General features: G+C 67.1%; 55 protein-coding genes (2 of these 55 only partly in view). 18 read left to right on the top strand and 37 right to left on the bottom strand.

Features of this window, described 5'->3' with window-relative positions; translation table 11 throughout:
- Together R2601_RS05695 and R2601_RS05700 are read left to right on the top strand one after the other, a co-directional pair.
- Positions 1 to 758: the 3' portion of a helix-turn-helix domain-containing protein gene (locus R2601_RS05695; RefSeq protein WP_007794895.1), read on the top strand. The gene continues 109 nt to the left of window position 1, outside the view; the window shows 758 of its 867 coding nt (coding positions 110–867); its start codon lies off the left edge, out of view; its stop codon occupies positions 756 to 758.
- Positions 755 to 1522 (top strand): HAD-IIA family hydrolase, encoded by a 768-nt coding sequence (locus tag R2601_RS05700; RefSeq protein ID WP_007794897.1) that lies wholly within the window; start codon positions 755 to 757, stop codon positions 1520 to 1522. The genes R2601_RS05695 and R2601_RS05700 overlap by 4 nt, the downstream gene beginning before the upstream one ends.
- 13 nt (positions 1523 to 1535) lie before the next feature.
- Here R2601_RS05700 and R2601_RS05705 read toward each other — a convergent pair whose 3' ends face one another.
- Positions 1536 to 1955 (bottom strand): MarR family winged helix-turn-helix transcriptional regulator, encoded by a 420-nt coding sequence (locus tag R2601_RS05705; protein WP_007794900.1) that lies wholly within the window; start codon positions 1953 to 1955, stop codon positions 1536 to 1538.
- Between the two features lie 131 nt (positions 1956 to 2086).
- Complete coding sequence (locus R2601_RS05710) at positions 2087 to 3115, bottom strand: substrate-binding domain-containing protein (RefSeq protein WP_007794903.1); 1029 nt, start codon at positions 3113 to 3115, stop codon at positions 2087 to 2089.
- A gap of 214 nt (positions 3116 to 3329) precedes the next feature.
- Between R2601_RS05710 and R2601_RS05715 the strand changes: the two genes are divergently transcribed.
- A complete protein-coding gene (locus R2601_RS05715; protein ID WP_007794906.1) occupies positions 3330 to 4778 on the top strand; it encodes an amidase in 1449 nt (482 codons plus the stop codon).
- Here R2601_RS05715 and R2601_RS05720 read toward each other — a convergent pair.
- From R2601_RS05720 to R2601_RS05775, 12 genes are all read right to left on the bottom strand, one after another.
- Positions 4768 to 5565 carry an urease accessory protein UreD gene (locus tag R2601_RS05720; protein WP_007794909.1) on the bottom strand — a complete coding sequence of 266 codons (798 nt, stop codon included), beginning with the start codon at positions 5563 to 5565 and terminating at the stop codon, positions 4768 to 4770. The genes R2601_RS05715 and R2601_RS05720 overlap by 11 nt on opposite strands.
- Positions 5562 to 6167: an urease accessory protein UreG gene (ureG, locus tag R2601_RS05725; protein ID WP_007794911.1), complete on the bottom strand. Its 606-nt coding sequence runs from the start codon at positions 6165 to 6167 to the stop codon at positions 5562 to 5564. The genes R2601_RS05720 and ureG overlap by 4 nt, the downstream gene beginning before the upstream one ends.
- Complete coding sequence (ureC, locus tag R2601_RS05730) at positions 6164 to 7867, bottom strand: urease subunit alpha (protein WP_007794914.1); 1704 nt, start codon at positions 7865 to 7867, stop codon at positions 6164 to 6166. Before ureC ends, ureG begins: the two co-directional genes overlap by 4 nt.
- Positions 7864 to 8538, bottom strand: coding sequence for an urease subunit beta (ureB, locus tag R2601_RS05735; RefSeq protein ID WP_007794916.1), 675 nt, complete (start codon positions 8536 to 8538; stop codon positions 7864 to 7866). Before ureB ends, ureC begins: the two co-directional genes overlap by 4 nt.
- A gap of 15 nt (positions 8539 to 8553) precedes the next feature.
- Positions 8554 to 9216 carry an urease accessory protein UreF gene (locus tag R2601_RS05740; RefSeq protein WP_007794920.1) on the bottom strand — a complete coding sequence of 221 codons (663 nt, stop codon included), beginning with the start codon at positions 9214 to 9216 and terminating at the stop codon, positions 8554 to 8556.
- A complete protein-coding gene (locus R2601_RS05745; RefSeq protein WP_007794923.1) occupies positions 9213 to 9686 on the bottom strand; it encodes an urease accessory protein UreE in 474 nt (157 codons plus the stop codon). Before R2601_RS05745 ends, R2601_RS05740 begins: the two co-directional genes overlap by 4 nt.
- Positions 9687 to 9756: 70 nt before the next feature.
- Positions 9757 to 11271 (bottom strand): amidase, encoded by a 1515-nt coding sequence (locus R2601_RS05750; RefSeq protein WP_007794926.1) that lies wholly within the window; start codon positions 11269 to 11271, stop codon positions 9757 to 9759.
- A 75-nt stretch (positions 11272 to 11346) separates the two neighbouring features.
- On the bottom strand, positions 11347 to 12060 hold the full coding sequence (locus tag R2601_RS27255; protein ID WP_007794929.1) for an ABC transporter ATP-binding protein: 714 nt from the start codon (positions 12058 to 12060) through the stop codon (positions 11347 to 11349).
- Positions 12044 to 12778, bottom strand: a complete 735-nt coding sequence (locus tag R2601_RS05760) for an ABC transporter ATP-binding protein (protein WP_007794932.1) — start codon at positions 12776 to 12778, stop codon at positions 12044 to 12046. Before R2601_RS05760 ends, R2601_RS27255 begins: the two co-directional genes overlap by 17 nt.
- The gene (locus R2601_RS05765; protein WP_007794935.1) at positions 12775 to 13815 is read right to left on the bottom strand and encodes an ABC transporter permease subunit; all 1041 of its coding nucleotides are present in this window, start codon (positions 13813 to 13815) and stop codon (positions 12775 to 12777) included. Before R2601_RS05765 ends, R2601_RS05760 begins: the two co-directional genes overlap by 4 nt.
- 13 nt (positions 13816 to 13828) lie before the next feature.
- The gene (locus tag R2601_RS05770) at positions 13829 to 14695 is read right to left on the bottom strand and encodes a branched-chain amino acid ABC transporter permease (protein ID WP_007794938.1); all 867 of its coding nucleotides are present in this window, start codon (positions 14693 to 14695) and stop codon (positions 13829 to 13831) included.
- Positions 14696 to 14718: 23 nt separating this feature from the next.
- Positions 14719 to 15954 (bottom strand): urea ABC transporter substrate-binding protein, encoded by a 1236-nt coding sequence (locus R2601_RS05775; RefSeq protein WP_007794941.1) that lies wholly within the window; start codon positions 15952 to 15954, stop codon positions 14719 to 14721.
- Between the two features lie 347 nt (positions 15955 to 16301).
- On the opposite strand from R2601_RS05775, the gene R2601_RS05780 reads away from it, so the two are divergent.
- Entirely contained in the window at positions 16302 to 18050 is a 1749-nt protein-coding gene (locus R2601_RS05780) for a nitrilase-related carbon-nitrogen hydrolase (RefSeq protein ID WP_007794946.1), read from the top strand.
- Between the two features lie 99 nt (positions 18051 to 18149).
- A complete protein-coding gene (locus R2601_RS05785) occupies positions 18150 to 19577 on the top strand; it encodes an amidase (RefSeq protein ID WP_007794949.1) in 1428 nt (475 codons plus the stop codon).
- Between the two features lie 87 nt (positions 19578 to 19664).
- Here the strand turns inward: R2601_RS05785 and clpB are convergent, their stop codons facing one another.
- On the bottom strand, positions 19665 to 22280 hold the full coding sequence (gene clpB, locus R2601_RS05790; protein WP_007794953.1) for an ATP-dependent chaperone ClpB: 2616 nt from the start codon (positions 22278 to 22280) through the stop codon (positions 19665 to 19667).
- A 192-nt stretch (positions 22281 to 22472) separates the two neighbouring features.
- On the opposite strand from clpB, the gene R2601_RS05795 reads away from it, so the two are divergent.
- The gene (locus tag R2601_RS05795) at positions 22473 to 22796 is read left to right on the top strand and encodes a hypothetical protein (RefSeq protein WP_007794957.1); all 324 of its coding nucleotides are present in this window, start codon (positions 22473 to 22475) and stop codon (positions 22794 to 22796) included.
- A 52-nt stretch (positions 22797 to 22848) separates the two neighbouring features.
- The gene (gene pyrF / locus R2601_RS05800) at positions 22849 to 23556 is read left to right on the top strand and encodes an orotidine-5'-phosphate decarboxylase (protein ID WP_007794960.1); all 708 of its coding nucleotides are present in this window, start codon (positions 22849 to 22851) and stop codon (positions 23554 to 23556) included.
- A 44-nt stretch (positions 23557 to 23600) separates the two neighbouring features.
- On the opposite strand, the gene R2601_RS05805 is transcribed toward pyrF, so the two are convergent.
- Together R2601_RS05805 and R2601_RS05810 are read right to left on the bottom strand one after the other, a co-directional pair.
- On the bottom strand, positions 23601 to 23867 hold the full coding sequence (locus R2601_RS05805) for an NfeD family protein (protein WP_007794963.1): 267 nt from the start codon (positions 23865 to 23867) through the stop codon (positions 23601 to 23603).
- Positions 23864 to 24763 (bottom strand): SPFH domain-containing protein, encoded by a 900-nt coding sequence (locus R2601_RS05810; RefSeq protein ID WP_007794966.1) that lies wholly within the window; start codon positions 24761 to 24763, stop codon positions 23864 to 23866. Before R2601_RS05810 ends, R2601_RS05805 begins: the two co-directional genes overlap by 4 nt.
- A 121-nt stretch (positions 24764 to 24884) precedes the next feature.
- On the opposite strand from R2601_RS05810, the gene R2601_RS05815 reads away from it, so the two are divergent.
- Positions 24885 to 25202, top strand: coding sequence for a hypothetical protein (locus R2601_RS05815; protein ID WP_007794969.1), 318 nt, complete (start codon positions 24885 to 24887; stop codon positions 25200 to 25202).
- Positions 25203 to 25207: 5 nt separating this feature from the next.
- Here the strand turns inward: R2601_RS05815 and R2601_RS05820 are convergent, their stop codons facing one another.
- Positions 25208 to 25600 (bottom strand): NUDIX hydrolase, encoded by a 393-nt coding sequence (locus R2601_RS05820; RefSeq protein ID WP_040544393.1) that lies wholly within the window; start codon positions 25598 to 25600, stop codon positions 25208 to 25210.
- Positions 25601 to 25667: 67 nt separating this feature from the next.
- Between R2601_RS05820 and R2601_RS05825 the strand changes: the two genes are divergently transcribed.
- Entirely contained in the window at positions 25668 to 26921 is a 1254-nt protein-coding gene (locus R2601_RS05825) for a DNA polymerase IV (protein WP_040544396.1), read from the top strand.
- Positions 26922 to 26932: 11 nt separating this feature from the next.
- Here the strand turns inward: R2601_RS05825 and R2601_RS05830 are convergent, their stop codons facing one another.
- From R2601_RS05830 to R2601_RS05865, 8 genes are all read right to left on the bottom strand, one after another.
- Positions 26933 to 27262, bottom strand: a complete 330-nt coding sequence (locus tag R2601_RS05830) for a DUF3775 domain-containing protein (RefSeq protein WP_007794976.1) — start codon at positions 27260 to 27262, stop codon at positions 26933 to 26935.
- 148 nt (positions 27263 to 27410) lie between these two features.
- Complete coding sequence (locus R2601_RS05835) at positions 27411 to 28544, bottom strand: DNA recombination protein RmuC (RefSeq protein ID WP_007794979.1); 1134 nt, start codon at positions 28542 to 28544, stop codon at positions 27411 to 27413.
- Positions 28541 to 30427 (bottom strand): DNA mismatch repair endonuclease MutL, encoded by a 1887-nt coding sequence (gene mutL, locus R2601_RS05840; RefSeq protein ID WP_040544398.1) that lies wholly within the window; start codon positions 30425 to 30427, stop codon positions 28541 to 28543. Before mutL ends, R2601_RS05835 begins: the two co-directional genes overlap by 4 nt.
- A gap of 402 nt (positions 30428 to 30829) precedes the next feature.
- Positions 30830 to 31741, bottom strand: a complete 912-nt coding sequence (locus tag R2601_RS05845) for an ornithine cyclodeaminase family protein (protein WP_007794988.1) — start codon at positions 31739 to 31741, stop codon at positions 30830 to 30832.
- Positions 31738 to 32358 carry an HAD family hydrolase gene (locus tag R2601_RS05850; protein ID WP_007794991.1) on the bottom strand — a complete coding sequence of 207 codons (621 nt, stop codon included), beginning with the start codon at positions 32356 to 32358 and terminating at the stop codon, positions 31738 to 31740. The genes R2601_RS05845 and R2601_RS05850 overlap by 4 nt, the downstream gene beginning before the upstream one ends.
- 4 nt (positions 32359 to 32362) lie before the next feature.
- Positions 32363 to 32815, bottom strand: coding sequence for a YaiI/YqxD family protein (locus R2601_RS05855; RefSeq protein ID WP_007794996.1), 453 nt, complete (start codon positions 32813 to 32815; stop codon positions 32363 to 32365).
- Positions 32812 to 33738 carry an AEC family transporter gene (locus R2601_RS05860; protein WP_007795001.1) on the bottom strand — a complete coding sequence of 309 codons (927 nt, stop codon included), beginning with the start codon at positions 33736 to 33738 and terminating at the stop codon, positions 32812 to 32814. Before R2601_RS05860 ends, R2601_RS05855 begins: the two co-directional genes overlap by 4 nt.
- Before the next feature lie 47 nt (positions 33739 to 33785).
- Positions 33786 to 33965, bottom strand: a complete 180-nt coding sequence (locus tag R2601_RS05865) for a zinc-finger domain-containing protein (RefSeq protein ID WP_007795004.1) — start codon at positions 33963 to 33965, stop codon at positions 33786 to 33788.
- 75 nt (positions 33966 to 34040) lie between these two features.
- Between R2601_RS05865 and R2601_RS05870 the strand changes: the two genes are divergently transcribed.
- Both R2601_RS05870 and R2601_RS05875 read left to right on the top strand, forming a co-directional pair.
- Positions 34041 to 34967 (top strand): ABC transporter ATP-binding protein, encoded by a 927-nt coding sequence (locus R2601_RS05870; RefSeq protein ID WP_007795007.1) that lies wholly within the window; start codon positions 34041 to 34043, stop codon positions 34965 to 34967.
- A gap of 153 nt (positions 34968 to 35120) precedes the next feature.
- A complete protein-coding gene (locus R2601_RS05875) occupies positions 35121 to 36119 on the top strand; it encodes a phosphatase PAP2 family protein (protein ID WP_007795008.1) in 999 nt (332 codons plus the stop codon).
- A gap of 13 nt (positions 36120 to 36132) precedes the next feature.
- Here the strand turns inward: R2601_RS05875 and R2601_RS05880 are convergent, their stop codons facing one another.
- Both R2601_RS05880 and R2601_RS05885 read right to left on the bottom strand, forming a co-directional pair.
- Positions 36133 to 36501, bottom strand: a complete 369-nt coding sequence (locus R2601_RS05880; RefSeq protein WP_007795012.1) for a histidine triad nucleotide-binding protein — start codon at positions 36499 to 36501, stop codon at positions 36133 to 36135.
- A gap of 7 nt (positions 36502 to 36508) precedes the next feature.
- Positions 36509 to 38086 carry a DUF5928 domain-containing protein gene (locus R2601_RS05885; RefSeq protein ID WP_007795015.1) on the bottom strand — a complete coding sequence of 526 codons (1578 nt, stop codon included), beginning with the start codon at positions 38084 to 38086 and terminating at the stop codon, positions 36509 to 36511.
- A gap of 170 nt (positions 38087 to 38256) precedes the next feature.
- Between R2601_RS05885 and R2601_RS05890 the strand changes: the two genes are divergently transcribed.
- Entirely contained in the window at positions 38257 to 39075 is an 819-nt protein-coding gene (locus tag R2601_RS05890; protein WP_007795018.1) for a sulfotransferase family protein, read from the top strand.
- Between the two features lie 6 nt (positions 39076 to 39081).
- On the opposite strand, the gene R2601_RS05895 is transcribed toward R2601_RS05890, so the two are convergent.
- Entirely contained in the window at positions 39082 to 39669 is a 588-nt protein-coding gene (locus tag R2601_RS05895; RefSeq protein WP_083793898.1) for a DUF1285 domain-containing protein, read from the bottom strand.
- A gap of 69 nt (positions 39670 to 39738) precedes the next feature.
- Here R2601_RS05895 and R2601_RS05900 point away from each other — a divergent pair, with 69 nt between their 5' ends.
- The 4 genes from R2601_RS05900 to R2601_RS05915 are packed head-to-tail and all read left to right on the top strand — an operon-like array spanning position 39739 to position 46455.
- Positions 39739 to 40740, top strand: a complete 1002-nt coding sequence (locus R2601_RS05900; protein ID WP_007795023.1) for an AAA family ATPase — start codon at positions 39739 to 39741, stop codon at positions 40738 to 40740.
- Positions 40737 to 41612: a DUF58 domain-containing protein gene (locus R2601_RS05905; protein WP_007795027.1), complete on the top strand. Its 876-nt coding sequence runs from the start codon at positions 40737 to 40739 to the stop codon at positions 41610 to 41612. Before R2601_RS05900 ends, R2601_RS05905 begins: the two co-directional genes overlap by 4 nt.
- Positions 41612 to 44419, top strand: a complete 2808-nt coding sequence (locus R2601_RS05910) for a DUF4159 domain-containing protein (protein WP_007795030.1) — start codon at positions 41612 to 41614, stop codon at positions 44417 to 44419. The genes R2601_RS05905 and R2601_RS05910 overlap by 1 nt, the downstream gene beginning before the upstream one ends.
- Positions 44416 to 46455, top strand: coding sequence for a hypothetical protein (locus R2601_RS05915; protein ID WP_007795034.1), 2040 nt, complete (start codon positions 44416 to 44418; stop codon positions 46453 to 46455). Before R2601_RS05910 ends, R2601_RS05915 begins: the two co-directional genes overlap by 4 nt.
- 35 nt (positions 46456 to 46490) lie before the next feature.
- Here R2601_RS05915 and R2601_RS05920 read toward each other — a convergent pair whose 3' ends face one another.
- The 4 genes from R2601_RS05920 to R2601_RS05935 form a co-directional block, all read right to left on the bottom strand.
- Positions 46491 to 46838, bottom strand: coding sequence for a hypothetical protein (locus tag R2601_RS05920; protein WP_007795036.1), 348 nt, complete (start codon positions 46836 to 46838; stop codon positions 46491 to 46493).
- A 61-nt stretch (positions 46839 to 46899) separates the two neighbouring features.
- Positions 46900 to 47730, bottom strand: a complete 831-nt coding sequence (locus tag R2601_RS05925; RefSeq protein WP_007795039.1) for a C40 family peptidase — start codon at positions 47728 to 47730, stop codon at positions 46900 to 46902.
- Positions 47727 to 49109, bottom strand: a complete 1383-nt coding sequence (locus tag R2601_RS05930) for a leucyl aminopeptidase family protein (RefSeq protein WP_007795040.1) — start codon at positions 49107 to 49109, stop codon at positions 47727 to 47729. The genes R2601_RS05925 and R2601_RS05930 overlap by 4 nt, the downstream gene beginning before the upstream one ends.
- 169 nt (positions 49110 to 49278) lie before the next feature.
- Positions 49279 to 49671: a hypothetical protein gene (locus R2601_RS05935; protein ID WP_007795043.1), complete on the bottom strand. Its 393-nt coding sequence runs from the start codon at positions 49669 to 49671 to the stop codon at positions 49279 to 49281.
- Positions 49672 to 49808: 137 nt separating this feature from the next.
- Here R2601_RS05935 and R2601_RS05940 point away from each other — a divergent pair, with 137 nt between their 5' ends.
- A complete protein-coding gene (locus R2601_RS05940) occupies positions 49809 to 50456 on the top strand; it encodes a carbonic anhydrase (RefSeq protein ID WP_007795044.1) in 648 nt (215 codons plus the stop codon).
- A gap of 7 nt (positions 50457 to 50463) precedes the next feature.
- On the opposite strand, the gene R2601_RS05945 is transcribed toward R2601_RS05940, so the two are convergent.
- From R2601_RS05945 to R2601_RS05955, 3 genes are all read right to left on the bottom strand, one after another.
- Positions 50464 to 50787 (bottom strand): hypothetical protein, encoded by a 324-nt coding sequence (locus R2601_RS05945; protein WP_007795047.1) that lies wholly within the window; start codon positions 50785 to 50787, stop codon positions 50464 to 50466.
- Between the two features lie 236 nt (positions 50788 to 51023).
- Positions 51024 to 51260, bottom strand: coding sequence for a hypothetical protein (locus R2601_RS05950; protein WP_007795049.1), 237 nt, complete (start codon positions 51258 to 51260; stop codon positions 51024 to 51026).
- A 241-nt stretch (positions 51261 to 51501) separates the two neighbouring features.
- Entirely contained in the window at positions 51502 to 52524 is a 1023-nt protein-coding gene (locus tag R2601_RS05955) for an aspartate-semialdehyde dehydrogenase (RefSeq protein WP_007795054.1), read from the bottom strand.
- Positions 52525 to 52917: 393 nt separating this feature from the next.
- Between R2601_RS05955 and R2601_RS05960 the strand changes: the two genes are divergently transcribed.
- Positions 52918 to 54804, top strand: coding sequence for a polysaccharide biosynthesis protein (locus tag R2601_RS05960; RefSeq protein WP_007795056.1), 1887 nt, complete (start codon positions 52918 to 52920; stop codon positions 54802 to 54804).
- A 72-nt stretch (positions 54805 to 54876) separates the two neighbouring features.
- Here R2601_RS05960 and R2601_RS05965 read toward each other — a convergent pair whose 3' ends face one another.
- Positions 54877 to 55321: the 3' portion of an LOG family protein gene (locus R2601_RS05965; RefSeq protein WP_007795059.1), read on the bottom strand. It continues 398 nt past the right edge of the window; the window shows 445 of its 843 coding nt (coding positions 399–843); its start codon lies off the right edge, out of view — the gene reads right to left on this strand; its stop codon occupies positions 54877 to 54879.

Genomic DNA, 55321 nt, shown 5'->3' on the forward strand with positions numbered 1-55321 from the left:
AGACCCCGGTGGCCGCGCCCGGATACGACCTGATCTTTCCCGCCCATGGCAGCCTCTCCTTCTGCCAGGCCGGGCTGACCGGAGAGGTCGGCCCGGGAGGCTACGTGCTGCTGCGCAGCGACCGGTTCTACGAGCTGCGTGCGCAAGGCGACCTGTCGCAATGGCGGGTCCGGCTCCCGGCGGCTGCGCTTGAGGATCGGCTGGTCGCGGTCGACACCCATGTGGGCGCTCGCTTTGCCCCGCATCCCCAGATGGCTGCACTCGTGGCGCGCACGCTCTCGGCCACCCTCCAGGTGTTCCGTCAGAGCCCCGCCCCGCGCCCCGAGGCGCTGGCCGGAGAACTCGTGGCGCTGATCGCGCTGATGATCGGCAGCGAGGGCGAGCAGGAGGGCAATCTCGGTCGCACAGGGCGCAACCGCACGCGGCAGCGCATCGTCGCGCATATCGAGCGCCATCTGGGCGACCCGGGCCTTGCGCCCGAGGGTATCGCCCGCGCCATGGGCGTGTCGCGCAGCTACCTCTACGCGCTCTTCGCCGAAGGTAATGAGACCGTCGCCGGCTTCATCCGCACCCGCCGCCTGCAGGCCGCCTACGAGATGCTGCTTGCCGACAGTCGCGGCGGGCTGGCGATCTCGGAAGTCGCCTATCGCACGGGCTTCAAGAGTGTGTCGCATTTCTCGCGCAGCTTCTCGCGCCACTTCCAGGCCACGCCGCGCAGCGTGCGCGCCGGGCAGCACGCGAAAGGAGCGCAGGCATGAGCGCCCCGATCCGCGCCATCATCTCCGATCTCGACGGCGTCGTCTGGCGCGGCGAGGAGCCGATCCCCGAGGCGGTCGAGACGCTGCGCGCCTGGAGCGGCCGCGGTGTGCCGCTGGCCTTCGTCACCAACAACTCCGCCCACTCCGCCGAGGATTTCGCCGGCATCCTCAACCGGCTCGGCATTGCCGTTGCGCCGAGCCACGTCATCACCCCCATCGAGGCGCTCAAGAGCCTCCTGCGCGAGCGCCACGCCGGCGCCCGGGTCTACGTGATCGGCGGCGCGGCGCTGGCCCTCGCGGTGGTCGAGGCCGGCGGCACCGTTGTGCAAGACGCGCAGGCGGATCTGGTGGTGCTCGGCACCGATTACGAGCTGAGCTACACCAAGCTGCGCTGCGCCACCAATGCGCTGCTCAACGGCGCGACGCTGATCGCCACCAATCCCGACCTGCTGTCGCCGGTCGAGGACGGGTTCGAGCCCTGTGTCGGCGCGCTCGTGGCGCTGTTCACTGCGGCGGTGCCCGGCACGACGCCGGTCATCCTCGGCAAGCCGCAACCGGCGCTGCTCGAGGCGGCAATGACGCTGCTTGGCGCGCAGCGCGAAGAGACGGTGATGATCGGGGATCAGGTCTCGACGGACATCCGGGCCGCTGCGGCGGCAGGTATCCGCGGCTTCCGCATCACCACCAACCCGCGCCACGTGGCGCAGGCCGACGATCCGCTGCACGAGGTGATCGACCGGCTGGCCGAGATCCGGCCGGTCTGAGCGGCGGTCGGGATCAGGTCCCGAGGCCGAAGAGGATGCGGCGCACGTCCTTGAGCTCGCCCTCGCCGAGGGTCTCGGCGATGTGTTTCTCGTGGTCGTCGCCAATGCCTTCGAGCTGGCGGCAGATCGCGACGCCGCTGGCCGAGAGCGCCACCCGCACCTTGCGGCGATCCTTCTCGTCCGGCACCCGGAACACGAGGTTGTCGCGCACCATGCGGTCGATGATCTTGGTCAGGGTCGCGGGCTCGACCAGGACCCGCTCGGCAAGCCGGCCCATCGGCAGCGGCCCCTCTTCCTCGAGCGACTTCAGAACGCGGTACTGTTCGATGGCGATGCCGTTCGACTGCAGGCGCTTGGAAAGGTCTTCCTCGATCAGCCGGTTCGCGCGCGCGATCAGGTAGCCGAGCTGCTCGGTAAACTTGGGATCTGCCATGGTACCTCCTCGCGCACCCGCGCTGTCACTGAGTATAGCGGTGCGATTAGAGAAAGCCACAACATTTGAAAATACAAATACCCCGACGCCAAGGGTGTCGGTTGCAAGCTTGCCACGTTTTTGCGCCGCGCTCAGGCCTGAAAGGCCCTCCGCACGACAAAATCGACACCCTCGGCTTCGGCCAGCCGGACACGGGCGTCGGCATCGCTGCGCCCGATCATCTGGTAAGCCCTGTCGCGCGACAGGCGCGGGCGCAGGAAATGCGCCATCTGGCAGCCATCGACCCGCCCGACCTGCTGCGCCAGCGCCGCGACTAGGTAGATCGCATCGTAGCACTGCACCGAGTTCGCGGTCATCGTCGGGCGCTGCCCCGAGTAGCAGGCGTCGTATTTTTCGGCCAGCGCATCGCGGTCGTTGCCGCGGCTGGTGTCGAAATAGGACTGCGCCGCGAACAGGTTCTCGGACGCGCCATCGGCCAGTGCCAGAAGCTGGGTCTCGTCGAAGGCGAGGTTGAGCCGCACCATGCGCCGGCTGAACCCGGCCTCGGCGAAGGCGCGGTTGAAGCAGACCGAGTCCTCGCCCAGCATGGCGATCACCACCACGTCGGGGCGGGCCTGCCGGATCTGTGCCAGCGTCGCCTCGTAGTCGCGCTGACCGAAGGGCATCAGGGCCTGCCCGACAAAGGTTCCGCCGGCGTTGCGGATCGCCTCATCTGTGGTGCCGTGGGCAACGCGGGGCCAGATGTAGTCGTTGCCGACGAAAAAGAAGCGGCGGGCATGGCGGTGGGTCGCCATCCATTCGAGGCTCGGGTTCAGCACCTCGGAATCGGTGATCCCGAGCTGCGCGGTGCCGGGCCCGCAGAAGCCACCCTCATAATGCGGAGTGTAGATGTAGGGCGCGAGGCCAGCCAGCCCGCGGCGCACCGCGGGGCGAAGATCGCTCGACTGGAGGCCGATTACCGCGTCGACATTCTCTTCAAGAGCCAGCCGCCGCGCGGCGGCGAAGGCGCTCGCCTGGGTGTCGCCGGAATCGATCTCGACCAGTTCGATCTCCTCGCCGAGCACGCCGCCCGAGGCGTTGAGCTCTGCTGCCGCGAGGAAGGCCGCGCCCTGGCACCCGAGAGTCCAGAGACCGGCAAGGCCGTGATGGGAGAGGATCAAGCCGACTTTCATATGGAATCGGTAGCGCAGGTTGTGACTCCCCACAAAGGATGTGGAACTCGCGCTCTGCCCGAAGCGGCATATGCACATCTCTTAATCACATTTTCGGCCCGGGACTCCATAAATTTGACGCTTCCGATCTCACACAGCGCATCATTTGCAAATTAGTTATTTTCCATTTCTAGTAATTATGACGCAACCAGAGAGATGTTCCATGAACGCACATTCCAAGGTCGCAGACCTGTCGACCCGAGACATTCCCGATCTGTCGCTGATGGAGACCAGCGCCCTGATCGCCAGCGGTCAGGCCACTCCGCTCGAGGTCACGCAGGCCGTGCTCTCGCGCATCGACGAGGTCGAGGACAAGATCACCGCCTATATCACCGTGACACGCGACCGCGCACTCGAGCAGGCCGAGACCGCCACCAAGGAGCGCGCCGCGGGGCTCGACCGTGGCCCGCTGCACGGTATTCCCTTTGCCCTCAAGGATCTTTGCGAAACCGATTTCGCCCCCACTTCCGCCGGGCTCGACCTGCTGCGCGACAACGAGACCGGGCGCAACGCCACGGTGACAGAGCGGCTCGAGCAGGCGGGCTGTATCACCATGGGCAAGCTCGGCATGACCGAGGGCGCCTATTCCGGCCACAACGACAAGATGTCGGTGCCGAAGAACCCGTGGAACCCCAAGTGCTGGGCCGGATCGTCCTCGTCGGGCTCTGGTGCCTCGGTCGCGGCGGGCCTGTGCTTCGGCGCCACCGGCTCGGACACCGGCGGCTCGATCCGCTTTCCCTCGGGCAGCTGCGGCATCACCGGCATGAAGGGCACCTGGGGCCGGGTCAGCCGGCACGGCGTCTTCGCGTTGGCCGACAGTCTCGACCATGTCGGGCCGATGGCGCGCAGCGCCGAGGATTGCGCCGCGATCCTGACGGCGATCGCCGGGGCCGACGCCAACGACCCCACCGCACTGCTGGCCGAGGTGCCCGACTACCTCGCCGCCTGCACAGAGCCGATCCGCGGCCTGCGCATCGGGCTCGACCGCGCCACGGTGATCGACGCCGCCGCCCCGGAGACCGCCCAGGTGTTGAACGAGGCCATCGCGGTGTTCGAGTCGCTCGGCGCCGAGATCGTGCCGATCTCGTTCCCATGGCCCACCGAGGCGGTCGACCAGTGGACGGTGCTCTGCGCCATCGAGGTGGCGCTGGCGCATCAGGGCCGCTTCCCCGAGCAGCGCGACGGCTACGCCCCGCACCTCACCGAACTGCTGGATTACGGCCTGACGCTCTCGGCCAAGGACGTTGGCGCGGCGATGCAGTGGCGGCTGGTCTATAATGGCTCGGTGGCGCGCGCGATGCACGGCGTCGACATGGTGCTGTTCCCGATCACCGGGGCGCCGATGCCCGAGCTCGACAACGTTTACGGCGCCCCCACCGCCGGCCAAGGCGAGAACCTCGGCGACATGCTGAAATTCACCGCCCCCGCGGATTTCACCGGCTTCCCGTCGCTGACCCTGCCCGGCGGATTCGACAGCCGCGGCGCGCCGATCGGCTTCCAGCTCATGGGGCCGGCGCTGACCGAGGCCACGCTGTTCAAGGCCGGCGCGGCGTTCCAGCGGGTCACCGACTGGCACACGCTCCGCCCCGACCTCGCGCCCTTCAAGGGCTGAGACGCTCGCGAACATGGCGGAAGGCGCGGTCGAGCGCGCCTCCCGTCCGGGCGGCGATGCGGAGCACCAGCCCCGCGCCGCCCCGCGCCGCGCCACAGGCCGCGTAGCAGTCGCGCAGCGCCATCGGCCCCTCGGGGAACGCCTGCCTCAGCGCCCCGCGATCCGCGCACAACATGGTCACCGTCCCGAAGGCTGCCGCCCCGCCAGGCAGCGCCCGGATGCCGGCCAGATCGGCCTCGGAGACCCTTTGGCGGTCACGCAGCAGCACCCGGCCGCCGGGCGCCGTCACCTGAAGATCCGAAAGCCACCAGCCGCCCGCGTCCCCGGCCTCGGGAGACTGCCGGCACATGCCGTCGAACAGCACCGCCGTGGCGCCGGGCGCCAGTGTCAGGTCGATACGCTGCGCCATGCGCGCTCCGGTCATCAGAACGTTGGGATCCTGAAGGTGGCGCAGCACCGCACCCTCGCCGGCCATAAGCTCCCAGTCCGAGCGCGCCACGCGTGGGCGCTTGCGGTCGGCATGGACGAGCAGCGCCCCGGCGCTGATCATGTCGACCTTCGCCCCGGCCTGCGCCTCGATACGGTGCCGCCAGCGGTCCCCCGGCAGCAGCGCCGCCCCGGCGCATTGCGGCAGCACGGTGAGCGGGCCATCACGCCCCGCCCGGCGATAGCCGCGCGGCAGCGACCACGGCCATTCGACGTGGCGCTCGAGCAGCGCCGTTCCGCCATCTCGCGCCAGCCCGCAGACCAGCGCGACCTGCGGAGCCTCGCCCGGACCGTCCTTCACTTGAACAGCACCTCGCGGCGCAGGTGGCCGACCACCTCGGCCACGCCCTCACCCTTGCGGCAGACGGTGGGCAGCACCGCACCGCCACCGCGCACCTCGGTCGCCTCGGCCAGCATCTTCGGGAAATCGACACCAACATGCGGCGCGAGATCGGCCTTGTTGATCACCAGCAGGTTGGCCTGCAGGATCCCCGGCCCCTTCTTGCGTGGAATATCGTCGCCGCCCGCCACGTCGATCACGAACATCCAGAAATCCACCAGGTCAGGCGAGAAGGTGGAGGCGAGGTTGTCGCCCCCCGATTCCAGCAGGATCAAGTCAAGCCCCGGAAACTCGGCCTCGAGCCGGTCGGCGGCGGCCATGTTGAGCGTCGGGTCCTCTCGGATCACCGTGTGCGGACAGGCGCCCGCCTGCACCGCGCGCACCCGCTCGGGCGGCAATTGCCCGCCCTTGCGCAGACGCTCGGCGTCCTCGTCGGTGACCAGATCGTTGGTGATCACCGCGGTGTCGATGCCGGCCTCGGCCAGCTCGCGCAGCATCGCCTCGATCAGTGCCGTCTTGCCCGATCCCACCGGCCCGCCAATCCCTACCCGTGCCGCGGTCATCGCAGGAAATACCGTCTTGCAAGCGGCACCTCTCGGGCCGGCTCCGCCACCATCGGCACCCCGTCCGCCTCGACCTCGAACGTCTGCGGATCGACGGTAATCTTCGGCAGAGCGGTGTTGCGGATCATGTCGCGCTTTGTCAGGGCCCGGACCGAGCGGATCTGGACGAAAGGTTTCTGCACCCCGAGCGCCGCCTCGGTCCCGGCCTCGATGGCGAGCCCGGAGACGAAGGTCACGCCCAGCTTGTGCTTGGCGGTGCCGAGCGCGCCCCACATTGGCCGGTGCACCTGCGGTTGGGCGCCGGGGAAACTGCCGTTGCCGTCGCCCATCGTCGCCCAGACGATGGTGCCCGACTTGATCACCGTAGAGGGTTTGGCGCCAAAGAAGGCGAAGGGCCAAAGAACGATATCGGCCATCTTGCCCGGCGCGATGCTGCCGACCTCGTGGTCGATGCCGGCGGCGATGGCCGGGTTGATGGTGTACTTGGCAATGTATCTCAGGATGCGCTCGTTGTCGGCGCGGGCCGTGGTCTCCTCGGGCAGGCGTCCGACCCGGTCCTTCATCACCGAGGCCAGCTGCCAGCACTTGGCGATGTTCTCGGCCAGGCGGCCCATGCCCTGCGTGTCGGTTGCGAAGATCGAGATCGCCCCCATGTCGTGCAGCAGGTCTTCGGCGGCCATCGATTGCGGCCGGATTCGGGCCTCGGCAAAGGCCACGTCCTCGAGCAGGTCGAAGCTCATCATGTGGGCGAGCATGGTCATCGGCACCCCCTCTTCGAGCGCCGGGAGCGTGTAGGGGTTGGTGGGGTTGGTCGAACTTGGCAGCACGTTCTCGTAGCCGTTGACCACGAGGATGTCTGGCGCGTGACCGCCGCCGGCACCTTCGGTGTGATACATGTGGATGCCACGGCCCGCGATGGCCTCCATCGTGGTCTCGTAGAAGCCGAACTCGTTGATGGTGTCGGTGTGGAGATGGACCGAGAAATCCGCCGCGTCCGCCGCGATCAGCGAGCCATCCAGCACCGCCGGGGAGGCGCCGAAATCCTCGTGGATCTTCACCCCCAGCGCGCCGCCCGCGACGCTCTCGGCCACCGCCTCCGGGTTGGAGTTGCCGCGCCCGAGGAAGCCGAAATTGAGCGGAAACTCGTCCGCCGCCTGGATCAGCCTGCCAAGCACGTTCGGCCCCGAGCAGGAGACGTCGAAATTCGGCCCCGGAGACATGCCGATCATCGTGGTGGTGCCGCCCGCGAGCGCGTGCCAGCTCTGCTGCGGCGACAGGAAATGCGCGTGCGCCTCGATGGCGCCTGCGGTGACGAAATGGTTGTCGCCATGCACCGTGGTGGTGTTGGGCCCGGTCACCAGATCCGGGTCGACCCCCTCCATGATGTCCGGGTTGCCGGCCTTGCCGACGCCGACGATGCGCCCGTCGCGGATGCCGATATCGCCCTTCACGATGCCCAGCTCGGCGTCGATGATCACCGCGTTCAGGATCACCATGTCGAGCGCGCCGTTGGCCTGCGTGCCGGTGGTGCAGAAGCCCTCGCCATCGCGCATGATCTTGCCCGCACCGGCGGTCAGCTCGTCGCCATAGTGGGTGTGATCGCACTCGATCTCGGCCAACAGAGAGGTATCGCCAAGCCGCACCATGTCGCCTGCCGTCGGCCCGTAGAGCCGGGCATAGGCGTCCCGCGTCAGTTTCATGCGCTGTATCCTTTTGCCTTGGCCCGCGTCATCGCCGCCCCGAGACCGCCTTCGACCGGGCCCTCGGTGAGGCCGGCAAAGCCATGCACCACGCGCTTGCCGCCGAAGGGGACAAGCACGACCTCCTTCTCGATGCCGGGATCGAAGCGCTCGCCACCGCCCGAGGGCCGGTCGAGCCGCATGCCGAAGGCCGCCTCCCGGTCGAAGGAGAGCGCCTTGTTGACCTCGAAGAAATGCGCGTGGCTGCGGATCTGAATGGTCCGGTCACCGGTGTTGAGCACGCTGATCGTGCGGCGCTCGCGGCCCGCGTTGAGCTCGATCTCGCCCTGCGCGGGGATCACCTCACCGGGCACGATCTCGTCGCCTTCGGGCGCAATCGGGTCGAACACGGTGATCAGCTTGGTGCCCTCGGCCATCGACACCTCGACCGAGAAGGTCCGCAGCAGGTGCGCCACGCCAGGCTCGACCTGATCGGCACTGAGCACGGTCGCGGCGTGGCTGACGATCTGCGAATGGGTCAGACCCTGCCGCGCCACAGTCAGCAGCTCGTCGGCGATCAGCGCCACTGCCTCGGGATGGGCGAGGCGGATGCCCATCGACAGGTAGCGCCGGGCCAGCTCGGCGGCGGTGAAGATGGTCAGCCGCTCCAGTTCGGTCGGGGTCAGGTGCATCTGGGCCGTCCCTGTTCAGTTGATGAAAAGCCGGCCGTCGCGCGGCCGCATGAGGGCGATGTCCGACAGCGGCATGAAGCCCGAGGGCAGCGCGTCGTCATCCGGGATGTCGGCAGAGAGCTCGGCCAGCAGCGGCGCCAGCGTCAGCAGGTCGCGCTGGGTGGCGATGGCGCCCGAGACGCCGAGCCGCACGGCGGCGGAGAACGCGCCGCGCGCCATGCCATAGGCCGAGGTCATCAGCGCGGTGGGCAGGTCGAGCCCGCAGGCACGCAGAAAGTCGCCATGCACGACCGGGAAATGCCCGGTGCCGGCGCGCTCGGCCTCGGTCGCGCCGGGATCGAGGGCGATGCGCACCGCGCGGGCCGAGGCGAAGAGCGCCTCGCCGGCCTGCACGCTGTCGCGGCGCAGGCGTTCGACGGGCATCATGGTGTCGATGGTCTCGCACCACGCTGCGAGCGCCGCGCCGGAAAGGCGATGGCCGCCCGCCAGCGCCACGCGGTCGAAGCCGTGCCAGCGGGTGCGCAGCTCGGTCGCCACCCAGTCGCAGAGGCTGTGGCGGTCGACCTGCCCGTCTGCCAGCGCGCTCTCAAGCCCCCAGGAGAAGGCGAAAACACCGGAGGGGAAGCCGCTGTCGGCCAGCTGCATCGCGCGGATCACGGGAAGGCTATCGGCGCTCATTCCGCCCCGGCGATCTCGAAGCGGGCCAGCCCCGCGAGGTCGCGCAGCCGGTCGCGGTAGCGTTCTTCGGGGCCGTCGAGCACAACGTCCATCCAGCCCGCGCCGAACACCACCTTCCAATGCAGGTTGCCGCACCAGTGGCCCAGGCGCATGGCGTCGTCGATCGTCTCGGGGATCAGCCGCATCCGGGCCGCGCCATCGATGCGGGCCACGATGGCCAGCCCACCGTCGTGGAACAACACCGCGCCATCGGTGAGCGACTGGCCGCGCGGCAGCGCAATGGCGCAGTCGCGGCCGCGGTCGGTGGTCACGCGCATCCGCTTGCGGGCTGCGTCGGCCTCGGGGATGGAGACGAATTCCAGCCCGCCCTCGTGCTCGAGCGCGTGCAGCCTGTCGTGCCAGCGCGGCTCCGAGGCGGCGCCCAGAATCGCTTCAAGCATCAGCGGCATAGAGAGGGGATGCTCGGTCATGCGCGGTCCCTTTCGAGGAAAAGGCCCGCCCCCGCGGATGCGGGGACAGGCGAGGTCACGGGGAAAGAGCTTACCAACCGGTCCAGTCGCCGGATTTCTCGAACGCGTCGCCCAGCGTGTAGAGCGTGGCCTCATCCCACATCTTGCCCACCAGCATCATGCCGACCGGCAGGTCTCCGACCTTGCCGCAGGGCACCGACAGCGCCGGGTGATGGGTGATGTCGAACGGCGCAGTGTTCGGCAGCATCTCGAAGGCGCGCTGCACGATCTCTTCGCGGCTGGCATCCGGGCCGGGGATCGGGGTCGCAATGATCGGCACGGTCGGCATCAGGATGGCGTCGTAATCGGCCAGCACCGCGTCATAGGCCGCGCGCAGCGTCTTCACGATGTTGAACGCCTTGCCGTAGAAGCGCTTGCCGTACTGGTCGTCGGCGAACTGCGCGAACAGCATCCCCAGCTTCAGGGTCTCGGACAGTTCGTCGGCGCGCTCGCGCCAGCCGCGGTGGAAATCCATGAAGCTGGTCACGTAGAGGTCGGGCCGCGAGGTGCCGTAGCCGTCGCCCAGCATCATCGTCTGGGTCAGGCCCTGAAGGCCGATCGGGGTCCAGATGTCGAGGCCGTCGAGATGCATCGGGATCGACACCTCCTCAACGATCACGCCCAGCTCTTCGAGTTTCTTGGCCGCGGCACGCACCTTCTCGTCGACCTCGGTCTCGGATTGCGGATGGCCAAAGCCCTCCTTGAGCAGCGCGACCTTCATGCCCTTGACCGGTTTGCCCAGCGCCTCGGTGTAGTCCGACACGCTGACATCGATCTGGCGGCTGTCATAGCCATCGGGGCCGGCCAGCACTTCGAGCATCAGCGCGTTGTCAGCGACGCTCGAGGTGATCGGGCCGGCGTGGTCGATGGTGATCTCGATTGGCACGATGCCGGTATAGGGCACCAGCCCGTGGGTCGGCTTCATCCCGACGGTGCCGCAGAACGCCGAGGGCATGCGGATCGAGCCGCCCTGATCGCCGCCGATGGCCAGATCGACCTCGCCCTTGGCGACCAGCGCCGCCGAGCCCGAGGACGAGCCGCCTGCCGACTTTGTCGGATCGTTGGGGTTGCAGACCGGGCCCAGCGCCGAGGTGTGCGAGCCGCCGGACATGCAGAAACACTCGCAATGCGCCTTGCCGAGAATGGTGGCTCCGGCGTCGAGCATCCGGGTGACGATGGTGGCGTCGACATTGGGCACGTAGCCCTCCAGCGTCGAGGAGCCGTTCATCATCTGCACGCCGGCGAGCATGACGTTGTCCTTCAGCGCCACGGTCTTGCCCTTGAGCTTGCCCTCGGGCGCCCCCTCGACGGTGGATTTCACGTACCACGCGTTGAGCTCGTTCTCTTCCTTCGGAGGCTGCACGCCCATGCTGCGCGGGTAGCCCACCTCGGGCAGCGGATCGACCATCAGGTCGACCTTGTTGTAGGCATCGACATAGCCCTGCATCAGGCCCTGGAAGGATTTCACGTCGGCGGGAGACAGCGAAAAGCCCATCCGCGCCGCGACTTCGGCCAATTGTTCCTCGTTCGGAAGTTTCACAGACATCCGTTCAGTCCTTGTCATGATGTATCGGGTAAGCGTGGGTCCCGGCCCGTCAGCGGGCCGGGGCCGGAACCGGGATCAGGCGGTGAAGCCCATGAAAGCGCTGACCGCGCCCGCGTCGGTAAGTTCCTCGCGCGGGATCTCCTTCTCGAGCACCCCGTTCGAGATCGCGTAGACGCGGTTCGACAGGCCGGTGATGAAATCGAGGTTCTGCTCCACCAGCACGATGGTGATGTCGATCTGCCTGGTCAGCCCGGCGAGCGTCTCGGAGATTTCGTCGATGATCGATGGCTGGATGCCCTCGGTCGGCTCGTCGAGCAGCATCAGCTTGGGGTGGCGCGCAAGGCAGCGGGCCAGCGCCAGAAGCTGCTGTTCACCGCCCGACAGCGCGCCGCCGCGCCGGTCGAGCAGGCGCTTGAGGCGCGGGAAGAGCTCGAGCATCTCGTCGGTGGTGCGGGCGACCTCGGCCTTGTTGCCGGGGATCGCCACGTGCAGGTTCTCTTCCACGCTGAGATTGGGGAAGATCTGCCGGCCCTGCGGCACCAGCCCGATGCCCTGCTTGGCGCGGGCATTGACCGCGGTGCCGAGGATCGACTTGTCCTCGAACAGGATATCGCCGCCGGTCACCTTCACGTAGCCCATGATCGAGCGCATCAGCGTGGTCTTGCCCATGCCGTTATGCCCAAGGATGCCGACCACCTCGCCGCGATTGGCGTGAAAGTCGACGCGATGCAGCGCCGGCACCAGCCCGTAGGCCGCCGACAGCCCTTTGACCTCAAGCAGCTGCGACATTGGCCTGTTTCCCCAGATAGATTTCCTGGACCTCGCGGTCCTGCATGATGTCGTCGATCATCGCCTCGCGGAAGATGGCGCCGCGGTTGAACACGGTGACGAACTTGGCGATCTGGCGGATGAAGGCCATGTCGTGCTCGACCACGACCACCGCGGCGCTGCGGGCGCTTTCCAGCACCAGCTGCGCCAGCCGGTCGCGCTCGTCCCCGGTCATGCCGGCGGCGGGCTCGTCGAGCAGGATCAGCTTGGGCTCGCCCGCCAGCACCATCGCCAGCTCGACCAGCTGGCGCTGGCCATGGCTCAGCAGGCCGACCTCGCGCTTGGCCAGATGGGTGATGCCGCAGCGCTCGAGCGTGGTGTGGGTCAGCTCCCTGGCCATCGGCGCGAGGTGCTTGCGCCGGGCCGACAGGCGGACGTTCTCGTAGGCCGAGATGCCGTCGAACACGTTCGGCACCTGCGTCTTGATGCCGACCCCGAGATTGACGATCTGGTGCGTCAGCGCCCCGGTCACGTCCTGCCCGGCGAAGGTGATCTTGCCCTCTGTCGGCGTGAGCTGGCCGGTGAGGCACTTGAAGAAGGTGGACTTGCCCGCCCCGTTCGGCCCCAGCAGGCAGCGCAGTTCGCCATCGCGGAGGTTGAAGTCGACATTGTCCACCGCCGTGACACCGCCGAAGCGCATGGTCAGGCCGCGGGTGGTGAGGATGTGTTCGGTCGTCATTCCTTCACCACCTTTCCCGAGATCGCCTGCCCTTGGTTGCGCTTCCACAGGATGTAACCGCCAAGCAGTAGCGACCGGGCGGTCGGCACGATGCCCTTGGGCAGCGCCAGCACCAGCACCATCATGATCGCGCCCAGCACGGCGATCGAGTTCACCACATCGACTGTGCCGAGCTGCAGCGTCAGCCATTGCAGCAGAATGCAGCCGATGATCGGGCCGACCAACGTACCGACGCCCCCGGCCATGACCCAGACCAGCGCCTTGGCCGACATCTCCATCGAGACCGAGTTCGGGTCGATGAAGGCCTGGTAGGTGGCCCACATGGCACCGGCGATGCCGGCAATGCCGCCGCCGATGGCGAAGACGATGACCTTGTGCTTGCGCACGTCGTAGCCCAGCAGCGACGACCGGGTCTCGTTCTCGCGGATGCTGATCGAGACGCGGCCGAAATCCGAGGCGATGAGGAAGCGCAGCGCCACGTAGATCACCAGCAGGAAGCCCATGAAGACCTGGAACATCTGGCCCGGGTCGAGCCAGGCCGAGGGGTCTCCGGGCACGTGCAGCGTCGGGATCGAGGGAATGCCGTTGAAGCCGCCGAGACGCGCGCTGCCGATCGAGTACTCGGGGCCGGCGGTGTGGTTGATCAGCTTCCAGAAGATCAGCGCCACCACCAGCGTCACCACGCCGAGATAGACGTCCGAGAGGCGCCCGTAGAACATGAAGTAGCCCAGCGCGGCGCCGAACAGGGTGGGAATGACGAAGGCCAGCACCATGGGGATCGTGGTGCTGCCCATGTTGATCGAGGCCACCGCGAAGGTATAGGCGCCGAGGCCGAAGAAGGCGGCCTGACCGAAGCTCAGGATGCCTCCGAAACCCCAGATGTAGCCCAGCGACAGGGCGAAGACCGAGAGCACCACGTACTGGGTGATCTGCATGATGGTGAAGAGATCCAGCATCACCGGGGCGATGAACATCACGGCAAGGCCGATGGCCACCATGACGTAGAAGCCGGGATCTCGGGTGACGGGTTTTTCCATGATCCGTGGTCCCTCAGAGCGATTTCTTGAAGATGCGGCCGGTGATGCCCTGCGGCAGCAGGCGCAGCAGCACCAGCGCGGCGAGGAGCAGGGCGGCGTCGCCGTAGACCGGACCCGTCAGGAAGGTCATGCCCTGGCTGATCGAGCCCAGCAGCGTGGCGGCCGAAAGCGTGCCGGTGATGACCGAGGCACCGCCGGTGATCACGGTGATGAAGCTCTGGGCGATGAAGTTCACGCCCATCGTCGGCACCACCCCGGTAAGCGGCGCCAGCAGCGCGCCGGCAAAGCCGGTGATCGCCGAGCCGATGCCGAAGGTCGCCATGTAGACCCAGCGGGTCGGGATCCCCAGCGCCTCGGACATGTCCGGGTTCTGCATCGTGGCACGGGCGATCAGCCCGGCCTTGGTGAATTTCAGCACCGCCCAGATCGCCAGCAGAAGCGCGATGGCGGCGAAGATCAGCACGAAGTTGTAGCGCGGCACCTGGTAGGCGCCGATGCTCATGCCGCCGAGCGGGGTCGCGACCCCGGTGACGGAGTTTCCGAAGATCATCGTCACCCCGCCGATCATCAGCATCGACAGCCCCCAGGTGGCCAGGAGGCTGTCGAGGATCCGGCCGTAGAGCCGCTGGATCACCAGCCGCTCCACGAGAACACCGAATATGCCCACCACGATGGGCGCAAGGACAAGCATGGCGATCCACTCGTTCACGCCGTGACCGGTGGAGATGACCACCGTGTATCCGCCCAGCATCAGGAATTCGCCATGGGCGAAGTTGATGATGCGCATCATGCCGAAGATGATCGCCAGTCCCGAGGCCAGCAACACCAGCCAGGCAACGGCGCGCACCATCTCCAGCGCGACAACGATTGTATAATCCATACGTGTCTCCTGCACCCTTCGGATCAGAGGCTGATCTCGAAGTGCTGGTTCGAATCCGGGTTCTCGACCAGGTCACAGACCATCTGCGTGTCGGTCGGCGGGCTGTCAGGGAAGCTCTCCTTGATGTTGAAGACCTGGTCCTGCAGCTCGGCGATGTAGACGTCGCGGATGGCGTGCTGGGTCTTGGGATCGATCTTCACCTTGCCGGCCGGCAGGTCGTAGGCCTTGCCCGAGGTCAGCACTTCGAGCAGCGGATCGCGCTCGGTGGTGCCGGCTTCGCGCACCGCGTCGGCCCAGATCATCATGCCCTCGTAGGTGACTTCCGAGATCTCGGACATCACCCAGTCCTTGTCGGGATATTCCTGCGCCACGCGCTCGAGGAAGGCCTTGTTGGTCGGGTTGTCGATCTCTTCGAAATAGCCGAACGACGCGGTGATGCCGTTGCCCTCTTCGGCGGTCAGGATCAGCTGGTCCGAGCCGCCAGCGCCGAGCACCGTCGACATGACCGGGATCTCCGACTTCATGCCGGCCGCCGCCCACTGGCGATAGAAGCCGAGATGCGAGGTGCCGACCAGCGCCGACAGAACGAAGTCGGGCGCCGCGCCCTGGATCTTCGAGATCGTCGAGCCGAACTGTGCCACGTCGAGCGGGAAGAACTCGGTCTCGATGACCTCGCCGCCGTTTTCCTCGACATAGCGCTTCACCCACGCGGCGGTGATGTGGCCGTAGTTGTAGTCGGCCGCGATGGTGTAGACCTTCTTGCCGTAGAGGTTCATGCCATAGGGGATCAGGCGCGCCACGGTCTGGGCCGGGGTGGTGCCGAGGGTGATCTCGTTGCGGTCGCAGACGCCGCCTTCGTACTGGGTGTTGTAGAAGTAGAAGGTGTCGTAGCGGTGGAAGATCGGGCGGATGGTCTCACGCGAGGCCGAAGTGATGCCGCCCATGACAACGTCGACCTGATCCCGCAGCGCCATCTGCGTGGCGTATTGCGAATAGAGCGACATGTTCGACTGCGGATCGTAGATCACCGCCTCGACCTCGCGGCCGAGCAGCCCGCCGGCCTCGTTGATCTCCTTGATCGCCATCTGGAAGACCTGGTTCATCGGAACGCCGACCGCGTCGAGCGCACCGGAGAGGTCGTGCAGGCCGCCCACCTTGATGGTGTCAGACTGGGCGCGGGCGATGATCGGGGACGCCAGCGTCGCAGCCGCCGCGGCGGTGCTGGTGTGAAGGAATTTCCGTCTGCTGAGGATGGTCATGGTCGGGTCCCTGTTGGTTTTTTGTACTCACCCGACCCTTTATCATTTTATTGAATTCGCAAATATCTCGATAGAGATCACCATGCGAGAAACATTTTTCGCTTAAATCTTCACCGAAAACCAAGGGACCCTGATGAGGAACCAGACGCTTTCAGGCTAGAATCGGCGCATTTTAGCGTCGAACCAAGACATTCTCGTCGTGTAAGACCGGCATCCGGACAACCCGGGTCGCCTGAGGTCGAAGCCAATTCTCTTGATCATAAATATTTTCCATTTCAATAATAATGCAGAATCCGACCTACCCAGCCGTATGGCAGGGCCCCGGCGAGACCCACACGGAGAGCCTCATGACCGCCCCCTTCAAAGCCGCCACGATCCAGTTCGAACCGACCATGTTCGAGAAGGAGCGCAACATCGCCACCCTGCTCGATATGTGCGAGGAGGCCGCCTCCGACGGCGCCAAGCTGATCGTGACACCGGAGATGGGGACCACCGGCTATTGCTGGTACGACCGAGCCGAGGTGGCCTCGGAGGTCGAGCCGATCCCCGGCCCGACCACTGCGCGCTTCCAGAAGATCGCCGCCGCGCATGACTGCTACATCGTCGTGGGCCTGCCCGAGATCGACCCGGTGACCGAGCTCTACTACAACAGCGCCGCTCTGATCGGCCCCGAGGGTGTGGTCGGCAAGCATCGCAAGTCGCACCCCTATATCGCCGAGCCCAAGTGGGCCGCCTCGGGCGACGTGGCGCACGAGGTCTTCGACACCAAGATCGGTCGCATCGCGATCCTGATCTGCATGGATCTGCATTTCTTCGAAACCGTGCGGCTTGAGACCCTCGCCGGGGCCGACGTGATCTGCCACATCTCGAACTGGCTGGCCGAGCGCACCCCGGCCCCCTACTGGATCACCCGCGCCTTCGAGAACGCCTGTTACGTCATCGAATCGAACCGCTGGGGACTCGAGCGCACCGTGCAGTTCTCGGGCGGAAGCTGCATCATCGGCCCCGACGGTCAGATCGAGGCGCAGATCGACGGCGGCAATGGCATCGTCACCGGCACCATCGACCCTGCGCGCGCCCGCGAGCGCCTCGTGCTCGGCGAGCCGGTCTTCGACATGCGCCGGCCGGATCTCTACAAGACCCTGATGACCAACAGCTTCACGTGGAACCCGCTGGATTTCCACCGGCTCTACGGATACCAGCCGCTGCCCGAGGGCGGCCCTTCGATGCTTGCGGTCGCACAGTTTTCACCGGGCCCCGACAGCGCCGAAAACCTCGCCAAGATCGCCGACTTCGCCGCCGAGGCGAAGGCCGCCGGCGCCGCGCTTCTGGTTCTCCCCGAGTTGGCGCTCACCGGCACCGATGATCCATCCGCGCGGGCCGAGCCCATCACCGGCGAGACCGTGGCGGCGTTCACACGCATCGCCATGCGCCAGCGCCTGCACATGGTGGCGGGCTTTGCCGAGCGCGACGGAGAGCACCTCTACAACACCGTCGTGCTGAGCGGCCCCGAGGGCCGCGTCGGAAGCTATCGCAAGATCCATCTCGGGCAGGCGGATCGCGGCTGGGCCAGCGCCGGCAGTGACTGGGCGGTGTTCGACCTGCCCTTCGGACGGTTGGGCCTGCTCACCGGTCACGATGCGCTGCTGCCCGAGGCGGCGCGCGTGCTGGCGCTCGAGGGCTGCGACGCGGTGGCCTGCCCGGCCGCGCTGCCGCCGGGTTTCACCGGCGCGCATAAGGGCACCAGCGTTCCGCACAACGCGCCCATCCCGAAAGGCGCCGATCCCTATCACTGGCACGCCTTCCGCGCCCGCAGCGGCGAGAACAACCTGCATCTCGTCTTCGCCAACGGTTGCGATCCCGAGGCGGGCAACGCCGGCCACAGCGGCATCTTCGGCACCGACACCTTCGCCTTCCCGCGCGACGAGAGCGCCATTCTCGACGACGAGGGCATGGCGCTTCTGGCCATCGACACCGGCAATCTCGACACGCCCTACCCGACCAGCACGGTGCGGCGGAAGGACCTGATCACAATGCGCCTGCCGCATCACTACGGTCCGCTGGTGATCGAAGGCAGTCAGCTCGCGGTGGATTGACCCTTGCCGGTCGGGCGTGGAACATCGCGCCCGACCGACCACGGGAACGTGCATGCCTTTCCGGATCGCCACCACCGCCCATCCGAAGAGGCCACGCCCATGACCACTCCGCTCCCCGCCACGCTCACCGATGCTGCCGCCACCGATCTCGCGGCGGCGCTTCGCAACAAGCAGATCTCGGCCCGCGACTTGATGCAGGCGGTGCTCGACCGCATCGACGCCACCAACCCCGCAATCAACGCCATCGTCACCCTGCGCGCCCGCGACACGCTGATCGCCGAGGCCGAGGCGATGGACGCCGCGCCACATCCCGGCCCGCTCGCCGGTCTGCCGATCGCGGTGAAGGATCTCGTGGCGACGAAAGGCATGCGCACCACCTATGGCTCGCCGGTTTTTTCAGATCATGTGCCCGCTGCGGACGATCTTGTCGCCGCACGGCTGCGCGCCGCCGGGGCCATCCTGATCGGCAAGACCAACACGCCGGAATGGGGCCACGGCTCGCACAGCTTCAACCCGATCTTCGGCGCCACCCGCAATCCCTATGACACCACGCGCACCGCCGGCGGCTCCTCGGGCGGCGCTGCGGCGGCGCTGGCGGCGCGGATGCTGCCGCTGGCCGACGGCTCGGACATGATGGGATCGCTGCGCAATCCCGCCGCATTCTGCAACGTCTACGGATTTCGCCCGAGCTGGGGCTTGGTGCCTCCGGACGCGGGCGGTGACACCTTCCTGTCGACACTGGCCACCGAAGGTCCGATGGCGCGCAGCCCGCGCGACGTGGCCCTCCTGCTTTCGGCCCTCGCAGGCCCGAACCCCGAGGTGCCGTTCGGGCGCGCCTCGGAAGACTTCACCGCCCGCTTCGGCGCGGGGCTGAAAGGCAAGCGCATCGGCTGGCTCGCCGACTGGGGCGGCGCCTATGCCACCGAGCCCGGCATCCTCGAGACCGTGGAGGCGTCGCTGAAGGTCTTCGAAGCGCTCGGTGCCATCGTCGAGCCGGTCCAGGCCCCCTACCCGGCCGAAGAGCTCTGGTCGTCGTGGATCACCCTGCGCGCGGCGCTCAATGCAGGCGCCAAGCGCGATCTCGCCGCCGATCCGGCCAAGCGCGCGCTCACCAAGCCCGAGTCGCTGTGGGAGATCGAACAGGGTCAGGGGCTGAGCGCCGAGGCCGTCTACGAGGCCAGCAAGACACGCTCGCTCTGGTATCGCCGCGCCGCGCGGCTGTTCGAAACCTACGACGCGCTCGCCCTGCCCAGCGCGCAGGTCTGGCCCTTCCCGGCGGACTGGCGCTGGCCCGAGGAGATCGCGGACCGCAAGATGGACACCTATCACCGCTGGATGGAGATCGTGGTGCCGGTGAGCCTTGCCGGGCTGCCCTGCCTCGGAATGCCCGCCGGGTTCTCGCAATCGGGCCTGCCGATGGGGATGCAGCTCTTCGGCCCTACCGGCAGCGATGCCGCGCTGCTGGCGATGGGCGACGCCTACCATCAGGCGACCGACTGGCCGAACGCCTGCCCGCCCGCGCTCTGAGGTCTCGCGCGCCTCATCTGCGGCCACACCACACGAAAAAGGCCCGCCGGATGGCGGGCCTTTTGCATGTTTCACCTGATCAGAGGATCAGTGCACAACGGCGTCGTCCGGACGCGGCCGGTTCGAGGCCCCGACGCGCTCGCCGATCAGCAGACCGTCGCTGCCGGCCGTCACTGGCACGAGATCGCCGTCGTGGATCTCGCCACCGAGGATCAGCTCGGCCAGCGGATCCTGCAGCGCGCGCTGGATCACCCGCTTGAGCGGGCGCGCCCCGAAGACCGGATCATAGCCTTCCTCGGCCATCCACTTCTTGGCGCCCTCGTCGAGCTGCAGCGTGATCTTGCGGCTGGCCAGCCGCTTGAGCAGCCGCGCCATCTGGATATCCACGATGCCGTCCATGTCCTCGCGCTTGAGCCGGTCGAAGATGATCGTCTCGTCGAGCCGGTTGAGGAACTCGGGGCGGAAATGCGCCCGCACCGCGTCCATCACGTCGCGCTTGGCTTGGGCGCTGTCGGCCCCCTCGGGCAGTTGCGACAGCGCCTGCGAGCCGAGGTTCGAGGTCAGCACGATCAGCGTCTGCTTGAAGTCCACGGTGCGGCCCTGGCCATCGGTCAGCACGCCGTCGTCAAGCACCTGCAGCAGCACGTTGAACACGTCCGGATGCGCCTTCTCGACCTCGTCGAACAGCACCACCTGATAGGGGCGCCGGCGCACGGCCTCGGTCAGCACACCACCCTCGTCATAGCCGACATAGCCCGGAGGCGCACCGATCAGACGGGCCACGGAGTGCTTCTCCATGAACTCCGACATGTCGATCCGCACCATGGCGTTGTCGTCGTCGAACAGGAACTCGGCCACCGCCTTGGTGAGCTCGGTCTTGCCGACGCCGGTCGGCCCGAGGAACAGGAACGAGCCAAGCGGACGGTTCTCGTCGTTGAGGCCGGCCCGGGCCCGACGCACCGCGTTCGCCACCGCGCGCACCGCCTGGTTCTGGCCGACGACCCGGTTGTGCAGGCCATCTTCCATGCGCAGCAGCTTCTCGCGCTCGCCCTCGAGCATCTTCGAGGTCGGGATGCCGGTCCAGCGCTCCACCACCTCGGCGATCTGCTCGGGGCGCACGGCCTCTTCGACCATGATGTCGCCCTCGGCCTCCTCGGCCTCGGAGAGCTTCTTCTCCAGCTCCGGGATGCGGCCATATTGCAGCTCGCCGGCCTTGGCGAAGTTGCCCTCGCGCTTGGCGATCTCGAGATCGGCGCGCATCCGGTCGAGCTGCTCCTTGACGTCGCGGGCCGAGGCCAGCTTGTCCCGCTCGGCCTGCCACTGCGCGGTCATCTCGGCGGAGCGCTCTTCGTGGTCGGCCAGCTCGCGTTCGAGCGTCTCGAGCCGGTCCTTGGAGGCGGCATCGTCCTCGAGCTTGAGCGCCTCGACCTCGATCTGCATCTGCAGGATCACGCGGTCGAGCTGGTCGAGCTCCTCGGGCTTGCTGTCCACTTCCATGCGCAGCCGCGAGGCGGCCTCGTCCATCAGGTCGATGGCCTTGTCCGGCAGGAAGCGGTCGGTGATGTAGCGATGCGACAGCGTCGCCGCCGCCACCAGCGCCGAGTCCGAGATCCGCACGCCGTGGTGCAGCTCGTACTTCTCCTTGATGCCGCGCAGGATCGAGATCGTGTCCTCGACGGTCGGCTCCTGCACCAGCACCGGCTGGAAACGCCGGGCCAGCGCCGGATCCTTCTCGACATGCTTGCGGTACTCGTCGAGCGTGGTCGCGCCGACGCAGTGCAGCTCGCCGCGCGCCAGCGCCGGCTTGAGCAGGTTCGAGGCGTCCATCGCGCCATCGGCCTTGCCCGCGCCCACCAGCGTGTGCATCTCGTCGATGAACAGGATGATCTCGCCTGCGGCGCTCTCGATCTCCTTCAGGATGGCCTTCAGACGCTCCTCGAACTCGCCTCGATACTTGGCACCGGCAATGAGCGCGCCCATGTCGAGCGCCATCAGCCGCTTGTTGCGCAGGCTCTCGGGCACGTCGCCATTGATGATGCGCAGCGCGAGACCCTCGGCGATGGCGGTCTTGCCGACGCCGGGTTCCCCGATCAGCACCGGGTTGTTCTTGGTACGGCGCGACAGCACCTGCATCGAGCGGCGGATCTCGTCATCGCGGCCGATGATCGGGTCGATCTTGCCCTGCTCGGCGGCCTCGGTGAGATCGCGGGCGTATTTCTTCAGCGCGTCATAGCCCTCTTCGGCATTGGCGCTGTCAGCGGTGCGGCCCTTGCGGATGTCGTTGATCGCCTCGTTGAGTTTCTGCGGCGTCACGCCGCCGGCCTCCAGCGCCTCCTTGGCACCGGATTTCTCGATGCCCAGTGCCATCAGGATGCGCTCGACCGGCACGAAGCTGTCGCCGGCCTTCTTGGCGATCTTCTCGGCCTCGTCGAGCACCTTGCCGGTGGCCGGGTCGAGATAGACCTGGCCGGCATCGCCGCCGACCTTCGGGATCTTCGACAGTTTCTGCTCGAGCGTTTCGACCACACGGGCCGGCTGGCCGCCGGCGCGGGTGATCAGGTTGGACGCGAGCCCCTGCTCGTCATCCATCAGCGCTTTCAGCAGATGTTCTGGCGCGAGCCGCTGGTGGCTTTCGCGCATTGCGATGGTCTGTGCGGCCTGAATGAACCCACGCGACCGCTCCGTGAACTTCTCCAAGTTCATGGTGTCTCTCCTTCCAATAAGCGCCCGTTGGGAATTCGCCGCGCCCGACTGGGCGGCACGCGGCAGGATCGGGCCTCGCTAAGAAAATGGTCGCACAGAGCAGAGGCTTCAAGATCCGTGATCACAAAAATGAGCGTGCAACGGAATCGTCATCTTTTGCTGCGAGGAGTCTCCGAAGCTGGAGGCTGAACCATGCATATCAAGAAAATCGCGTTCGACGGGTTCGACACACAAGAGCCCGGCGGACTGACACGGGGAAGCGTGTCGCTGATCGCGGCGAATGGAAGGATCGAGGTGGCGCTTGTCGCGCCGCCGCGGGTCTCTCCGTGGAAACGCGCCTTCGAGCGGCAGCTGTTGCGCCGCGCCCTCGCGGTGGTGCTGCGGCTGCCGGAATACCGCGAGGGGCGCGAGGAGCTGTGGTTCGACGCCGAGACGGTGGCGCGGATGCGGCTCGCCCCCGGCCCCACCGAGCGCGCGACGCGGTTATCTGCGCCCGCCCGCCGAGCGCAGGCTTGACGCAGGCCCGGGCGCACCGCAAGAGGGGCCGACCCTAGAGACGGAGGCCCCCATGTCCGATCCCCGCACCGATGACCGCCTGATCGTCGCGCTCGATGTGCCGAACGCGCTGCAGGCGTTGCAACTGACCGATCGCATCGGCGATGCGGTGTCGTTCTACAAGATCGGCCTCGGCATGCTGACGGGCGGCGGGCTGGCGCTCGCCAACGAGCTCAAGCAGGAACACGGCAAGCGCATCTTCCTCGACATGAAGCTCTTCGACATCGGCCAGACGGTCGAGAACGCGGTGCGCGGGCTGGCCCAGTTCGATCTCGACTTCCTCACCGTGCATGGCGATCCGCACGTGGTGCGCGCCGCCAAGGAGGGCGCCTCGGGCAAGGGCACCAAGATCCTCGCCGTCACCATCCTGACCTCGCTCGATCGCGGCGATCTCGATGACGGCATGATGCGGGCCGGCGACATCGCCGAGATGGTGGTCGAGCGCGCCGCCCGCGCACTCGAGGCCGGGGCCGACGGCGTCATCGCCTCGCCCAACGAGGCCGCCGCGATCCGCGCCCTGCCGCAAGCCGAGGGCCGGCTGATCGTGACGCCGGGCGTGCGCCCCGCAGGCGCCGCCGACGATGACCAGAAGCGCATCGCGACCCCCGCCAACGCGATCTCGGCCGGCGCCGACCACATCGTCGTCGGTCGCCCAGTCTGGCGGGCCGACAGCCCGCGCGACGCGGCGCTGGCGATCCAGAGCGAGCTCGCTGCCCTGTAACGAATGGCAAACGAATGGCGTGCGCCTCTGACGGGGCGCGCCCTTCAATCCTCGTTGATGTCGCGATCCCAGAGCTTGATCTGACCCTTGCGCACGCCCATGACCTGCCGCAGCACCAGCCACGCAATCAGCGAGACCACGGCGAAGATCAGCAGCAGCCAGACCGAGGCAATCGCATAGCCCGCCAGCAGCCAGAGGCCGACCACGGCGGCCCCGATTGCAAAGCCGAGAAAGATGAAGCCCGGCGCCAGCACCTCGAGCACCAGCAACAGCACCGCCGCCGCCATCCAGACCCACCAGAGATAGATCATGCGCGCGTGCCCTTGAGCAGGCCGAAGGCATCGCGGAACACGTCGACCGCATCCGCCGGCAGCACGATGGTCTGCTTGCCCTCGCCCTGCCCCAGCGCGGTCAGCGCCTCGACCTGCTTCAGCGCCACCTGGTACTGCGCCGCCGACAGGCCGTGCTCGGCGATCGCCTGCGCCACCACCTGCGTGGCATAGGCCTCGGCATCGGCGGCGATGCGGCGCGCCTTGGCAACCTGCTCGGCAGCGTAGAGCTCGGCATCCGCCGACAGCTCGACCGCGCGTTTCTTGCCCTCGGCCTCGGTGACCTGTGCCCGGCGCGCGCGCTCGGCATTGAGCTGTTGCAGCATGGCGTCACGGGTGGCCTGGTCGAGATTCACGTCGAGGATCTCGGCCCGGGTCACCTCGATGCCCCAGTTGTCGACCGCGTCCTCGACATTGCCCTTGATGGTCGAGATCAGCGCCGCCCGGTTCGACTGCACCTCGTCGAGCTCCATCTTGCCGATCTCGGCCCGGACGATCCCGGCCACCGTGGTGGCAATGGCGCCATCCACGTCGCGGATGCGGTAAACGGTCTTTTCGGGCTCGAGGATGCGGTAGAACACCGAGGTCTCGACCTCCACAAGAACGTTATCGGCCGTGATGGCATCCTGGCTGGCGTTGGGCAGCTGGCGCTCGAGGATCGACACCTTGTGGCGCACCCGGTCGAGAAACGGCACAATGATGTTGATGCCCGGCCCGAGCACGGCACGCAGGCGCCCGAAGCGCTCAACCACGTGTTTTTCCGACTGCGGCACGATGCGCACGCCCAGCAGGACGCAAAGTATGATGAAGCCCGCGAGCAGCAGCACCACGAGATTGCCGCCGAGCAGGAAATCGAGGAGAAAGTCTTCTACGGTCATGGGTTCCGACCTCACGAAATGCCTGCGCACTATGGCGCGCGGGCCGCCGGGGCGAAAGCCCTTTCGGGAACCGTGCCCCGTGCATCGCGTTTCATTGCCGTAACAGGCAGGAGACACTCCGATGACACAGAGCCAAGCTCAGATCGGCAATCTGACCTATAATGCCGCCGATGAATGCTACGAGGCGCTGGTGACCTTCCACACAGATGAAGGCCGTATCCGCGTCGCATGTACCCATAGCGCCCCGCTCGATGCCGATCCGGTCGACGTGGAACGCGCGCTGATTTCCGACGCGCTGATCGGGCAGGACAGCCCAAACCGCTTGCGCGCCCGGCTCAAGCCGCGCCTCGCGGAGCGCCCACGCCCCGCGCCCGAACCCAAGACCCCGCTGCATGGCGCAGTCGACTGGTTGCGCCGGATCGGTGGACGCGCGGCCTGAGCGGCTCAGCCCCGCTCGGTGAGGTAGGCGTTCAACAACTCCCGGAAGTGTGGAATGCCGTCCTCGCGCGCGACGTATTCTTCGGGCGGCATCATCCACCATTCGTGCCCCTCGTCGCCAAAGCGCACCTCCGAGACCAGCGCGCCCGGCAAATGCGCCACGAAGAACCAGCTTGCCCCATGCTGGCGTGACCAGACGATCTGATCTTCGGTCACGTCCAGCCCGACCTCTTCGAAGGTCTCGCGCAGGGCGCACTCTTCCGGCGTTTCGTCGCCCTCGCGACCACCGCCCGGGAAGTCGAGATAACCCGGCCACGGGATCTCGGGCTTTTCATCGCGCCGGATCACCAGCAGCTCCTCGCCGAGGAACAGCATCAGTTTCGCACCTGCAAAGCTCACGCGATGGCCCCCGCGATGGTTACGTCCTATAGTCCCCAGATAACCACTCGGCTGCGATTGACCACCCATGCCTGCGCTTTGTCGTGACTGTCTCACGGAATTCGAGAGCGGCCCCCGCTGCCCCGCCTGCGGGCGGCCGAGGGTCGTGCGCCATGACGAACTGCGCAGCCTCTCGATCGCGCACATGGATTGCGACGCCTTCTATGCCAGCGTCGAGAAACGCGAAAACCCCGAGCTTGCCGACAAGCCGGTGATCATCGGCGGCGGCAAGCGTGGCGTCGTCTCGACCGCCTGCTACGTCGCCCGCATCCGAGGCGTGCGGTCGGCCATGCCGATGTTCAAGGCGCTCGATCTCTGCCCCGACGCGGTGGTGCTGAAGCCGCGCATGGCTCTTTATGCCGAAGTCTCGCGTCAGATCCGCGGCTTCATGGAAGAGCTGACCCCGGCGATCGAGCCGCTGTCGCTCGACGAGGCGTTTCTCGATCTGACCGGCACCGAGCGCCTGCATGGCGCGCCGCCGGCGGTGATGCTGGCGCGGCTGGTGAAACGGATGAAGGACGAGCTGGGCGTGACCGGCTCTGTCGGGCTGAGCCACAACAAGTTTCTCGCCAAGATCGCCTCGGATCTCGACAAGCCGCATGGTTTCTCGGTGATCGGCAAGGCTGAAACGCAGGCGTTTCTCCGGCCAAGGCCGGTGCGGATGATCTGGGGCGTCGGACAGGCCGGTCAGGACGCGCTGGAGCGCTCGGGCATCCGCACCTTCGAGGACCTGCTGCGCTGGGATCGCGAGGGGCTGATGGTGCGCTTCGGCAGCATGGGCGAGCGGCTCTGGCATCTCGCGCGCGGCGAGGATCATCGCCGCGTCACCCGCAACGCGCCGGTGAAGTCGATCTCGAACGAGACCACGTTTCACGAGAACACCAAGGACCCGGACATTCTCGACGGCCACCTCTGGCGCATGAGCGAGAAGGTCGCCGACCGCGCCAAGGCGAAGGGTCTGGCGGGGCGCGTGGTGGTGCTGAAGGTGAAGCGGGCGGATTTCAAGCTGATCACCCGGCGCCACGCGCTTGGCGATGCCACGCAGATGGCCGACCGCATCTACCGCACTGCGCGCGCCATGTTCGACCAGCTTGGCGCGGGCGTGTCCTATCGCCTGCTCGGCACCGGCATTTCAGAGCTGGTGCCGGCGGAGCAGGCCGACCGGCTGGGCGACCTGCTCGACCCGCAGGCCGAGAAGCGCGCCAGCGCCGAGCGCGCAACGGATGCGATCCGCGCGCGCTTTGGCAACGAGGCGATCGTGAAGGGGCGCTCGCTGCGCTGACGGATCGAACCTCAGGCGCCGCGGCGCATCAGCTCGTCTTCCTCGTCCTGGGCGTCAAAGCCCAGCGCCTCGAGCCCGGCCTCGAGATGGTCGGCCACGTGTGGCGTGCCGATCAGGTAATCGGCGGTCGGTGTGCTGGCCTCGGCCATCGCCGTTCCATAGGCCTCAGCCCATTCATCGGCGTCAAACGCATCGCGACCGATCCACATGATCGCGACCAGCGCGGCCTGTTCTTCCTCGGTCATCTGCTCGATGACGCCGCGCATCTCACCCTCGCCGCGATCCATCTCGCGGGCCAGAAGGATGACATGGGCGACCTTCCTGACACTGATCTCTTCCATTTCCCCGTCTCCTTTCTCTGGCAGACAGACTGGGGCAAAGCCCCGCCCCCGTCCTTGATCCTGCGCAAGGTTACGAGAGCCGCACGCATCTGGCAAAGACTGTCGATGGGGGGACCGGCAATCCCATTGCCCGTGGGAGAGCGCCGGGTCAGGAGTTCTGTGGCATCGGCACGATCTTCTCGCCGCGCCCGTCCTCGAAATCGAAATTGTCGAGGCGCCGCGCCCGCTGGCCGGCCTTGTCGGCACTGATGCGGATCTCGGCCACGTCGCGGGCCGCCTGCGAGAAGTGCCGGTCGAGATTCTCGACCCTTGTGCCGAGCCGTTCGACATCAGCATTGAGCAGCGCGAGCTCGCGCCGGATCGCCCCGGCTTGCTCACGCATCCGGGCATCCTTGAGCACCGCCCGAAGGGTGTTGAGCGTTGCCATGCAGGTCGTTGGCGAGACGATCCAGACCCGCAGGTTGAACCCCTCGCGCACCACCTCGGGGAAATGCGCGTGCAGCTCGGCATAGACCGCCTCGGAGGGCAGGAACATCAGCGCCGAATCCGCCGTCTCGCCCTCGATGATGTAGCGTCCGGCGATGTCGCGCAGGTGCTTGCGCACCGCGAGGCGGAAGGCCTGCGCGGCGCGGGTGCGGCTGTCGCCCTTCTCGGCGCGCTGCAGCTGCTCGTAGGATTCGAGCGGGAACTTGGCGTCGATGACGATCGGCCCGGGCGGCTCGGGCATGTTGATCAGGCAATCTGCCCGGCGCCCGTTCGAGAGCGTGGCCTGCAGCGTGTAGCTGTCGGTCGGCAGCGCCTTCGAGACGATGTCGTTGAGCTGGATCTCGCCAAAGGCGCCGCGGGTCTGCTTGTTCGACAGGATGTCCTGCAGCGACAGCACGTCGCCCGAGAGCCGGGTGATGTTTTCCTGCGCCCGGTCGATGACCTTGAGCCGCTCCTGCAACTCGCCGAGGCTGTGGGCGGTGCGCCGCGCGGTGCCGTGCAGGCTCTCGGACATGTGGCCCTGTACCTCCGCGAGCCGGCGCTCGACCAGCTCGAGCATCGCGGTCTGGCTCTGCAGCTGCGCCTCGGTGACATGGTGCAGCCCGCCGGCGAGCCGCTCCTGCCCCTCGCCCAGCGCCTGCACCCGCTGGCCAAGCTGGGACAGCGGGTGCGCCAGCCTCGCGGCGCGGTTGGCGGCGCGGATCACCACGACGATCATCACCAGAAACAGCAGCGCCACCGCGGCGGCGGCCCAGAGCCGCGGATCCTCGAGCATCAGGGAAAGCGGGTCGGTCATGTGCGCCCGAACAGCCGCTCGATATCCGACAGCTTCAGCTCCACATATGTGGGTCGACCATGGTTGCACTGGCCCGAATGCGGCGTCGCCTCCATCTCGCGCAGCAGCGCATTCATCTCCTCGGCGCGCATCCGGCGGCCCGAGCGGATCGAGCCGTGGCAGGCGACGCGGCTGAGGATGGCCTCGATCTTCTCCTGCACCAACTGGCTGGAGCCGAAATCGGCGATCTCGTCGAGGATGTCGGTGAGCAGCGCCTTGGCGTTGACCTCGCCAAGGATCGCCGGGGTCTCACGCACCGCGACGGCACTGCCGCCGAAGGCCTCGATGGTCAGCCCCATGCGCGACAGATCATCGGCGATGGAGAGAAGACGCGAGAGATCGTCGGCGGAAAGCTCGACGATCTCGGGGATCAGCAGCGCCTGCGCGGCAACGCCACGCTCGGCCATCTGGTGCTTGAGCTTTTCATAGACCAGCCGCTCATGCGCTGCGTGCTGGTCGACGATGACGATGCCGTCGCCGGTCTGGGCGATGATGTAATTCTCGTGCACCTGCCCGCGCGCGGCACCGAGCGGCAGCGTCTCGTCGGATCCTTGCGGGCTTTCCTCGACCGGATCGACCCGGCCCGAGAAGCTGCCGGCGAACTCGGCAAAGCCAGTCTCGGCGGGGCGCGGCGCTTGGGCCTCAAAAGGCTGGTAGGGCTCCGCCGGCGTCATCGGCGCCTGCGCCCGGTAGGCAGAGCTCAGCGCACCCTGCGAGGGGCGATCCATCTGGTAGACCCGCGGCGGACCCGACGGCTCGGGCCGCATCGCGCCCAGCGTCGCCCCGGCCACGGTGGTCGAGGCGCGGTGCCCGGCTTCGGCCAGCGCATGACGCAGCGCCGAGACGATCAGCCCGCGCACCAGCCCCGGCTCGCGGAAGCGGACCTCGGATTTCGCCGGGTGCACGTTCACGTCAACCTTGTGCGGATCGCAATCGACAAACAACGCCACCGCCGGGTGCCGCTCGCGGCTGAGGTAGTCGGCATAGGCCCCGCGCAGGGCGCCGAGCAGCAGCCTGTCCTGCACCGGGCGGCCGTTGACGAAGAGATGCTGCGCCACCGAGGAGCCGCGCGAATAGGTCGGCAGCGCCGCGAGCCCGGTGAGGCGAAAGCCCTCGCGCTCGGCATCGATGTTGAGCGCGTTGTCGGTGAACTCTGCCCCCATGACCTGCGCCAGCCGCCCGCGCAGCGCATCGAACAGATCGCCCGAGCACGGATCGGCGCGGAAGGTGGTGCGGTCCTTGCCCTCGCTCACGTCGCGCAGGGTGAAGCCCACCGAGGGCTCGGCCATGGCGAGGCGCTTGATGACCTCGGAGATCGCCTGCATCTCGGCCCGGTCCGAGCGCAGGAACTTGAGCCGCGCGGGCGTGGCAAAGAACAGGTCGCGCAGGGTCACGACGGTACCGCCGTTGAGCGCGCAGGGCTTCACCGCCGCCATCTGGCCGCCGGCGACGGCGATCTCGGCCGCCTCCTCGCCGCTGGCGCGGCTCTGGATGGTCAGCCGCCCGACCGCGCCCAGCGAGGGCAGGGCCTCGCCGCGGAAGCCGAAGCTGTGGATGTTGAGCAGGTCGGAGCCGTCGATCTTCGAGGTGGCGTGGCGCGACAGCGCCAGCGGCAGCTCGTCGGCGCTCATGCCGCAGCCATCGTCGGTGACCCGGATCAGCGTCTTGCCACCATCGGCCAACTCGATGGTGACGCGGCGCGCCCCGGCGTCGATGGCATTCTCGACCAGTTCCTTGACCGCCGAGGCGGGGCGTTCGACGACCTCGCCAGCCGCGATCCGGTTGATGGCGGAATCGTCGAGTTGTCGGATGATCGGGCGCATATTGGGGCTGAACGTGTTCATTCTACCAAACCTAGCAGGCACACCGCGATTCTGAAACGGGAAAGGCCAGACCTATCGGGTTTCGCCACCACATGGAACCAAAGTCCTAATTGGCGAGTTTGAGACATATTATTACCCTGAGCGCCGAACCTTTTTCATTTCGTTGCGCACTTACTGACAGCGACGTTCAGCCCGATGCGAGGGCCTCGGCGCCAAAAACCCGGTAGAGACCCGCGACCAGACCAAGGAAAAACGCCATGCCCGTGAATCGCTTCACCTACGAGACCATCGCCAAGATCTACGGCGAGAGCTTTGCCAGCCTCTGGTTCCGCCCCGTCTCGGCGGTGTTCAAGGAAACCAACTGAGCCTCAGCCGCATGCGAGAGGCCGAGGCCCGCTCCGCGGACCCCGAGAGCCCCGGGCGCTACGTCGCCAGCCAGCGCGCGTGCACGTAGCGGCTTGTCATCAGGTCGAGATGCGCCCCGCCGCCGTTCTTGAAGAGCGTGATCTCATCGTCGCTCTCGCGCCGCATCGCGTCCATCGCATAATAATCCGCCAACACCTGCTCGCGGCGGATCGCGCCGCTCTCGAGCGGGATCTTCAGCTCGCCGATGTGACCGAACGTAGTGTCGCGGCTGTCGACGAAGACCCGCGCGCGCTGCAGCGCCGCGTCATCGGCCTCGCGCATGTCGGGTCGATAGGCCCCGATCAGGTCGAGATGCTGGCCCGGCTGCAGCCAGTCGCCCCGGATCAGCGGTTCGGTCGACATGGTGGCAGAGGTGACGATATCGGCCTCGCCCACCGCCGTCTCGAGGTCGCGCGCCACGCCGATGCCAAGCTCCTCGGCCATCGCTTCGGCCTTGGCGATCGTCCGGTTCCAGACCTTGAACCTGGCCCCAGGGAAGCCCGCGCTATAGGCCTCGAACAGCGAGTGCCCGACATGGCCGGCGCCGACGATCAGGATCTCCTTCGAGTCGGGCCGCGCCAGCCGCAACGCGCCCAAGAGGCTGTCGCCGGCGGTCTTCCACTTGGTGATCAGGTGAAAATCCACCACCGCCTCGAGCAGTCCGGTGTCGTCGGCATAGAGCGATACCCCGCCATTGACCGCGCCAAGGCCCCGCGTCTGGTTCCCGGGAAAGATCGTGGCGGATTTCACCGCCAGCCCCAACCCGTCGATCCAGGCCGCCCGGTTCAGGAGCGTGTCGTCACCGCGATAGAGGAAGCTGTCGGCGATCTCGGCCTTGGGGCGCTGGTGGCCCTCGACAAAGGCGTCGGTCAGGCCAAGCCAGTCGAGCTTGGCCTCGGCCTCGTAGGGGATGAATGCGGGGGTGGTCATGTGTCGTCTCCTTCGCTCAGCAGCCCGTGCGCGCGCAGGCACGCGGCCCAGCCCTCGGGCCCCTCGAAAAGATGCGTCTGCCAGCCGCGCGCGGCGGCGGCGGCGATGTTGTCCGCACGGTCGTCGGTGAAGAGCAGCGTCTCGGGGGCCAGCCCGCAATCCGCCTCGACCATCTCGTAAATCCGCGGGTCGGGCTTGGTCACCCCCATGAGACCCGACACGTAGCGCCGGTCGAAGTCCTTCAGCACCGGGTAGGCCGCCTCGGCCAGCGCCATGGTGGCCTCGCCGATATTGCTCAGCGCAAAGACCGGAACACCATTGCGGCGCAACTCCCGCAGCGTCTCGCCGCTCTCGGGGATCTCCGGCGCGGCCAGTTCCGGCCAGCGGTCGTGCCAGTGGCGGATCTGCTCGGCCCATCGGGGATGGGCTGCGGCAGTGTCGTAGACCACGGCGCGGAAGTCCTCGCCCGCGTCGATACGTTCGTTCATGCCATGCAGGTCGACCTCGGCGAACATCTCGCGCCGCCGCGCCTCGCCGATCAGGGCGTCGTAATAGAGCTCGGGCTGCCAGCGCAACAGCACGTTGCCGATATCGAAGATCACCGCCTGGATCGCCATGGGCCTAGCCTTTCGCCTGCCGGATCTCGCGCTCCAGCGCGTTGAGAAAGCGCGAGCGGTCGGCCTTGGTGAACCCCTTGCCGCCGCCCCCCTGGTTCAGCGGGTTGGCGGCGCGCAGATCGGCCATCAGGTCGCGCATCGCCAGTTGCTGGCCGATGTTGGCCTCGGTGAAGCGCTCGCCATTGTGGCGCAGAACCGCCGCGCCGGCGGCGATGCATTTCGAGGCCAGCGGGATGTCTCCGGTCACCACCACGTCGCCCGGCCCGCAGCGCTCTGCGATCCACATGTCGGCCACGTCCGGCCCCTCGGGCACGATCACCGTCTCAACCAGCGGGTTCTGCGAGGGCCGGAGCCCACCATTCGAGACCACGAACATGCGGATCTTGTGGCGGGTGGCAACGCGCTCGGCCTCGGCCTTCACCGGGCAGGCGTCGGCGTCGATATACAGCGCACTCACGGGTTCACCAGCGCGATCACCGTGCTCACGGTGAGGATGCTGAACGCGGTCGAGATCAGGATCGCCGCCGAGACCCGCTGCGGCGCGATGCCGTAATGCTGTGCCAGCATGTAGACATTGCCCGCCACCGGAAGCGCCGCCGTGGCCACCGCCACCGCCGCCTGGAAGGGCGGCACCGGGAACAGCAGGTAGACCCCGCCGGCCACGAAGAGCGGATGCAGCACCAGCTTGGCAAAGCTCAGCCAGCCCGACACCGCCAGCCGCTCGGCGGATTTCGACGCCAGCGAGGCGCCGATGGCAAAGAGTGCGCAAGGCGTCGCGGCATTGCCGAGCAGGGTGACGAACTCGTCCACCACCGTGGGCAGCGACTGCCCGGAGGAGGACACGGCGAGCCCCGCCACGATCGACACGATCATCGGGTTCTTCACCAGCCCGGCGCCGATGGTGGCGAAGATCCCCAGCGACATCCTGCCCTCGCGCGCCACGGTCACCAGGATCACCAGCAGCGAGGCGAAAACGATCAGGTCGATGCTCAGCATGAGGATGATCGGCGCCACCGCCGCCTCGCCAAGCAGCAGGGCCAGCATGGGCAGACCGAGAAAGCCGGTATTGCCGATACTGGCGGTCTGCGCCTCAATGGCGGCGGTCTGCAGATCCTGCCGGCGCAGGAACGCCACGCCGGTGGCCACAAGATAGACCGCCAGCGTGCCCGCGAGATAGGCCGCGGCGAGCCTTGCATCGAAGATCGCCGAGATCGACAGCGAGGCCGAGAAGCGGAACAGCATCGCCGAGAGGGCGAAGTAGAACACGAACTTGGTCAGCGCCGCCGTCGCCGCCTCGGGGAAGAAGCGGATGCGCGCGGCGCCGTAGCCCAGCCCGATCAGGGCAAAGAACGGAACGGTCTTGAGAAAGATGGCGAGCATGTCACCCCGTCAGATTCGGCGGGTGTCTGCCGCCCGGTTGGCTTGGCTCAGACCTTGCCTTCGAAATCGCGATGCACGTATTTCGCGTCGCAATAGGGGCATTCCACAAAGCCCTCTTCGGGCGGGATCATCAGCCAGACACGCGGGTGGCCCAGCGCCCCCTCACCGCCGTCACAGGCGATGCGGTGGCTGTCGACGATCTTGATTTCCGGGGCTTCGGTCGCCATCGCTGCGGTTTCCTTTTCGTCACACCTGCACTAACTGCGTTATGGGCGAAGACCAGAACAGGAGCAAGGCTCGGCATGAGTGGAGACGCGATCCGCATCGAGGCGCTGCGCAAGACATACGCAGGCGGCAAGGAGGCCCTCAAGGGCGTCGATCTCACGGTGCCCACGGGCTCGATCTTCGGCCTGCTCGGCCCCAACGGGGCGGGCAAGTCGACCCTGATCAACATCCTCGCCGGTCTGGTGCTGAAGAGCTCGGGCAAGGTGTCGATCTGGGGCTGGGACCAGGACCGCAACCCGCGCCAGAGCCGCGCCTCGATCGGGGTGATGCCGCAGGAGCTCAACCTCGACCCGTTTTTCACCCCGCGCGACGCGCTCGAGGTGCAGGCCGGGCTCTACGGCGTGGCCAAGCGTGACCGCCGCAGCGACGAGATCCTCGAGATGGTGGGGCTCACGGACAAGGCCGAGGCCTATGCCCGCACGCTCTCGGGCGGCATGCGCCGGAGGCTGCTGCTCGGCAAGGCGCTGGTGCACCACCCGCGCATCCTCGTGCTCGACGAGCCCACCGCCGGCGTCGATATCGAGCTGCGCCAGATGCTGTGGCAGAACGTGCGCCGCCTGAACCGCGAGCGCGGCATGACGATCATCCTCACCACCCACTACCTCGAGGAGGCCGAGGAGATGTGCGACGAGATCGCCATCATCAACCAGGGTTCGGTGGTGGCGCGCGACAGCACCGCCAACCTGCTCGGCCAGATCGATGCCAAGACCATGGTGATCCAGCCCGACAGTATGCCCGAAACCCTCCCCGAGGCCCCCGGCATCACCGCCGAGCGCCGCGAGGGCGGGCTCATCGCCCTGAGCTACCGCGCCACCGACACCACCGCCGAGGACGTGCTCGAGCTGGTGCGCAACGCCGGTATCCGGATCCAGGACGTCCGCACCGAGCAGGCCGATCTCGAGGACGTGTTCCTCGAACTGACCCGCTCGCGTCCCGCTGCCTGAGGGGGGCTGCCGCGCGACAATGCGCGGCACGGCCTTCCGGTCTGACATGAAATCGCCCTGAATCCGGCGCCTGACAAGCGTTGCCGGGTCATATTCGCGCCGCACTAGACGGGTCGTTTGCGGGTTGAAGACGCCATTAACCATGAGCGCCCCATGTCGACCGTCATGCCATTCCTGCGCCGCAATGCCCTTGCGCTGTTCGTCCTTGCCTATGCGTCCAGCGCCGCGGTGCTGCATCCCGGCGTCTTCATGGACATCTTCCCGATGTATGTCCGCAAGCTGGTGGTCTTGAGCCCGCTCATCGGCTTCCTCGCGCTGCTCTCGGTCATGATCGCCCGCTACCGGAGCGAAGGAGCGCTGTGCCCCCTGCTGGCGCAAGCTGCGCTTAAGGTGTTCTGGCCGGCCCTGTTCATGTGTCTGGGCTTTTCGGCCTTCACGACGTTCAAGCTGGCGATCCCGGGCGTCGTGCCATTCTATCTTGATCCGGTGCTCGCCGATCTCGATGCGATGCTGCACGGGGCGCAGCCCGGGCTGGTGCTGCACAAGCTGTTGCCGGAAGTGCTGGAATGGCCGCTCACGCTTGTCTACGGGCCGCTCTGGGCGGTGGTCTGGGTGGGCGGCTTCTTCGCGGTTGCCGTCTATGGCGACCGGCAGCTGCGCCGCCGCTATTGGTGGACCTGCGCCCTGAGCCTGTTCGGTCTCGGGACTGTTCTGGCCACGGCGCTGAGTTCGGTCGGCCCAATCTACTACGAGGCCGTCTACGGCGATCCGCGCTATTCCGATCTGACGGCGGCGATCTTTGCCAGCGGCCCTGGCGGACAGGTGAAGGGCGTAAGCACCTATTTGTGGACCACCTACACCACCGGCAGCAACAGCTTCGGAACGGGCATCTCGGCGATGCCGAGCATGCATGTCGCGGTGGCCACCGTGCAGACGCTCGCGGCGTTCTCGGTCTCGCGGATCCTAGGCGCAGTGCTCGGCTGCTTTGCGCTCTGCATCCAGTTCGGCTCGGTCTATCTTGGCTGGCACTATGCGCTGGACGGCTATGTCTCGGCGCTCTTCGTAGCGAGCGTCTGGTGTGCGGTCAGCGCGCTGCAGACGCGGCGCAAGGCAGCCGGAGCGATGGCGGAGCCAGACGGCCTGGCCGCCTGACTCCCGGGCAGGGTCACCCCTTTTCCAGCATCCGGCCGAGGCCACGGCCGCCGAGGATGTGCACGTGCAGGTGCGGCACCTCCTGCACCCCGTGCTCTCCAGCGTTCGAGATCATCCGGAATCCGTCGGCCTCGACCCCCTTCATCTCGCAGACCTTGGCAATGGCGCGGGTGTAGTCGACGATCTCCGCATCCGAGGCGTTGGAGGCGAAATCGTCGTAGTTCACGTAGGCGCCCCGGGGGATCACCAGCACGTGGATTGGCGCCTGCGGGCGGATGTCGTTGAACGCAAGGCTGTGCTCGGTCTCGAGCACCGTGTCGTTGGGGATCTCGCCCCGCAGGATCTTGGCGAAGATGTTCTCGGTGTCGTAGGTGTAGGCCATTCTATCCTCAATCGGCGAACAGGTGATCGGTATTGGCAAGCTCGCGGGCGATGTCTTCGGGCAAGCTCAGGAAGGCCGCGAGCGCGCGCGCGTTGACGTCGGGCGGATCGATCTCGCGGATCCTCAGGTGATTGTCGAACTGCGCGTCGCGAATGCGGTCGCTCTCGTGCACAATGTCGTTGCGGATCGTCGGCAGCAAGCGGTTCAGCGTCTCCTTCGGCGTACGCTCGCCGGCCAGCCCGACCCGCATCGCGTGCCCGCCGAGATAGGCATCCGTGAACTGGCACTCGATCTCGAGCAGCCGCGAAACCGAGCGGTCGCGGCAGAAATCCTCCAGCAGGTCGAGATTCTGCGGATCGAGGCAGATCACCAGCCGTTCGGTGTCGTAATACTCGAACAGCATCCGCATCAGCGCCCGCCGGTGGCGGTGGCGCTTGCTCATGCTCGACTGGATGCCGCCAAGATCTGGCAGATCGCAGCCGGCTTCGTTGAACAGATACTCGATGCAGGGAATGTTGGTAAGCGCGCGGATGCGGGCGGTCAGGCGCTTGGCCACGTGCCACTTCTTGCACAACACGATGAGCAGCTCGCGCTCGCGCCCGAGCGAGCTTTCGGCCTCCCAGAACCGCGGCGCGAAGCGGCGTCCGATACGTCCCTTGCCGGTCAGGAAGCGGAACAGCGACTGGCCCTCGTTGGAGATCTGGAACCGTGCCCCTTCCGAGGCGTAGAGCACGCCTAGCCGACGCTTCAGCTCGCGCGCCTCGGGGCTGATCTTGCGGGCGAAGAGAAAATCCTGCGCCAGCAGCAGATCGTAGTGGTCGTTGTAGAACACCACCGGCATGCCGTAATCGGTGAACATCAGGAAGGTCAGCGCGCGGCTCTCGATTTCGTGCTCGGGCACGAGGTGACGTACCAGCGTCTGGAAGAAGGTCTCGTCCGGGATCCAGGTGGTGCGGAAGAAGCGCAGCACGTCGGGCCGCGTGCGGCAGAACTCGAGGATCCATTCCACCGTGCGGCGGCGCAGGCACCACCATTGCGAGCCGATCATCACTTCGAGATCCCCCGGGATCTCGCGCGTCATCCCGAGCCGCTTCTGCAGGTTGAACATCGCGTAGAAGCGTTTCTTCTGGGTGCGTTCGTTGAACCAGTGGCGGTAGATCAGCCGCTCTTCCTTCCAACCGGTCTTGATCCAGTCGGAATGGAAATAATCGAAGCTCTCGATGTAATCGACATCGCGCTGGTCGAGAAAGGCATGGGCGTATTCCGCCGATTTGATCGCCATGCAATCGCCCGAGAGCATGTAGAAATGCGAGGCGCGCGGAAACGCCTCCACCGCGGTCTCGACCGCGTTCAAGGTCGCCTGAACGAGGCTCCATTCGCCCCAGCCGCATTTCACCCGCCGCTTCGCGAAGGCCACGTTGGGGTTGTCGGCCAGCGCCTTGCGGATCCTGTCATAGGCGGCCTTCGGGGCGCGGGCGTCGAAATGGATCGCCATGTAATCGCCCACGGCGGTCAGGCTCTGCGCCTGCTTGATGACGGCGTCAGGATCCTTGTGACACAGGAGGATGAAGGCAATCTTTGCCATTCAGGAAACCGTCTGCCCTAATTTTGCCCACTCCATTCCGTTGATAGAGACGAACGGGCGTTGAAGAAACCGGGTTTGTCTGATTTTTTGCGATATCAGGCGCATAACAATTAATCACGCGCCGTCAGCGCAAGAGGCGCCGGGCAGGCGCATTTCGGGAGACAGGGAAAATGGGGTTTCCGGGCACGTGGATGACCGAGAGCGAGAGCATGGTGTACCGGGTGGTGCCGAAATGCGCCTGCTCGACGATTGGCCAGATCATGTACTACTCTGATCACGGCGTGTTCTATGACGGCGACATTCATGATGCGCAGCAGGGCCTGCACAAATGGGCCCGCGACGACAGCCAGCCGATCATCAAGGCCAATGTGAAGACCCGCTCCTCCTATGCCTTCACCTGCGTGCGCAACCCCTACACCCGCGTGCTGTCGAGCTTCTTCGACAAGATCTGCGGCATCCAGCGCAACGGCAAGCGCTACCGCGGCAACCTCGTACCGCTGCTGATCCAGAAATACGGCATCGAGGTTGGCGGCGACGATGGCAAGGACGAGTTCGACCAGATCCGCAGCTTCCGCCGCTTCCTGCTCTTCGTGCGCGACACCATCCGCTGGCGCCGCCCGATGGAGCCCGACATCCACTGGTCGGCGATCTCGGGGCATGTCTCGACCTTCATCGTCAACGGCGGGCGCTACAACAAGATCTTCTGGACCGAGCAGTTCAATGACGGCATGCAGGACGTGCTCGACCATATCCAGACGCCGCACGCGGTCGATCTTTCCAGCATCCCCCGCTTCAACGAATCCGAGGGCCACGGGCCGAAGCGGCTGCACCCGGTCGAGGATTATTTCGACGACCTGTCGATGCATCTGATCTACGAGATCTACAAACGCGACTTCGAGCTCTTCAAATACGATTTCGACAACCCGGCCAACAAGATGCCCATCGGCGAGATCGACCTCGACGAGGTGCACGCCAAGCTTGGCGACTAGGCGCGCTCAGCCCAGCGCGTCGGTCGGGGCGATAGGAAAGAACTCTCCCGACGACCATACGCCGAACCAGCCTTCGCCATCGATCTCGCGCTCGGCACCCAGCTCGACCAGCCGGTAAAAGCTCTTGCGGTCGATCAGCGCCTCGAGATTGGCCCGCACGAGAACGTAGGGCGACGGCTCGCCGCTTTCGGGGTCGATGGCGACACGGATCGGGTGATCAGGGCCTGCGACGGCCTCGTCCCCCACGTGTGTGTGGAAGGTCAGCACCTGCGCCTCGCCCTCGCCCGAGATCTCGAAATCGGTGGCGACGAAGGGCGCATCCTCGACGGTGATTCCCACCTTCTCGACCGGGGTGACGAGCACGTAATCGTCGCCATCCTTGCGCAGGATCGACGAGAACAGCTTGACCATCGCGGGCCGCTTGATCGGCGAGCCGAGGTAATACCACGTCCCGTCACGGGCGATGCGCATGTCGATATCGCCCAGAAAGGGCGGGTTCCATTTGTGCACGGGGGGCAAACCGCGCTCCTTTATGGCGCGCGCGGAGGCAGCCAGCCCGTCTGCAGATGGTGTCACGGAATTTTGTGCCGTCATTGCTTTTGCCATTTTCCAACCCCGGGATAGAGTTGAATCGTAAACACGGGATTTCAAGGGAGTCAGCGCATGGCCGAAGATCTGGTCGCCGAGATCGAAGCGCTCGAAGAGAAGCTTGCCGAAGCCAAGCGCGCCATCAACAGCCGCTTCATCGGGCAGGAACGGGTGGTCGAGCTGACGCTGGCCTCGCTGCTCTGCGGCGGCCACGCGCTGCTCATCGGCCTGCCCGGCCTCGGCAAGACCCGGCTGGTCGAGACGCTGTCGACGGTGATGGGCCTCAACGGCAACCGCATCCAGTTCACCCCCGACCTGATGCCCGCCGACATCCTCGGCTCGGAGGTGCTCGAGACCGGCAGCGACGGCTCCCGCGCCTTCAAGTTCATCCCCGGCCCGATCTTCTGTCAGCTCCTGATGGCCGACGAGATCAACCGCGCCTCGCCGCGGACCCAGTCGGCGCTGCTGCAGGCGATGCAGGAGAAAGAGGTGACCGTGGCCGGCGAGACCCGCCCGCTCGAGCTGCCCTTCCACGTGCTGGCCACCCAGAACCCGATCGAGCAGGAGGGCACCTACCCGCTGCCCGAAGCCCAGCTCGACCGCTTCTTGGTGCAGATCGACGTGGCCTATCCGGACCGCAAGACCGAGAAGGACATCCTGCTCGCCACCACCGGCACCGAGGACGCGCAGGCGCATCAGGTCTTCGATCCCGAGACGCTGATGGCCGCCCAGACGCTTCTGCGCCGGATGCCGGTGGGCGACGCGGTGGTCGAGATGATCCTCGATCTCGTCCGCGCCTTCCGCCCCAATGATCCCGCCGCCTCCGACCGGGTGCGCGAGACCGTAGCCTGGGGCCCCGGCCCGCGCGCCGCGCAGGCGCTGATGATGACCGTGCGGGCCCGCGCCCTGCTGCAGGGCCGGCTCGCCCCCTCGCCTGCCGACGTGATCGACATGGCCCGCCCGGTGCTGGTGCACCGCATGGCGCTGACCTTCTCGGCGCGCGCCCGGGGCGAGGATCTCGGCGCCATTATCGACGATATCGCGGGCGGTCTGACCCGCACCGAGGCGGCGGCTTGACCGACACCGTCACCTATCTCCGTCGCGACGCGCAGCTCGAAGCCAGCCGCTTCCCGGCGCTTCTGGCGCGCGCCGAGCATCTCGCCGGCACCGTGCTGCTGGGTGAACATGGCCGGCGGCGCTCGGGCATGGGAGACGATTTCTGGCAGTACCGCCCGCTGCGCTCGGGCGACAGCTATCGCAACATCGACTGGCGCCGCTCCGGCCGCGGCGACGAGCAATTCGTGCGCGAGCGCGAATGGCAGATCGCCCAGAGCGTGCAGCTCTGGGTCGATGGCGGTGCCTCGATGCGCTTCACCTCGGACCAGAACCTGCCGCAAAAGAGCGACCGCGCCCGCCTCGTGGCGCTGGCCACCGCGATCCTGCTGATCCGGGGCGGCGAGCGGGTGGGCTTCACCGGCTGGCAGCTGCCGCCGCGCAATGGCGACGTGCAGGTGCTGCGGCTGGCCGAGGCGCTCTCGGACGATGGCGAAGACGACTATTCCGAGCTCGAGGCGCGCGGCATGATCCCGCATGCGCGGGCGATGTTCGTCTCGGATTTCCTAGGCGATCTCGATCCGGTCGAGGCCGCTCTGACCAAGGCCGCCGATCGCGGTGTCCGCGGAGTGCTGCTGCAAGTGCTCGACCCGACCGAGGAGAGTTTCCCGTTCAAGGGCCGCACCATCTTTCAAAGTGTCGGCGGCAGCGTCGCGCATGAGACGCTGAAGGCCGGCGACCTGCGCACGCGCTATCTCGAGCGGCTGGCCGAGCGCAAGGACCGGCTCGACCGATTGTCGCGGTTAACGGGCTGGCAATACATGTGCCATCATACCTCCGACAGCGCCCAGTCGGCGCTGCTGTGGGTATATCGTGCGATGGATGGAGGCCACTGATGACCATGCTCGGCCCCCTCGGGTTTACCGCGCCCTGGTTGCTTCTCGGGCTTCTGGCGCTGCCGGTGCTGTGGATCATCCTGCGCGCGGTGCCGCCGGCACCGATCCGCCGGATGTTTCCCGGCGTGGTGCTGCTGCTCGGCCTGAAGGACGAGGAGCAGGTCACCGACCGCACACCTTGGTGGCTGCTGCTGATGCGGATGCTGGCCGTGGCCGCGGTGATCATCGGCCTCGCCGGCCCGCTGCTGAACCCGCAGGAGCAGAGCGGCGCCGAGGCGGGCTCGGGCCCGCTTCTGGTGGTGATGGATGCCAGCTGGTCGAGCGCCTCGGACTGGCGCCAGCGGCAGGACGCGCTCGACACCCTGCTCGCCCGTGCCGAGCGCGAGGCGCGCCCGGTGGCACTGCTGCGGCTGACGGCCCCCGAAGAACCGCAGTTCCAAGCCGCCGGCGTGCTGCAATCACGCCTCACCGGCATCCTGCCCGAGCCGTGGCAGCCCGATGCCGAGCGCGTCGAGCGCGCCATCGAGATGCTGCCGGAGCAGGATTTCGACAGCTACTGGATGTCGGACGGGCTGGCTCGCGACAGCCGCGCGCCGCTGCTCGCGGCACTGGAATCGCGTGGCGACGTGACCGTGTTCGAAAGCCCCCGCGCCCATTACACGCTGGCGCCGGCCCGCTTCGAAGATGGACATGTCCGTCTCTCCCTGCACCGGCTCCGCCCCGGCCCCGAGGCCGAGGTCACCATTGCCGGCCACGGGCTCGATCCGGCCGGCAACCCGGCGGTTCTGGTCCGCAACCCGGTGATCTTCGAGCAATCCGCCACCGATGCCGAGCTTGAGCTGAACCTGCCCGCCGAGCTGCGCGCGCGGATCACCCGCTTCGAGATCGAAGGCGCCCGCAGCGCCGGCGCGGTGACCCTGCCCGACGACAGCCTGCGCCGCCGCGAGGTCGCGCTGATCGCAGGCAACGAGAACCGCGAGGGGCTCGAACTGCTCTCACCGCTGCATTTCCTCGACCGCGCCCTCGAGCCGACCGCCGACCTGCTCGACGGCACGCTCGAAGAGGTGCTGCCCGCGAACCCGGATGTGATCGTGCTGGCAGATGTCGCGACGCTGTCTCCCGGCGAAGAGGCTGGCGTGCTCGAATGGCTCGAGTCCGGCGGCACGCTTCTGCGCTTTGCCGGTCCGCGCCTTGCGGCCAGCGACGTCAGCCGCAGCGAGGAAGACCCGCTGATGCCGGTGCGCCTGCGCGCCGGTGGGCGCAGCGTCGGCGGCGCCATGAGCTGGGGCGAGCCGAAATCGCTCGCGCCCTTCGCCGAGGAGAGCCCATTTTTCGGTCTCGACATCCCCGACGACGTGACCGTGACCTCGCAGGTCATGGCTCAGCCAGACCCGACGCTGGCCTCGCGGGTGATCGCACAGCTCACCGACGGCACGCCGATGGTGACCCGCAAGCGCGTGGGACAGGGGCAGATCGTGCTGTTCCACGTCACCGCCAATGCCGAATGGTCGAGCCTGCCGCTCTCGGGCCTGTTCGTGCAGATGCTCGAACGGCTGGCGGTGTCGTCGATGCCCGCCGCACCCGCGCCCGAGGATCTCGAGGGAACGATCTGGCAGCCGCTCCGGGTGCTCGATGCCTTTGGCCGCGTCGGCGATGCCGGCAACCTGCCCGGCGTCGAAGGCGAGGCGCTACTGAGCGCGGCGCTCGGCCCCGACCTGATGCCCGGCCTCTATCAGGGCGAGGACCGCAGCCTCGCGCGCAACGTGGTCTCCGCCGAGAGCGTCTTCGAACCGGCTGCATGGCCCGAGCGGATCAGCGTCGAGGGACTGTCGCGCCCGGCGGAGACGCCGCTGGCCGGCTGGCTTCTGGCCGGCGCCATCGCGCTGCTGCTTGCCGATGTCATCGCCTCCCTCGCCCTGTCGGGCCGCCTCGGCGGCGCCCGGCCGCGCGCCGGGACAGCCGCAATTCTCGCCGTGCTGGCGCTGAGCCTGACGCCCGTGCCCTCCTCCGCGCAGGAGAGCACCGACAGCACCCGTACCAGCCCCGGCGACGAGGCCGCCGCCATGCTCGCCGCCTCCGAGGTGACGCTGGCGCATGTGCTGACCGGCGACCGACAGCTCGACGACCTTGCGCAGGCCGGCCTGCGCGGCCTGTCGGAAATCCTGTTTTTCCGCACCTCGGTCGAACCCGCCGACCCGATGGGCGTCGATCTCGAGACCGACGAGCTGGCCTTCTTCCCGATGCTCTACTGGCCGGTCACCGCCGGCCAGCCGGTCCCGTCGGACGCCGCATACGCCAAGCTCAACGACTATCTGCGCTCGGGCGGCATGATCCTGTTCGACACCCGCGATTCCGACGTGGCAAGCTTCGGCGCCTCGAGCACCGAGGGCCGCAAACTGCAGGAGCTGGCCGCCCCGCTCGACATCCCGCCGCTGGAGCCGATCCCGCAGGACCACGTGCTCACCCGCACCTTCTACCTGCTGCAGGATTTCCCCGGCCGCTATGCAAGCCGCGACGTCTGGGTCGAGGCCGCAGCACCGGATGCGGAGCTGATCGAGGGCATGCCGTTCCGCAACCTCAATGACAACGTGACCCCCGTGGTGATCGGCGGCAACGACTGGGCCGCCGCCTGGGCGATGGACGAGCGCGGCAACCCGCTGGTGCGCATCGGCTCGGGCTTCGCCGGCGAGCGCCAGCGCGAGATCGCCTATCGCTTCGGGGTCAACCTCGTGATGCACGTGCTCACCGGCAACTACAAATCCGACCAGGTGCACGTGCCCGCATTGCTCGACAGGCTTGGCCAATGACCGGACAGATCGTCTTCGACCCGCTGCTGCCCTGGGCGGCCATCATCGCGCTTGGCGTGGTGGCACTTGCCGGCGTGATCCTCGCGCTCTGGCGCGGGCTCACCGGCTGGCCGCTGCGCTTCTTCGCCGGGCTGATCCTCGTCGCCGCGCTCACCCAGCCTTCCTTTCAAGAAGAAGACCGCGCTCCGCTCTCGGACATCGTGCTGATGGTGGTGGATCAAAGCGCCTCGCAGCGCCTCGCCGACCGCCTCTCGGTCACCGAAGACGCCGCCGACACGCTTCAGGCCCGGATCGAGGCCCGCCCCAATACCGAGATCCGACGCATCGAGGTCGGCGACGGCGAGGGTGACACCGGCACACAGCTGATGACCGCGCTCTCCACCGCCATGGCCGAAGAACCGCGCGGGCGTATCGCCGGGATCTTCCTGCTCTCGGACGGGCGGCTTCATGATCTCGAGCGCGCGCCCAACCTGCCCGCGCCCATGCACCTGCTGATGACCGGGCGCGACAGCGACTGGGACCGCCGCCTGATCGTGCAGAACGCCCCGGCCTTCGCCATCCTCGGCGAGCCGGTGACGCTGACGCTGCGGGTGCAGGATGACGGCGCCGCCCCGGGCGCTGCCGACACACGGCTCGACATCTCGGTCGACGGCGCCGAGCCACAGCAGTTCTCCGTGCCCATTGGAGAGGATGTCGAGCTGCCGATCGAGCTGCCGCATGGCGGGCTCAACGTGATCCGCTTCTCGACCCCGGAGGCCGAGGGCGAGCTGACCGACCGCAACAACGCCGCGCTGGTGCAGATCAACGGCGTGCGCGACCGGCTGCGCGTGCTGCTGGTCTCGGGCGAACCCCATGCCGGCGGCCGCACGTGGCGCAACCTGCTGAAATCCGACAGTTCGGTCGACCTCGTGCATTTCACCATCCTGCGCCCGCCTGAAAAGCAGGACGGCGTGCCGGTGACCGAACTCTCGCTCATTGCCTTCCCCACGCGCGAGCTGTTCCTCGAGAAGATAGATGATTTCGACCTGATCATCTTCGACCGCTACAAGCGCCGGGGCATCCTGCCGGCGATCTACCTCGACAACGTGCGCAACTATGTCGAGAACGGCGGCGCCGTGCTGGTCGCCGCGGGCCCCGATTTCGCCAGCGCCGACTCGATCTACCGCTCGCCACTGTCGGAGATCCTTCCCGCCGAACCCACCGCCCGCGTCATCGACGAGAGCTACAGTCCGCGCGTCACCGAGCTTGGCGAGCGCCACCCGGTCACCGCCGGCATGGGCGATCCGGAAAGCTGGGGCCGCTGGCTGCGCCAGATTGAGCTCGATCCCATCGGCGGCGACGTGGTGATGTCCGGCGTCGACGACCGTCCGCTCCTGGTGCTCGACCGGGTCGGGGAGGGCCGCGTGGCGCTTCTGGGCTCCGATCAGGCCTGGCTCTGGTCGCGCGGCTACGAGGGCGGCGGCCCGCAGCTCGACCTGCTGCGCCGCCTGGCGCACTGGATGATGAAGGAGCCCGAGCTCGAGGAAGAGGCGCTGTGGGCCGAGGCCACCGGCCAGACCATGCGTATCATCCGCCGCTCGCTGGGCGAGGACGTTGGCGCGGTCACCGTGACCCGCCCCGATGGCGAGACCGAAGAGGTGACGCTGTCGGAGGTCTCTCCGGGCCGGTTCGAGGCGCTCTACGAGGGACCCGAGATCGGGCTCTATCGCCTGTCGGAAGGCGAGGAAGAGGCGGTGATCGGCCTCGGCCCCGCCGCCCCGCGCGAGTTCGAGCAGACCATCGCCAGCGGCGACGCGCTTGAGCCGGTGATCGACACCATGCGCGGCGGCGTGATGCCGCTCGAGGACGGTCTGCCCAGCATCCGCGCGGTCAGCGCCGGACGCCCCGCCGCCGGGCGCGGCTGGATCGGCCTTACCCCGCGCGAGGCCTATGAGACCTTGGACGTGCGCCAGATCCCGCTGCTGCCAGCATGGCTGACGCTGCTGCTGGCCTCGGGCTTCATCATCGGCGCTTGGCTGCGCGAGGGGCGACGGTAGATCACGCTTTGCTCCGGACGCGCCGAGCGGTTCAGCTAGGGCAGATCGTAAGCGATGCGATCCTCGTTCCAGCCATCGACGAGGCAGCGCGCGCGGATGAAGATCCGCGTCGTGCCCTCCGGGATCGACGCGCCCGACAGCGCGCGGGTGAAGGGCTGCTCGGTCTCATGCGGATGGACCAGCACCCTTGTGCCGAGCACGGTGCCGTCCTCCGCCTCGACCCGCCAGCCGTCGGCATAATGCTCCCAGCCGGTATCGGGATGCAGCAAGGTGACCGAGACGCGCCAGTCATCGCCCTGACGCACGGCCTCGGTGGCGACAATGTCGGGCGGGTCGGCGAGCGCCGGTGCGGCGAGCAACAGGAGCGGCAGAAGCTGTTTCATCGACCCAGTCTACACCGCCTCGCCCCTTGGTCCGCATCACATCTCGCGCAATAGGCGTGTTTCACCCAAGTCGCGCGTGCCGGGTCACCGGCCCATCACCTTGCGCCTCAATCCGCGCCACCGCCTCGGCCAGCCCCTCATAGGCCACCGCCATGTGATAGGCGTTGGCATGCAGGATGGTTTCCGGGTCCGAGACCCACGCGACGTGGCCTTTCCAGAACAAAAGGTCCCCGCGCCGGGGCGGGGTGCCCGGCGCCAGCGTTTCGCCCAGGGCCTTTTCCTGCAAGTCGCTGTCTCCCGGGCAGGCGAGACCGCAGGCCGAAAGCCCGGCCTGCACCAGCCCCGAACAGTCGATGCCAAAGCCCGAATTGCCGCCCCAGAGATAGGGTGTATCGAGGTAGCGCGCTGCCTCGGCCACAGGATCGGTCGCCAGCGCCTCGGTCAGATGCATCGCCGGAACCCAGCCAAGCTCGGTCTCGCAGAACCGCCCGTCGCGGCCCGTGACCACCAGAGACGAAAGCTGCGACAGGGCGCAGATTTCGTGGGTCTTGAAGTCGGGCGCCGGGTAGACATGGGTATGCCGCGGGCCGACGCGATGGGTCGGTGTGCCGCGTGCGGTGGCGGGCTTCAGCGCATCGGACGCGACCCAGCCCGCGTAGCCCGCTCCCGGCGCGAGGCCGAAGCCCATGCCCTCGCGGGTCTCGAGCAATTCGAACGCGTCGCCGTAGCGCAGCTGGCGCTCGCGCCGTCCGCCGGGACGGGCAAGCAGGTCGACCACCGGTTCGCAGACGAAGGACGGCACCGGATCGACCGGCGTCAGCTCGGGGAACTGCGCCGCCAACGTCCGTGCGACGACCCGGTCGTTGGCGGCGGTCAGGCGCCGGTCGCTCACAGCCCCAGCACCTCCGGCAAGGCTGCGAGGATGGCGCGCGGGCCTTGCCCCACGCCGCCCTTGGTCCGCGCCGGCAGCGCCGACGGGTTCCAGGCGTAGATGTCGAAATGCGCGTAGCGCGGGCTGTCGGTCACGAAGCGGCGCAGGAACAGGGCCGCGGTGATCGAGCCCGCCATACCCCCCGCCGGCGCGTTGTCGAGATCAGCGATGCCCGGCTCGATCTTGGCCTCATAGGGCTCCCAGAACGGCATCCGCCAGAGCGGGTCGGCCTGCGCCGAACCGGCGCCCGCCAGCGCCGCCGCCAGCGGCTCGTCATCGGTGTAGAACGGCGCGAGATCCGGCCCGACCGCAACCCGTGCCGCGCCGGTCAACGTCGCCATCGAGACGATGAGATCCGGGGTTTCCTCGTCGGCCAACGCCAGCGCGTCGGCAAGCACCAGCCGGCCCTCGGCATCGGTGTTGTTGATCTCGACGGTCAGCCCCTTGCGCGAGGTCAGGATATCCTGCGGGCGGAAGGCATCGCCCGCGACCGCGTTCTCGACCGCCGGGATCAGCACCCGCAGGCGCAGCGGCAGACCCAGCGCCATGATCGCGCGGGCCAGCCCCAGCACGTTGGCGGCGCCGCCCATGTCCTTCTTCATCAGCCCCATCGAACCGCCGGGCTTGAGGTTGAGCCCACCGGTGTCGAAGCAGACGCCCTTGCCGACCAGCGTCAGGGTCGGGCCGGCCTTCCCCCAGCGCATGTCGATCAGCCGCGGCGCACGGGTGCTGGCGCGGCCGACCGTATGGATCATCGGGAAGCCCTGTTCCAGTTCCGCGCCGGCGGTCACCTCGATCTGCGCGGAGAACTCCTCGGCGAGCGCGCGGGCGGCGTCTTCGAGCTCCTGCGGCCCCATGTCGGAGGCCGGGGTGTTCACGAGGTCACGGGTCAGCGCCTCGGCTTCGGCAAGGATCTCGACGCGCGCGGCGTCGATTCCCTCCGGCGCGACGAGCTGCGCGCCGGTGCCGTTGCTGCCGGCATAGCGGGTGAAGCGGTAGGCGGCGAGCAGCCAGCCAAGTGCCTCCTCGGCAGCGGCGCCCGCCGGCAGGCCGCTGGCGATGCGGTAGGTGCCGGTGCCGAGCCTTGCCACCGCAGCGGCCAGCGCGAACCGTCCGCGGCGGCGGGCGGCGGCGCTGCCGTATCCCGCGAGCGCCGCGGCGGGGGCACCATCGGGGCCGGGCAGGATCAGCGCCTCGCCGATGGCCCCGGAGAAACCGCTGGCCTCGACCCAGCCACGCCATTCCTCGGGCTGGCCCTCGAGCCAGCCCGCGAGCCCGTCGGCCTCGATCAGGTGAAGCGGCAGAGACGGGGTCGTGGGATCGGCGAAACGGAACGGCATGGGAGGGGCCTTTCTAGGAGGGGAGACGATTGGCGCGAGCCTAGCGCAGCCGGCCGCACCTGCAAGGCCCTCCGGGACATATGCGCCCCGCAGCGGAGTCCCCACCCGCCAAGGGTTGCGGCCCAGCGGGCCAAGCAGCTGCGCGCTGAGAGACGGGTTCGGCGGGCTGTCAGATCGTAAGGTCCTGCAGATCCCAGATCGCGTAGAGCGAGCGTTCCCCGACCCGCGCCATGCGCGCCAGCACCGCCGACAGCGCCACCGCGTCGGCGCTGTCGATGCAGAAAGCGACGCTCTCGGCGACGCGACGCAGCGCCGTCATGCCGATCTCATCCGCCAGAGCGGCGAGGATCCCGGCGCAGCGGCGCAATTCAAGGCGGTCTCCGGCCTCGTAGAGGCGTCCCGCCTGACCAAGGCGGAAGGCCAGTTCCTCCATCGCGCGGCACACCAGATCCTCGCCGCGCTGCGCGCCGAAGCGCTCGTAGAGCTGCGCGAGGCGGTCGGGATCGACCGATGCCGGTTCCGCGAGCGACAGTCTTGCGACCTGATCCACCGCGGCCTCCATGCTTCACCGCCCCCACCGAGGGGGGAGATAGACGCGCGGGGTTCCCAAAAGGTTAGGCCAGATGCATTTATTCTCTCGAATTCCCGCTGAATCCGGCGTATTTCCGAGCCGGTGCGTGATGTGAACAGGAGGATGCCATGCAGGACGCCAAGCCGCTTCCGCAATATCTCGTGCAGCGCTTCCATGGCTGGAAGGCGACGAGCTATGCCGAGAACCATGCCTGGTTCAAACGACTGGCCTCGGAGGGACAGCATCCCCGCGCCATGATCATCTCCTGCTGCGACAGCCGGGTGCACGTGACCTCGATCTTTGGGGCCGATACCGGCGAGTTCTTCATCCACCGCAACATCGCGAACCTGGTGCCGCCCTACGAACCCGATGGCGATCACCACGGCACCTCGGCGACGGTGGAATACGCGGTGACGGCGCTCAAGGTGGCGCATGTCATCGTCATGGGCCACTCGAGCTGCGGCGGCGTGAAGGGCTGCCTCGACATGTGCTCGGGCCGGGCGCCGGCGCTGGAGGAGAAATCCAGCTTCGTCGGCCGCTGGATGGACATCCTCCGTCCTGGCTACGAGAAGGTGAAGGACCTGCCCGAGGACAAGGTCTCGAAGGCGCTGGAGCACCAGGCGGTGCTGACCTCGCTCGAGAACCTGATGACCTTCCCCTTCGTGCGCGAAGCAGTGGAGAACGAAGAGCTGACCCTGCACGGTCTCTGGCACGAGATCGGCAAGGGCAGCATCGAGGTCTTCGACCCGAAGCTCGGCCGCTTCGAGGAGATCTGAGCCGGGCTCAGGCGTGCAGTTCAGCCGAGGATCCGTCCCGGCTGAGCCGCAGCGCCGGGCGGCCAAGACGTGCCGCGAGCACCGACAGCGGCATGCCGAGCCCCCGGCCGGTGCTGAGGGGCCGGCCGGTTTCGGACTGCACGATCACCATGCGACCGCTGCGGAAGGTCAGGGCATAGCCTTTGCGGGCGAGGGCCCCGGCGAGACCCGACCAGTCAGTGGCGGCCTCGAGGATCGGCAGCAGGATTTGCCGAAGCAGGGCCGCGGTCTCGCAGTCGAGTTGGGTGGTCAGGGGGGCAGCGCCGACGGTGGCGCGGGACTCGTTACGCATCTGTCATCTCCTTACCAATTTGATGAAATTGCGCCTCAAATTGGTCCGAATTATGGCGGCAGGTTGCCGTTAGGGAAACAGAGCGTTCCCTGAAACTTGTAACCTACTGTTAACCTTGAGCGCGCAAGACCTGCGCGTATGAGAGACGCGATTTTCACCCCAGGGCTGTCCGGGCCGCTTTACCGACCCCGCGAGACGGCGGGGACAGGATGGCGAGCTCATTGAACGGTGTCCGGTCAGCCGAACCGGCGACCGGACATGGCGCGCCCCGCCGCCCCGGAGAGAGCGAGAGAGAGATCGGGCGAACGGGGCGCGATGAGGGCACGGGCCGTGCCGCGGAAGACCAGCCGGCGCAGCCAGCGCGCAAAGACCCGCGGTGACGGACGCCGGTGCCGACTGCAGAGCAGCAGGCTGCGGGCGGTCAGCGCTTCGATGCGACGATCACGGGCAAGGGCGAGAAAATCAGTGGTCATGGCCGGGCTCCTGCATTGGACGGGTGCCGTTCTGGCCTTGGACACGGCGGGATCTCCGCCTCATCCCTGTTCTAACCCTCTCGCCCGAGACGCTCCAGCGGGCCGACGGCTAGGCCCGGAGACCAACGGACGAGCCCCCCTATCCGATCGGAGAGCCCGCCACCGACACCTGCCCTGAAATGAAACAAAAACGGGGCCCGCCGGGCCCCGTCTTGTTCAACTCGGCTGCAAGGCAGGACGCTCAGCCCTTCTTCAGGACCTTCTGGCCCAGAACCTCGGCGATCTGCACCGCGTTCAGCGCCGCGCCCTTGCGCAGGTTGTCCGAGACGCACCAGAAGTTCAGACCGTTCTCGATCGTCGAGTCCTGGCGGATACGGCTGATGAAGGTGGCAAAATCGCCGACGCATTCCACGGGGGTGACGTAGCCGCCGTCCTCGCGCTTGTCGACGACCATGATGCCCGGCGCCTCGCGCAGGATGTCGCGGGCCTCGTCTTCGTCGAGGAAATCCTCGGTCTCGATGTTGATCGCCTCGGCGTGGCCGACGAAGACCGGCACCCGCACGCAGGTCGCGGTGACCTTGATCGACGGGTCGACGATCTTCTTGGTCTCGGCGACCATCTTCCACTCTTCCTTAGTCGAGCCGTCTTCCATGAAGACGTCGATATGCGGGATGACGTTGAAGGCGATCTGCTTGGGATATTTCTTCGGCGGCACCTCGGTCACCGGGTTGTAGACCGACTTGGTCTGATCCCAGAGCTCGTCCATGCCTTCCTTGCCCGAACCCGAGACCGACTGGTAGGTCGAGACCACGACGCGCTTGATCTTGGCGCGGTCATGCAGCGGCTTGAGCGCCACGACCATCTGCGCGGTCGAGCAGTTCGGGTTGGCGATGATGTTCTTCTTGGAATAGCCCAGAACCGCGTCGGCGTTCACCTCCGGCACGACCAGCGGCACGTCCGGGTCGTAGCGATAGAGCGACGAGTTGTCGATCACCACGCAGCCCGCGGCGGCGGCCTTGGGGGCGTATTCCTTCGTCGCGTCCGACCCGATGGCGAAGAGCGCCATGTCCCAGCCGGTGAAATCGAACGTGGCGAGGTCCTGGGTCTTGAGTGTCTTGTCGCCGAAGCTCACTTCGGTGCCGAGCGAGCGGCGCGATGCCAGCACCGCGATCTCGTCCACCGGGAACTCGCGCTCGGCGAGGATGTTCAGCATTTCACGGCCCACGTTGCCCGTGGCGCCAGCGACAACGACCTTATAGCCCATCTGGCTCTCCTTCGATTGCAATTCGCGTGCGCACGGCTCCCGCGGCACGTCGGATTGGCGCGCGTGATACCCCATGCCCCCCTTCAGCGAAAGGGGGCATGGCAGCGATGACCGTGAAACCCGCTCTCCGGGCGCCTGCCGGATCTGCCGCAAGCAGTGGCGTCCGCCGCTTTTGGGGGCAGTGAGCGAGGACCCATCGGTGAAATCCCGCCAATTCTCGCAGTTGCAGCAAATCTGACTTGTCTAGAGAATGAGCAGTCGCGTAAACGAGAACTGTATTTGATGACGAGTTGGGCACAAACCGGGCCGACCGATGAGAGCGGCAACATTTTGAGCCTCCGACTGCTTGAATGCACGAATTAAGCGAACTTTGTTCGTGAAGGACAGGAAGACATGCTGCAGAAGCTCTACAAGATCGTCACGACCCTGACGCGAGCGCAAAAGCAAATTCTCTTCCTCCTCATGGATTCGGCGGCGATCGCGGTCGCGTTCTTCGCGGCGCTGATGCTGACCGGACAGATGACCCCGGATCTTCCCTCGGCACTCCAGATCGCACCGATGCTCGCGGTGGTCGTCGCGGCCGGCAGTGTTGCGTCCTGGTGGATCGGTCTGCCGCTCTTCACCCTCAACGCCTACGACATCCGCGGAATCACCCGCACCGCAGCCTTCGCGGCGATCTGCGGCGTACTCGGCGCCGGGCTCGACGCACTGATCGGGCCGGGCCTGCCGATGCCCGTGTTCCTGAACTTTTCGCTGCTGCTGCTGGTTTTCTGCGCCAGCTGGCGCATCGTCCTCCGTCACTTCCTGATCGAGATCTATCGCCGCGGACAGACCCGGATGCGGGTGCTGATCTACGGCGCCGGACAGACTGGCCAACAGCTGGTCGCAGCGCTGCGCCATGATCACGCGGTCGAGCCGGTGCTCTTCGTCGACGACAACCCGACGCTGCAGAGCAAGATGGTCGCCGGGCTGAAAGTCCATGCCCCGTCCGCAATCGGCGATCTGGTGAGCCGCAAGCATATCGACCGCGTCGTGCTGGCCATGCCCTCGATCAGCCAGCCTCAGCTGGCCCGCATCGCCCATCGCCTGCGCCAGATCGGCTGCGAAGTGCACGCCCTGCCCTCCTTTGCCGAACTGGTGGGCGAGGGCGAGCTGCGCAAGCGCGTCGCGCCGGTGTCGCTCGACGATCTGCTCGGCCGCAACCGTCTCGAGTCCGAGCTTCCCGGCGTCAGCCACGCCTATAGCGGTCGCCGCATTCTGGTAACCGGCGCCGGCGGCTCGATCGGCTCCGAGCTCTGCCGCCAACTCATCGCGTGCAAGCCCGATTGCGTCGTTCTGGTCGATCATGCCGAGCTCAGCCTCTACAACATCGACAAGGAACTGCGCGACCTCGCCGGCAACATGACCATCGTGCCGGTGCTGGGCTCGGTGCTCGACGAAACGCTGATGACGGATCTGATGCGCGAGCACGAGATCGAGGTGGTTCTGCACGCCGCCGCCTACAAGCACCTGCCGCTCGTCGAATGCAATGTGCTCTCGGGGCTCAACAACAACGTCATCGGCACCAAGGTTCTGGCCGAGGCGGCGCGCGAGGCCGGGGTCGAGCGCTTCATCCTCGTCTCCTCGGACAAGGCGGTGCGCCCGACCAACGTGATGGGGGCCTCCAAGCGGCTGGCCGAGCTGATCGTGCAGGATCTCGCCACCCGCAGCAGCGGCACCCGCTTCTCGATGGTGCGCTTCGGCAACGTGCTCGGTTCCTCCGGCTCGGTCATCCCGCTCTTCGAGGAACAGATTGCCCGCGGCGGTCCGGTCACCCTCACCGACGAGAAGGTGACCCGCTATTTCATGACCATTTCCGAGGCCGCCCGGCTGGTCCTGCTGGCCGGCTCCTTCGCGCGCGGCGGTGATGTCTTCGTGCTCGACATGGGCGACCCGGTGCCGATCCACAAGCTCGCTCGGCAGATGATCGAAGGCGCCGGCTATTCCGTGCGCAATGCCAGCAATCCCGACGGCGATATCGAGATCCAGGTCACCGGTCTGCGCAAGGGCGAGAAGCTGCACGAGGAGCTGCTGATCTCCTCCGACATGCTGACCACGCCGCACCACAAGATCATGCGCGCGCAGGAGAGCTACCTGTCCGAATTCGAGATCGCCACCGCCCTCAAGGACCTGCGGCAGGCCATCGGCACGCTCGACGAAGCCATGGCCCGCGGGATCATCTCGCGCTGGGTGGAGCGTCACGAAGCCGAAGAGACGGCCGGGGAAAAGCAGCGCATCTGAGCCTCGTCCGCCGGAGCCGACGCAGAAAACGGGAGGCCCACGGCCTCCCGTTCTTGTTTCTGGGCGCGGTGCTCAGCGTCCGGGAATGTCGTCGCGCGCCGGGGCGGGATCCCATTCCTCGATGATCGCCGCCGCCTCGTCGGCACTCTCGACGAAGCGAAAGAGGTCGAGATCCTCGGGGCTGATGGTGCCAGCGTCCTCGAGCGCTTCCCAGTTAATGATCTTCTCCCAGAACGCCCGACCGAACAGCAGGAACGGAACCCGTTCCATGCGCCCGGTCTGGATCAGAGTGAGTGCTTCGAACATCTCGTCCAGCGTACCGAAGCCGCCGGGGAAGACGCAGATCGCCCGCGCCCGCATCAGGAAATGCATCTTGCGGATCGCGAAGTAGTGGAAGTTGAAGCACAGGTCCGGGGTCACGTATTCGTTCGGCGCCTGCTCGTGCGGCAGCACGATGTTGAGACCGATCGACACGCCGCCGGCCTCCTGTGCGCCAAGGTTGCCCGCCTCCATCACG

The organism is Salipiger bermudensis HTCC2601 (genome assembly GCF_000153725.1).
In the GTDB taxonomy this organism is placed as follows: Bacteria; Pseudomonadota; Alphaproteobacteria; order Rhodobacterales; family Rhodobacteraceae; genus Salipiger; species Salipiger bermudensis.

What these genes read in the sequence shown, in the direction of transcription:
- R2601_RS05700 (WP_007794897.1), top strand. Translation starts at nt 755, where the DNA reads ATGAGCGCCCCGATCCGCGCCATCATCTCCGATCTCGACGGCGTCGTC.
- R2601_RS05705 (WP_007794900.1), bottom strand. Translation starts at nt 1,955, where the DNA reads ATGGCAGATCCCAAGTTTACCGAGCAGCTCGGCTACCTGATCGCGCGC.
- R2601_RS05715 (WP_007794906.1), top strand. Translation starts at nt 3,330, where the DNA reads ATGAACGCACATTCCAAGGTCGCAGACCTGTCGACCCGAGACATTCCC.
- ureG (WP_007794911.1), bottom strand. Translation starts at nt 6,167, where the DNA reads ATGACCGCGGCACGGGTAGGGATTGGCGGGCCGGTGGGATCGGGCAAG.
- ureC (WP_007794914.1), bottom strand. Translation starts at nt 7,867, where the DNA reads ATGAAACTGACGCGGGACGCCTATGCCCGGCTCTACGGGCCGACGGCA.
- ureB (WP_007794916.1), bottom strand. Translation starts at nt 8,538, where the DNA reads ATGCACCTGACCCCGACCGAACTGGAGCGGCTGACCATCTTCACCGCC.
- R2601_RS05740 (WP_007794920.1), bottom strand. Translation starts at nt 9,216, where the DNA reads ATGAGCGCCGATAGCCTTCCCGTGATCCGCGCGATGCAGCTGGCCGAC.
- R2601_RS05745 (WP_007794923.1), bottom strand. Translation starts at nt 9,686, where the DNA reads ATGACCGAGCATCCCCTCTCTATGCCGCTGATGCTTGAAGCGATTCTG.
- R2601_RS05750 (WP_007794926.1), bottom strand. Translation starts at nt 11,271, where the DNA reads ATGTCTGTGAAACTTCCGAACGAGGAACAATTGGCCGAAGTCGCGGCG.
- R2601_RS27255 (WP_007794929.1), bottom strand. Translation starts at nt 12,060, where the DNA reads ATGTCGCAGCTGCTTGAGGTCAAAGGGCTGTCGGCGGCCTACGGGCTG.
- R2601_RS05760 (WP_007794932.1), bottom strand. Translation starts at nt 12,778, where the DNA reads ATGACGACCGAACACATCCTCACCACCCGCGGCCTGACCATGCGCTTC.
- R2601_RS05765 (WP_007794935.1), bottom strand. Translation starts at nt 13,815, where the DNA reads ATGGAAAAACCCGTCACCCGAGATCCCGGCTTCTACGTCATGGTGGCC.
- R2601_RS05770 (WP_007794938.1), bottom strand. Translation starts at nt 14,695, where the DNA reads ATGGATTATACAATCGTTGTCGCGCTGGAGATGGTGCGCGCCGTTGCC.
- R2601_RS05775 (WP_007794941.1), bottom strand. Translation starts at nt 15,954, where the DNA reads ATGACCATCCTCAGCAGACGGAAATTCCTTCACACCAGCACCGCCGCG.
- R2601_RS05780 (WP_007794946.1), top strand. Translation starts at nt 16,302, where the DNA reads ATGACCGCCCCCTTCAAAGCCGCCACGATCCAGTTCGAACCGACCATG.
- R2601_RS05785 (WP_007794949.1), top strand. Translation starts at nt 18,150, where the DNA reads ATGACCACTCCGCTCCCCGCCACGCTCACCGATGCTGCCGCCACCGAT.
- clpB (WP_007794953.1), bottom strand. Translation starts at nt 22,280, where the DNA reads ATGAACTTGGAGAAGTTCACGGAGCGGTCGCGTGGGTTCATTCAGGCC.
- R2601_RS05795 (WP_007794957.1), top strand. Translation starts at nt 22,473, where the DNA reads ATGCATATCAAGAAAATCGCGTTCGACGGGTTCGACACACAAGAGCCC.
- pyrF (WP_007794960.1), top strand. Translation starts at nt 22,849, where the DNA reads ATGTCCGATCCCCGCACCGATGACCGCCTGATCGTCGCGCTCGATGTG.
- R2601_RS05805 (WP_007794963.1), bottom strand. Translation starts at nt 23,867, where the DNA reads ATGATCTATCTCTGGTGGGTCTGGATGGCGGCGGCGGTGCTGTTGCTG.
- R2601_RS05810 (WP_007794966.1), bottom strand. Translation starts at nt 24,763, where the DNA reads ATGACCGTAGAAGACTTTCTCCTCGATTTCCTGCTCGGCGGCAATCTC.
- R2601_RS05815 (WP_007794969.1), top strand. Translation starts at nt 24,885, where the DNA reads ATGACACAGAGCCAAGCTCAGATCGGCAATCTGACCTATAATGCCGCC.
- R2601_RS05825 (WP_040544396.1), top strand. Translation starts at nt 25,668, where the DNA reads ATGCCTGCGCTTTGTCGTGACTGTCTCACGGAATTCGAGAGCGGCCCC.
- R2601_RS05830 (WP_007794976.1), bottom strand. Translation starts at nt 27,262, where the DNA reads ATGGAAGAGATCAGTGTCAGGAAGGTCGCCCATGTCATCCTTCTGGCC.
- R2601_RS05835 (WP_007794979.1), bottom strand. Translation starts at nt 28,544, where the DNA reads ATGACCGACCCGCTTTCCCTGATGCTCGAGGATCCGCGGCTCTGGGCC.
- mutL (WP_040544398.1), bottom strand. Translation starts at nt 30,427, where the DNA reads ATGAACACGTTCAGCCCCAATATGCGCCCGATCATCCGACAACTCGAC.
- R2601_RS05845 (WP_007794988.1), bottom strand. Translation starts at nt 31,741, where the DNA reads ATGACCACCCCCGCATTCATCCCCTACGAGGCCGAGGCCAAGCTCGAC.
- R2601_RS05850 (WP_007794991.1), bottom strand. Translation starts at nt 32,358, where the DNA reads ATGGCGATCCAGGCGGTGATCTTCGATATCGGCAACGTGCTGTTGCGC.
- R2601_RS05860 (WP_007795001.1), bottom strand. Translation starts at nt 33,738, where the DNA reads ATGCTCGCCATCTTTCTCAAGACCGTTCCGTTCTTTGCCCTGATCGGG.
- R2601_RS05865 (WP_007795004.1), bottom strand. Translation starts at nt 33,965, where the DNA reads ATGGCGACCGAAGCCCCGGAAATCAAGATCGTCGACAGCCACCGCATC.
- R2601_RS05870 (WP_007795007.1), top strand. Translation starts at nt 34,041, where the DNA reads ATGAGTGGAGACGCGATCCGCATCGAGGCGCTGCGCAAGACATACGCA.
- R2601_RS05875 (WP_007795008.1), top strand. Translation starts at nt 35,121, where the DNA reads ATGTCGACCGTCATGCCATTCCTGCGCCGCAATGCCCTTGCGCTGTTC.
- R2601_RS05880 (WP_007795012.1), bottom strand. Translation starts at nt 36,501, where the DNA reads ATGGCCTACACCTACGACACCGAGAACATCTTCGCCAAGATCCTGCGG.
- R2601_RS05885 (WP_007795015.1), bottom strand. Translation starts at nt 38,086, where the DNA reads ATGGCAAAGATTGCCTTCATCCTCCTGTGTCACAAGGATCCTGACGCC.
- R2601_RS05890 (WP_007795018.1), top strand. Translation starts at nt 38,257, where the DNA reads ATGGGGTTTCCGGGCACGTGGATGACCGAGAGCGAGAGCATGGTGTAC.
- R2601_RS05895 (WP_083793898.1), bottom strand. Translation starts at nt 39,669, where the DNA reads ATGACGGCACAAAATTCCGTGACACCATCTGCAGACGGGCTGGCTGCC.
- R2601_RS05900 (WP_007795023.1), top strand. Translation starts at nt 39,739, where the DNA reads ATGGCCGAAGATCTGGTCGCCGAGATCGAAGCGCTCGAAGAGAAGCTT.
- R2601_RS05910 (WP_007795030.1), top strand. Translation starts at nt 41,612, where the DNA reads ATGACCATGCTCGGCCCCCTCGGGTTTACCGCGCCCTGGTTGCTTCTC.
- R2601_RS05915 (WP_007795034.1), top strand. Translation starts at nt 44,416, where the DNA reads ATGACCGGACAGATCGTCTTCGACCCGCTGCTGCCCTGGGCGGCCATC.
- R2601_RS05920 (WP_007795036.1), bottom strand. Translation starts at nt 46,838, where the DNA reads ATGAAACAGCTTCTGCCGCTCCTGTTGCTCGCCGCACCGGCGCTCGCC.
- R2601_RS05930 (WP_007795040.1), bottom strand. Translation starts at nt 49,109, where the DNA reads ATGCCGTTCCGTTTCGCCGATCCCACGACCCCGTCTCTGCCGCTTCAC.
- R2601_RS05935 (WP_007795043.1), bottom strand. Translation starts at nt 49,671, where the DNA reads ATGGAGGCCGCGGTGGATCAGGTCGCAAGACTGTCGCTCGCGGAACCG.
- R2601_RS05940 (WP_007795044.1), top strand. Translation starts at nt 49,809, where the DNA reads ATGCAGGACGCCAAGCCGCTTCCGCAATATCTCGTGCAGCGCTTCCAT.
- R2601_RS05945 (WP_007795047.1), bottom strand. Translation starts at nt 50,787, where the DNA reads ATGCGTAACGAGTCCCGCGCCACCGTCGGCGCTGCCCCCCTGACCACC.
- R2601_RS05950 (WP_007795049.1), bottom strand. Translation starts at nt 51,260, where the DNA reads ATGACCACTGATTTTCTCGCCCTTGCCCGTGATCGTCGCATCGAAGCG.
- R2601_RS05955 (WP_007795054.1), bottom strand. Translation starts at nt 52,524, where the DNA reads ATGGGCTATAAGGTCGTTGTCGCTGGCGCCACGGGCAACGTGGGCCGT.
- R2601_RS05960 (WP_007795056.1), top strand. Translation starts at nt 52,918, where the DNA reads ATGCTGCAGAAGCTCTACAAGATCGTCACGACCCTGACGCGAGCGCAA.